General features: G+C 67.1%; 49 protein-coding genes, 1 pseudogene and 1 riboswitch (1 of these 51 running past the window's edge). Of the genes and pseudogenes, 41 read left to right on the top strand and 9 right to left on the bottom strand.

The genetic code is table 11. The annotated features are described in order from the left end of the window. The first annotated feature begins 409 nt into the window (after positions 1-409). On the top strand, positions 410-1,372 hold the full coding sequence (locus tag QT386_RS15030) for a hypothetical protein (RefSeq protein WP_289274572.1): 963 nt from the start codon (positions 410-412) through the stop codon (positions 1,370-1,372). 20 nt (positions 1,373-1,392) lie between these two features. On the opposite strand, the gene QT386_RS15035 is transcribed toward QT386_RS15030, so the two are convergent. After that, a complete protein-coding gene (locus QT386_RS15035; protein ID WP_289274573.1) occupies positions 1,393-2,010 on the bottom strand; it encodes a TetR/AcrR family transcriptional regulator in 618 nt (205 codons plus the stop codon). A 244-nt stretch (positions 2,011-2,254) separates the two neighbouring features. Here QT386_RS15035 and QT386_RS15040 point away from each other — a divergent pair, with 244 nt between their 5' ends. The 10 genes from QT386_RS15040 (at position 2,255) to QT386_RS15085 (ending at position 13,602) form a co-directional block, all read left to right on the top strand. After that, on the top strand, positions 2,255-4,696 hold the full coding sequence (locus QT386_RS15040; RefSeq protein ID WP_289274574.1) for a hypothetical protein: 2,442 nt from the start codon (positions 2,255-2,257) through the stop codon (positions 4,694-4,696). A gap of 796 nt (positions 4,697-5,492) precedes the next feature. After that, the gene (locus QT386_RS15045; protein WP_289274575.1) at positions 5,493-6,224 is read left to right on the top strand and encodes a TerC family protein; all 732 of its coding nucleotides are present in this window, start codon (positions 5,493-5,495) and stop codon (positions 6,222-6,224) included. Between the two features lie 18 nt (positions 6,225-6,242). Next, the gene (gene hisC, locus QT386_RS15050) at positions 6,243-7,304 is read left to right on the top strand and encodes a histidinol-phosphate transaminase (RefSeq protein ID WP_289274576.1); all 1,062 of its coding nucleotides are present in this window, start codon (positions 6,243-6,245) and stop codon (positions 7,302-7,304) included. 125 nt (positions 7,305-7,429) lie between these two features. Beyond that, positions 7,430-7,876: a PaaI family thioesterase gene (locus QT386_RS15055; RefSeq protein WP_289274577.1), complete on the top strand. Its 447-nt coding sequence runs from the start codon at positions 7,430-7,432 to the stop codon at positions 7,874-7,876. Position 7,877: 1 nt separating this feature from the next. Beyond that, positions 7,878-8,216, top strand: coding sequence for an MGMT family protein (locus QT386_RS15060; RefSeq protein ID WP_289274578.1), 339 nt, complete (start codon positions 7,878-7,880; stop codon positions 8,214-8,216). A 264-nt stretch (positions 8,217-8,480) separates the two neighbouring features. Further along, complete coding sequence (locus QT386_RS15065) at positions 8,481-8,909, top strand: thioesterase family protein (RefSeq protein WP_289274579.1); 429 nt, start codon at positions 8,481-8,483, stop codon at positions 8,907-8,909. Beyond that, positions 8,906-10,030, top strand: coding sequence for a zinc-dependent alcohol dehydrogenase family protein (locus QT386_RS15070; RefSeq protein WP_104229380.1), 1,125 nt, complete (start codon positions 8,906-8,908; stop codon positions 10,028-10,030). Before QT386_RS15065 ends, QT386_RS15070 begins: the two co-directional genes overlap by 4 nt. A 192-nt stretch (positions 10,031-10,222) precedes the next feature. Next, positions 10,223-12,568, top strand: a complete 2,346-nt coding sequence (gene uvrD, locus QT386_RS15075) for a DNA helicase II (protein ID WP_289274580.1) — start codon at positions 10,223-10,225, stop codon at positions 12,566-12,568. Between the two features lie 24 nt (positions 12,569-12,592). After that, positions 12,593-12,781 (top strand): hypothetical protein, encoded by a 189-nt coding sequence (locus QT386_RS15080; RefSeq protein WP_289274581.1) that lies wholly within the window; start codon positions 12,593-12,595, stop codon positions 12,779-12,781. Beyond that, complete coding sequence (locus QT386_RS15085; RefSeq protein WP_289274582.1) at positions 12,778-13,602, top strand: zinc-dependent peptidase; 825 nt, start codon at positions 12,778-12,780, stop codon at positions 13,600-13,602. The genes QT386_RS15080 and QT386_RS15085 overlap by 4 nt, the downstream gene beginning before the upstream one ends. Positions 13,603-13,711: 109 nt before the next feature. Here the strand turns inward: QT386_RS15085 and QT386_RS15090 are convergent, their stop codons facing one another. Together QT386_RS15090 and argS are read right to left on the bottom strand one after the other, a co-directional pair. After that, positions 13,712-14,329, bottom strand: a complete 618-nt coding sequence (locus QT386_RS15090; protein ID WP_289274583.1) for an SPOR domain-containing protein — start codon at positions 14,327-14,329, stop codon at positions 13,712-13,714. A 3-nt stretch (positions 14,330-14,332) separates the two neighbouring features. Further along, positions 14,333-16,132, bottom strand: a complete 1,800-nt coding sequence (gene argS / locus QT386_RS15095) for an arginine--tRNA ligase (RefSeq protein WP_289274584.1) — start codon at positions 16,130-16,132, stop codon at positions 14,333-14,335. An 85-nt stretch (positions 16,133-16,217) separates the two neighbouring features. Next, positions 16,218-16,388: riboswitch (yybP-ykoY riboswitch) on the top strand. A gap of 8 nt (positions 16,389-16,396) precedes the next feature. Between argS and QT386_RS15100 the strand changes: the two genes are divergently transcribed. Beyond that, positions 16,397-16,972, top strand: coding sequence for a TMEM165/GDT1 family protein (locus tag QT386_RS15100; RefSeq protein ID WP_289274585.1), 576 nt, complete (start codon positions 16,397-16,399; stop codon positions 16,970-16,972). Positions 16,973-17,097: 125 nt separating this feature from the next. On the opposite strand, the gene QT386_RS15105 is transcribed toward QT386_RS15100, so the two are convergent. Beyond that, positions 17,098-19,287 carry a primosomal protein N' gene (locus QT386_RS15105; RefSeq protein WP_289274586.1) on the bottom strand — a complete coding sequence of 730 codons (2,190 nt, stop codon included), beginning with the start codon at positions 19,285-19,287 and terminating at the stop codon, positions 17,098-17,100. Positions 19,288-19,574: 287 nt separating this feature from the next. On the opposite strand from QT386_RS15105, the gene QT386_RS15110 reads away from it, so the two are divergent. The 7 genes from QT386_RS15110 to QT386_RS15140 all read left to right on the top strand — a co-directional run bounded on the left by QT386_RS15110 (position 19,575) and on the right by QT386_RS15140 (position 23,491). Further along, a complete protein-coding gene (locus QT386_RS15110) occupies positions 19,575-19,982 on the top strand; it encodes a hypothetical protein (RefSeq protein WP_289274587.1) in 408 nt (135 codons plus the stop codon). Beyond that, positions 19,954-20,538, top strand: coding sequence for an RNA polymerase sigma factor (locus QT386_RS15115; RefSeq protein WP_289274588.1), 585 nt, complete (start codon positions 19,954-19,956; stop codon positions 20,536-20,538). The genes QT386_RS15110 and QT386_RS15115 overlap by 29 nt, the downstream gene beginning before the upstream one ends. After that, a complete protein-coding gene (locus QT386_RS15120) occupies positions 20,535-20,885 on the top strand; it encodes a hypothetical protein (RefSeq protein ID WP_289274589.1) in 351 nt (116 codons plus the stop codon). Before QT386_RS15115 ends, QT386_RS15120 begins: the two co-directional genes overlap by 4 nt. Continuing rightward, positions 20,878-21,075 carry a hypothetical protein gene (locus QT386_RS15125; protein WP_289274590.1) on the top strand — a complete coding sequence of 66 codons (198 nt, stop codon included), beginning with the start codon at positions 20,878-20,880 and terminating at the stop codon, positions 21,073-21,075. The genes QT386_RS15120 and QT386_RS15125 overlap by 8 nt, the downstream gene beginning before the upstream one ends. Continuing rightward, entirely contained in the window at positions 21,059-21,568 is a 510-nt protein-coding gene (locus tag QT386_RS15130) for a DUF3106 domain-containing protein (protein WP_289274591.1), read from the top strand. The genes QT386_RS15125 and QT386_RS15130 overlap by 17 nt, the downstream gene beginning before the upstream one ends. 238 nt (positions 21,569-21,806) lie before the next feature. Then, positions 21,807-22,628, top strand: coding sequence for a sterol desaturase family protein (locus tag QT386_RS15135; RefSeq protein ID WP_289274592.1), 822 nt, complete (start codon positions 21,807-21,809; stop codon positions 22,626-22,628). Further along, a complete protein-coding gene (locus tag QT386_RS15140) occupies positions 22,625-23,491 on the top strand; it encodes a DMT family transporter (RefSeq protein WP_289274593.1) in 867 nt (288 codons plus the stop codon). Before QT386_RS15135 ends, QT386_RS15140 begins: the two co-directional genes overlap by 4 nt. A 129-nt stretch (positions 23,492-23,620) precedes the next feature. On the opposite strand, the gene QT386_RS15145 is transcribed toward QT386_RS15140, so the two are convergent. Both QT386_RS15145 and QT386_RS15150 read right to left on the bottom strand, forming a co-directional pair. Then, complete coding sequence (locus tag QT386_RS15145) at positions 23,621-24,988, bottom strand: MFS transporter (protein WP_289274594.1); 1,368 nt, start codon at positions 24,986-24,988, stop codon at positions 23,621-23,623. Beyond that, positions 24,985-25,911, bottom strand: a complete 927-nt coding sequence (locus QT386_RS15150; RefSeq protein ID WP_367401450.1) for an NADP-dependent oxidoreductase — start codon at positions 25,909-25,911, stop codon at positions 24,985-24,987. Before QT386_RS15150 ends, QT386_RS15145 begins: the two co-directional genes overlap by 4 nt. Before the next feature lie 135 nt (positions 25,912-26,046). Between QT386_RS15150 and soxR the strand changes: the two genes are divergently transcribed. From soxR to QT386_RS15170, 4 genes and pseudogenes are all read left to right on the top strand, one after another. Further along, positions 26,047-26,499, top strand: coding sequence for a redox-sensitive transcriptional activator SoxR (soxR, locus tag QT386_RS15155; RefSeq protein ID WP_289274596.1), 453 nt, complete (start codon positions 26,047-26,049; stop codon positions 26,497-26,499). 47 nt (positions 26,500-26,546) lie between these two features. Then, positions 26,547-27,080 (top strand): methylated-DNA--[protein]-cysteine S-methyltransferase, encoded by a 534-nt coding sequence (locus QT386_RS15160; RefSeq protein WP_289274597.1) that lies wholly within the window; start codon positions 26,547-26,549, stop codon positions 27,078-27,080. Between the two features lie 42 nt (positions 27,081-27,122). Further along, positions 27,123-27,407, top strand: a pseudogene (locus tag QT386_RS15165) (DapH/DapD/GlmU-related protein); the annotation flags it as partial. 9 nt (positions 27,408-27,416) lie between these two features. Further along, positions 27,417-27,989 (top strand): rhomboid family intramembrane serine protease, encoded by a 573-nt coding sequence (locus QT386_RS15170; protein WP_289274599.1) that lies wholly within the window; start codon positions 27,417-27,419, stop codon positions 27,987-27,989. Here the strand turns inward: QT386_RS15170 and QT386_RS15175 are convergent. Beyond that, the gene (locus QT386_RS15175) at positions 27,976-28,392 is read right to left on the bottom strand and encodes a nuclear transport factor 2 family protein (protein WP_367401451.1); all 417 of its coding nucleotides are present in this window, start codon (positions 28,390-28,392) and stop codon (positions 27,976-27,978) included. The genes QT386_RS15170 and QT386_RS15175 overlap by 14 nt on opposite strands. An 89-nt stretch (positions 28,393-28,481) precedes the next feature. Beyond that, complete coding sequence (locus tag QT386_RS15180) at positions 28,482-29,387, bottom strand: LysR family transcriptional regulator (protein WP_289274600.1); 906 nt, start codon at positions 29,385-29,387, stop codon at positions 28,482-28,484. A 126-nt stretch (positions 29,388-29,513) separates the two neighbouring features. Between QT386_RS15180 and QT386_RS15185 the strand changes: the two genes are divergently transcribed. From QT386_RS15185 to QT386_RS15205, 5 genes are all read left to right on the top strand, one after another. Then, positions 29,514-30,389 (top strand): pirin family protein, encoded by an 876-nt coding sequence (locus QT386_RS15185; RefSeq protein ID WP_289274601.1) that lies wholly within the window; start codon positions 29,514-29,516, stop codon positions 30,387-30,389. Between the two features lie 90 nt (positions 30,390-30,479). Further along, positions 30,480-31,106: an isochorismate family cysteine hydrolase YcaC gene (ycaC, locus tag QT386_RS15190; RefSeq protein ID WP_289274602.1), complete on the top strand. Its 627-nt coding sequence runs from the start codon at positions 30,480-30,482 to the stop codon at positions 31,104-31,106. Positions 31,107-31,357: 251 nt separating this feature from the next. Next, positions 31,358-31,951: an SH3 domain-containing protein gene (locus QT386_RS15195; RefSeq protein ID WP_289274603.1), complete on the top strand. Its 594-nt coding sequence runs from the start codon at positions 31,358-31,360 to the stop codon at positions 31,949-31,951. A 75-nt stretch (positions 31,952-32,026) separates the two neighbouring features. Then, positions 32,027-32,908 (top strand): SGNH/GDSL hydrolase family protein, encoded by an 882-nt coding sequence (locus tag QT386_RS15200; RefSeq protein ID WP_289274604.1) that lies wholly within the window; start codon positions 32,027-32,029, stop codon positions 32,906-32,908. An 82-nt stretch (positions 32,909-32,990) separates the two neighbouring features. Beyond that, positions 32,991-34,361, top strand: a complete 1,371-nt coding sequence (locus tag QT386_RS15205; RefSeq protein WP_289274605.1) for an MFS transporter — start codon at positions 32,991-32,993, stop codon at positions 34,359-34,361. Between the two features lie 70 nt (positions 34,362-34,431). Here QT386_RS15205 and QT386_RS15210 read toward each other — a convergent pair whose 3' ends face one another. Next, positions 34,432-34,845 (bottom strand): hypothetical protein, encoded by a 414-nt coding sequence (locus QT386_RS15210; RefSeq protein WP_289274606.1) that lies wholly within the window; start codon positions 34,843-34,845, stop codon positions 34,432-34,434. Positions 34,846-35,243: 398 nt separating this feature from the next. On the opposite strand from QT386_RS15210, the gene QT386_RS15215 reads away from it, so the two are divergent. The 13 genes from QT386_RS15215 to QT386_RS15275 all read left to right on the top strand — a co-directional run. After that, positions 35,244-36,359 carry a hypothetical protein gene (locus QT386_RS15215; protein ID WP_289274607.1) on the top strand — a complete coding sequence of 372 codons (1,116 nt, stop codon included), beginning with the start codon at positions 35,244-35,246 and terminating at the stop codon, positions 36,357-36,359. Positions 36,360-36,458: 99 nt separating this feature from the next. After that, positions 36,459-37,316 carry a LysR substrate-binding domain-containing protein gene (locus QT386_RS15220; protein WP_289274608.1) on the top strand — a complete coding sequence of 286 codons (858 nt, stop codon included), beginning with the start codon at positions 36,459-36,461 and terminating at the stop codon, positions 37,314-37,316. Between the two features lie 224 nt (positions 37,317-37,540). Beyond that, on the top strand, positions 37,541-39,376 hold the full coding sequence (locus QT386_RS15225; RefSeq protein WP_289274609.1) for a CocE/NonD family hydrolase: 1,836 nt from the start codon (positions 37,541-37,543) through the stop codon (positions 39,374-39,376). A gap of 52 nt (positions 39,377-39,428) precedes the next feature. Beyond that, the gene (locus QT386_RS15230) at positions 39,429-41,669 is read left to right on the top strand and encodes a PQQ-dependent dehydrogenase, methanol/ethanol family (protein ID WP_289274610.1); all 2,241 of its coding nucleotides are present in this window, start codon (positions 39,429-39,431) and stop codon (positions 41,667-41,669) included. Then, positions 41,666-42,163, top strand: a complete 498-nt coding sequence (locus QT386_RS15235; protein WP_289274611.1) for a heme-binding protein — start codon at positions 41,666-41,668, stop codon at positions 42,161-42,163. Before QT386_RS15230 ends, QT386_RS15235 begins: the two co-directional genes overlap by 4 nt. A 340-nt stretch (positions 42,164-42,503) precedes the next feature. Then, positions 42,504-45,050, top strand: coding sequence for a TonB-dependent receptor (locus QT386_RS15240; protein ID WP_289274612.1), 2,547 nt, complete (start codon positions 42,504-42,506; stop codon positions 45,048-45,050). Further along, positions 45,047-47,353: a penicillin acylase family protein gene (locus tag QT386_RS15245; RefSeq protein WP_289274613.1), complete on the top strand. Its 2,307-nt coding sequence runs from the start codon at positions 45,047-45,049 to the stop codon at positions 47,351-47,353. Before QT386_RS15240 ends, QT386_RS15245 begins: the two co-directional genes overlap by 4 nt. Before the next feature lie 74 nt (positions 47,354-47,427). Next, the gene (locus tag QT386_RS15250; protein ID WP_289274614.1) at positions 47,428-48,306 is read left to right on the top strand and encodes an ABC transporter ATP-binding protein; all 879 of its coding nucleotides are present in this window, start codon (positions 47,428-47,430) and stop codon (positions 48,304-48,306) included. Positions 48,307-48,315: 9 nt separating this feature from the next. Beyond that, positions 48,316-51,930, top strand: coding sequence for a M1 family aminopeptidase (locus QT386_RS15255; RefSeq protein ID WP_289274615.1), 3,615 nt, complete (start codon positions 48,316-48,318; stop codon positions 51,928-51,930). 96 nt (positions 51,931-52,026) lie between these two features. Next, the gene (locus QT386_RS15260) at positions 52,027-53,331 is read left to right on the top strand and encodes an aspartate aminotransferase family protein (RefSeq protein WP_289274616.1); all 1,305 of its coding nucleotides are present in this window, start codon (positions 52,027-52,029) and stop codon (positions 53,329-53,331) included. Between the two features lie 3 nt (positions 53,332-53,334). Continuing rightward, positions 53,335-54,480 (top strand): alanine dehydrogenase, encoded by a 1,146-nt coding sequence (ald, locus tag QT386_RS15265; protein WP_289274617.1) that lies wholly within the window; start codon positions 53,335-53,337, stop codon positions 54,478-54,480. 37 nt (positions 54,481-54,517) lie between these two features. Continuing rightward, entirely contained in the window at positions 54,518-56,593 is a 2,076-nt protein-coding gene (locus QT386_RS15270) for a M13 family metallopeptidase (protein WP_289274618.1), read from the top strand. Positions 56,594-56,601: 8 nt separating this feature from the next. Beyond that, on the top strand, positions 56,602-57,671 hold the 5' portion of the coding sequence (locus tag QT386_RS15275) for an MFS transporter (protein ID WP_289274619.1). It continues 499 nt past the right edge of the window; only the first 1,070 of its 1,569 coding nucleotides appear in the window; the start codon lies at positions 56,602-56,604; the stop codon falls past the right edge of the window.

The raw sequence follows: 57,671 nt of genomic DNA on the forward strand, positions 1-57,671 counted from the left end.
GACCCAAGAAAGCACTCGGCGGGCTGGCGCCCGCCGTCTACGCCAAGCAGCTTGCTGCAAAGGCTATTACCATCAACCCAGGGCTCTAAACCAAACCGCTACTCAAGGCGGGGTAACGTCGCCTGCTTTAGAAAATCAAGCGCAACTTGATAACCGCCACGTTAGTGATGTGGGCGACTTAGGCATGAAAAGGCGATAGCGGCCGCGCCTGTGGACGCTCGAAATATGGCTCCTCATTCCGATGGTGAGGACTGAGCCATCCCTCCGGATGAGCAGATTTGAAGCGTTGCGAACCTGACAGTTAAGTCAGGTTGTCCCATCCGCATGTCCTCTCTATTGTTCGGAAAATGCGTAGACGCTTAGGAGGCGAGGGCCTCCGCGCCCTCGCAATCTATTGGGGGCACTAAGGATGAAAGCCGTAGGAGGTATCGAACTTCACTACTATCTGGCGGGCGAGGCCCACTCTATAGACGCCGTTGTGCGTAACCGATGTGAGGCAGAACTCATCGGAATATTTCAAGAGGTTTCCAACGTACTAGGAATTTCTTGCCAGATCGATGCGCAAGCTCTTGCTGAAGGCGGCGTGCGCGAAATATGGAAGTGGATAGGAGAAAACGGCACTCAACTCGGAGTGGTGCTACCAGTCATTGTTGCCCTGTTGGCACTTATGCCACATATGTATGAGTCAGAGGAGGAAGCGCTTAGCAAGGAATTAACCGAGCTTAATATTGAAGAAAAGAAACTTCAGATCGAAAAACTTCAAAAAGAACTCCGGGAGATGAGTGATAAATCAGCAAACTCCGTGAGAGAGCAAGCTATTGAAGTTCTAAAGCGCGATCCGAAAATTGTCGTGAGAAGATCAAATTTTTATAAAAATCTTCTAGGAAAGTCGAACATACAAGGTATCGGACTTTCACCATTGAATTCCAACCTATCTCCCACTCAATCAGAGAGGCGTATCCCTAAAGGAGATTTCGGTCGTTTTGTATTAAGTTCTCATAGCGTACGCCCTCTTACGATTGAAGACGCAAAGATTGAAATAGTTAGTCCCGTCTTAAGAGAGGGAAATTACAAATGGAAGGGCATATATAACAACCAAACCATTGGCTTCAGCATGCAGGACTTGGCATTCAAGCAGCTTGTCCTGCGAGAGGCGGTTACCTTTCAGCATGGGACATTTTTAGAGTGCGTTCTGAATATACATAGGAAGTTAGATGAGGTCGGAGAGCTTGAAATTACCGACTATGTGGTCGCGACGGTCCTGCAGAAGCACGACGGCAGTCAGTCCATAGAGACAACTCAGGGAAGAGCATATAAGCACGCAAAAAAGCTACGGGACTCACAGGAAGATCTGTTTAGCGATAAAAGCTAACTGGGCTGTGAGCCGCATTGCTACAACAACTTCAACACCATATCCACCAACGTCCTCGTCAGCCGCTCCCGCGACAAATGCGCCGGCCGATGCAGCACCGTCTGCAGCACCGCTGCCCAGGTCATGTTCATCAGCAGGTAGGTGCTGGCCTCGGGATCTTCAAAGTGAATGACGCGCTGGCTCTTGTATTGGCCTTCCTGGCCGAACTTCTGCAGCGTGCGGGAGAACTCGCGCACCTCGGGGATGCTCCAGAAGAAGGGCACTTCGCGTAGTGCCACGCGCAGCAAGTCTTCACGCTCCTCCAGCGCGGCGATCATGCCGCGCATCCAGTGGTCGATGCCGTCATGCGGTTGATTGGGCAGGGCCAGGGCGGTACGCAGGCTGGCGCCTACCTCATCCATCACCTGGCGCATGGCGCGGGCCAGGGCGGCGGCGACCAGGGACTGCTTGTGGGGGAAGTACTCGTAGAGCGAGCCGATGCTCACGCCGGCCACTTCGGCCACGCGGTTGGTGGAGACGGCCTCGTAGCCCTCGTCGATCAGTAGCCGAGTACAGGCGTCCAGCATGGCCTCGACGGAGGCCCTGGCCCGCGCTTGCTGCGGTTTCTTTTTGGGCGTCAGATCAATTGCCTGCGCCATCTTTTGTCCCCTCCTGCTCGGTCCCTGTGAGGCTCGGTCGAAACCGAGTAGTACCTGAGTCCTGGCTCGGGTTAGCTTAGGCCCGAGAGGGAAGTTCCGGAAGTAGCTTTTGGGGCCGGCTGGCGGTTGGGGGCGTTCACCCTTCGACAGGCTCAGGGCGAACGAGAGCGGTTCGAGTACTTCCCCCAATAAATGGCCAAGCGGCAAAGACCGCGGCCAACGTGCGTGGGGAGGAGAGCCCTATATGAATTTCACGTTCCGTGGCCGCCTGGCGGCGTTGTCCCTCTTGGTCCTGCTTTCGGCCTGCGCGCCGGGGCGTAGCGATCCGGTCTCCGGCGGTGGCGGTGGCGCCCGCAGCATGGAGGAGCACTTCAGCGGGCAAGTACAGCCACGCCTGGACTTCTGCCGCACCTGCCACATCCCCGGCGGCATCGCCGATGTGGAAGACGGCAAGGACTTCATGCTCTCCAGCAGCAAGTCGGAAGACCTCCGGAACCTCCGCGCGAGCTGGGAGCGGCTGGGCAAGAACAACCCCACCTCGCGCATCCTGCTGATGGCCTCGGGCCAGGAGACCCCGCATACCGGCGGTGCGCCCTGGCCGGTGGGCAGCGACGCCTACAAGGCGATGGAGGCCCTGCTCAAGTGCTTCGAGAGTCCCACGCAGTGCGTGCTGGGCGAGGGCGGCATCGTGGAGGAGCTGCCGCTGCTGGGCAGCAAGCACGCGGTGCACGTCTGGAACAGCTACTGCGAGGGCAAGCCGGACAACGCGCTGCTTCCGCGTGATCCGCGCACGGCGATCCAGCCCGGCGTCAACGCGGGCAAGGCGGTGTACTACAACGCCTGGTGGCAGGACTGCCACGTGAACCTGCCGGAGGCAGAGCAGCAGGCCAAGACCTGCGGCGAGTACCGCAAGCGCCGTGACAGCGGCTTCCACTTCCTGTTGGACGAGTTGCCGGGCGGCAACATGACGGCGGAGGACTACGACAACACCTGGAAGAAGTGGGGCCTGGAAGAGCGACCGGACAACTTCGACCAGCTCTACACGCTGCGCTACGGCCTCAATACCGCGCCCTTCCCCAACCCCTATCCGCGCAATGGCGAAGACCCCAATGCAGAGGGCGTGAACGGCGGCAGCGGCCAGTTGCCGCTGGGCCTGCGCCAGCTCAAGGACGAGAACGGCAAGTGGACCGGCAAGATCGGCAGCGGTGCCTGCTTCCAGTGCCACGGCGGCCAGATCGGTGATCCCACCGCGGGCGACATCATTGCCGGCGTGGAGAGCCTGGGCATCGGCAACAACAACTATGACGTGCTGATGAGCGGCCGCGACAACGCGCCCTGGTCCAACACCATCCTGGCGCCGATCCTGCCGACGCTGGACGTGGGCACGCTCTTCAACATCGGCGTGCAGCAGCGCGGCCAGAACAACGCGGTGGGCGCCTTCGAGCTGCTCAATACGATTCTGGACGTGGACAGCCTGGGCCTGAACCCCATCCCGGTGAAGATGTTCGTGAACCCCAAGAACCCGCTGGGCGGCGTGCTGGATGTCTCGCACCCGCTGGCCCATACGCAGGACACGCCGGCCTGGTGGAACATGGGCTCGCGCCCGCGCAAGTTCTTCGACGCCGGTGTCTCCAACGACAGCACGCGCATCATCATGGCCGCCGGCCCCGGCGAGTTCGGCGAGCTGATCAGCCTGGACGGCAAGTACTACCGCGACCGCGTCGAGCAATACGACCAGGACCTGGAGGCCTTCTTCCTGTCGCTGCGCTCGCCGCCGTATCCGCGCGCCATCAACACCGCGCTGGCGGAGCAGGGCGCCGTGATCTTCCATGGCAAGGACCTCTGGGCCGCCGGCCTGAACAACCCGCGCAGCAAGCCAGCCGGCGGCAACGGCTCCTGCGCGAGCTGCCACGGCGTGTACTCGCCGCGCTACGTGCATGACGAGAACTACCTGGAGTCGCCCGACCTGGAAGGCGTGGCCGGCCATATCGTGGCGCTTGACGTGATCGGCACCGACCCCGCGCGCTCCGACATGCTCACGCCCACGCTACGCCTGCAGTGGGACGGCACCTTCTGGGCGTACCCGGAGGGTGCAGAAGGCTGGACGCACCCGGACGAGAAGAACCCCGCCGTGGAGCTGCTGGACGACATGAGCCCGCTGCGACCCGTGGGCGTCTGCGGCTGGCAGAAGGAGTTCATCGGCTACCAGGCGCCGCCGCTGTACGGTGTCTGGGCCACCGCGCCCTATCTGCACAACGGCTCGGTGCCCACGCTGGAGCAGTTGCTGGATTCCTCGCAGCGCCGGCCCATCTGGCGCCGCCAGCTGCAGACCGTGGACGGCATCACCGGCTTCGACCAGCGCCTGGGCGAGGCCTATGACTTCACCGCCGTGGGCTGGAAGCACGAGGTTCTGGCCTGCGGCGACATGCCGGGCAACCTGCTGCTCAACTGCAACCCGGTGGCGCGCGACAATCCGTCCATCGTGCAGATCGTGCAGAACCTGCTGAACAGCACGGTCAGCTACGCGGGCCTGGTGCTGCTGCCGGATCCCACGCCCGGCGGTTTCGACAAGCGCCTGGTCTTCGACACGCGCATCCTCGGCAACAGCAACGCTGGCCATGACTTCAGCGACGTGCTGACCGAGCAGGAGCGCAAGGCGGTCATCGAGTACCTGAAGACGCTGTAGGCGCGAGCCGGCCTGGCGGCCCCTCTCTCGCATGCGGGAGAGGGGTCCATCAGGGCGGCAGGGGCATGGAGCTAGTTTTTCTGCTTGTCATGCGCAGGGCCTGTCTCCTAACCTCTGGTCCACGGTATTCGCTCCAGCCAACGGCAGAGAGAATCCAGCTTCAGGTCATGTAGCCCGTCTTCGCGCCGCGAAGGCGGGATTCCAGATGCAGGGCTCGCCCGGTGCCTTGAGCAAACCAGGGCGGTGCCCTCAGCGGAGTTGTAGGGGGGAGCACATTGCCGTCACGTCCCGCCATAGGGACGGGCGGCGATTTTTAATGGCTCTTCGTCGAGTTCCAAAATCAAGCCAACACACGACTCGTCATGCCAGCGGAAGCCGGTATTGGGTCGTCTGGCGCAATCATGTGGCGCAATCATGTCAGGACTGGATGCCGGCTTCCGCCGGCATGGCGATCTCTGGAGCGGGAACGGATAAGTCAGTCTTTTTCCTGCGCATCGATCCGCGTGCTGTGCGGCAAGACCGTGCTGCCCGATGGCAGCGCCGCCTCCGCAGCAGCATGCCAAGTGCCCCGCGCGCCTCGATACAACTCGCCAAGGCGGGCACCCGGGATGACCGGCCCTACGTGTATCGAGGCACGCCCCAGGCTCTCGATCCCCGCCGCCCTGTATCCTCCTGGCGCCCGCGCTCCGGGAGAGGCCTTGAAATTCAGCAATCGCATCAATGGTTTGCCCAACCCAGGCCCAGCCCTTGCAAGCGCCTCGGCTAGAATGCGCCCCTCTTTAAGGCCCTGACCGCCATGGAATTCCTGACCTCTCCCGAACTCTGGATCGCCCTGATCACGCTGGCCGCGCTCGAAATTGTGCTCGGCATCGACAACATCATTTTCCTGTCGATTATGGCCAACAAGCTGCCGGAGCATCAGCGCGCCCGCGCCCGCACCATCGGCCTGGCCGGTGCCTGCCTCACACGCATCGCGCTGCTGATGTCGCTGGCCTGGGTGGCGCAGCTGACCCAGCCGCTGTTCCACATCGGTGACTTCGGCGTGTCTGGCCGCGCCATCATCCTGATCGGCGGTGGCCTGTTCCTGCTGGGCAAGAGCGCGCTGGAGATCCATGAGTCGGTGGAAGGCGACGGCCACGGCCCCGAGGACGTGATCGGCAAGACGGTCAGCATCAGCTTCGCCGCGGTCATCGTGCAGATCATGATCCTGGACATCGTGTTCTCGCTGGACTCGGTCATCACCGCCGTGGGCATGACCAACAACATCCCCGTCATGGTGTCCGCCATCGTCATCGCCATCGGCGTGATGATGTTCTTCGCCGGTGCGGTGGGCCGCTTCGTGGAGCGCCACCCCACGATCAAGATCCTGGCGCTGTCCTTCCTGATCATGATCGGCATGGTGCTGATCGCCGAGGGCGCGGGCTTCCACGTGCCCAAGGCCTACATCTATGTGGCCATGGCGTTCTCCGTGGCCGTGGAAATGCTCAATATCCGCATGCGCGGCAAGCTCGACAAGCAGCAGGCCTGAATCCGCGAGGGGTAGCAAATGAGCCAGTACTGGAGCGCCGTCGTCCGCGGCCTGACGCCCTATGTCCCGGGCGAGCAGCCCAAGATTGCGGACCTGATCAAGCTCAACACCAACGAGAACCCCTACCCGCCCTCGCCCCAGGCGATGGCGGCCATGGCCTCCGCGGTGAACGACGCCCTGCGCCTCTACCCGGACCCGAATGCGGATGGGCTGAAGAGCGCCATCGCCGACTTCCATGGGCTCAAGCCCGCGCAGGTGTTCGTGGGCAACGGCTCCGACGAGGTGCTGGCCTTCGTGTTCCAGGGCCTGCTCCAGCACGAGCGGCCGATCCTGTTTCCGGACATCACCTACAGCTTCTACCCGGTGTACTGCGGCCTCTACGGCGTGGAGTTCACCAAGGTGGCGCTGGACGAGTCCTTCCGCATCCGCGTGGCGGACTACGCGCAGCCCAACGGCGGCGTGATCCTGCCCAATCCCAACGCGCCCACCGGCTGCCTGTTGTCGCTGGCCGAGATCGAGACACTGCTCAAGGCCAACATGGCTTCGGTGGTGGTGATCGACGAGGCCTACGTCGACTTCGGCGGCGAGTCCGCCGCGGCGCTGGTGGACCGCTACCCGAACCTGCTGGTGGTGCAGACCCTGAGCAAGTCACGCTCGCTCGCGGGCATGCGCGTGGGCTATGCGCTGGGGCACCCGGAGCTGATCGACGGACTGGAGCGCATCAAGAACAGCTTCAACTCCTACCCGCTGGACCGCGTCGCCCAGGCCGGCGCCACGGCCGCGATGCAGGACCGCGCGTACTTCGACCAGACCCGCCAGGCCGTGATCGCCAGCCGCGAGCGCCTCAACGGCCAGCTCGCCGCGCTAGGTTTCGAGGTGCTGCCGTCGGCGGCCAACTTCGTCTTCGCCCGCCACCCCGCGCGCGATGCCGCCCAGCTCGCCGCCGCGCTGCGCGAGCGCAAGATCATCGTGCGCCACTTCAAGACCGCGCGCATTGACCAGTTCCTGCGCATCACCATCGGCACGGACGAGCAATGCGAGGCGCTGGTGACGGCGCTGAAGGGCATCCTCTCCGCCTGAGTGTTTCGTAGGAGCGGCCGTTGGCCGCGAACCGTCCATCGCGGCCAACGGCCGCTCCTGCGAAAGCCTGGCACCCGGCGCTATGATCCCCGCGCGGCACTCCGCCGCGCTCCGGATGCCGTTTCATGTCCGCCGGTTCCGCCCAGGCTACCGCCATCGACGAAGCCCGCCGCATCTATGCCGCGGCGCCCTACATCCAGAACCTGGGCGCACAGGTGGTGGAAGCCGGGCCGGGCCGCCTGGTCGCGGAGTTCGCGCTGGCACCGCATCTCACGCAGCACCACGGCCTGCTGCATGCCGGCGCCGCGGCGACGCTGGCCGACCACACCGCCGGTGCCGCCGCCACCACGCTGTTGCAGCCGGGCCAGGCGGTGCTGACGGTGGAGTTCAAGATCAACATCCTGCGCCCCGGCCGCGCGCCGCGTTACCGCTGCGAGTCCGAGGTGCTCAAGCCCGGCCGCCGCATCAGCGTGGTGGAGTCCTCGGTCTGGGGCGTCTACGAGGACGGCCGGCGAGAACTGCAGTCCAAGGCCACGGTCACACTGGCCGTGGTGGACGCGGAGGGCATCTGACATGGGCAAGCTTCAGGAAGACTTCGAGAAGATCTGGGGCGTGATCCGCCGCGTGCCGCTGGGCCGCGTCGCCACCTACGGCCAGGTCGCCGCCGAGGCCGGCTTCGTCAAGCGCCCGCGCCTCACCGCGCAGGCCCTGGCCCACGTGCCGCCCGGCATGGAGATTCCCTGGCATCGCATCATCAATGCCCAGGGCAAGAGCTCCATGCCCGAAGGCAGCCGCGGCCACCGCGAGCAGCTCAAGCGCCTGAAGAACGAGGGTGTGAAGATCGTGAAGGGCAAGATCGACCTCGAAGTCTACCGCTGGCGGCCGCGCTCGCTGGCGCCGTTGCTGGACTAGCGCCAGGCCCTGATTGGCGCCCGTGACCGGCTCTTTGGCGCCGGCGCCCTTGCCCGCCGTGCCCGGGCCGTGTCCAATGGCCACTCCAACAATCAGGACGGTCGTCCCGTTCGGCGAGTGCCGCCGTTCATGGTTCGACAGGCTCACCACGAACGGCTCCCGACCGTTCGCCCTGAGCCTGTCGAAGGGTGAACGGTCCGCTCACGGACGTCCGCCAATCGGCCACCCGTCATCGCAGCGGCGTGGCCCGACGAGGAGAGCTTCATGAGCGTCCGTGCCGGCTACCCGCACTTCCAGCCCATCACCACCCGCTGGAAGGACAACGACGTCTACGGTCACGTCAACAACGTCGAGTACTACAGCTACTTCGACACCGTCATCAACACCTTCCTGATCCGCCAGGGCGGGCTGGACATCCACAAGGGGCCCAACATCGGTCTCTGCGTGGAGTCGCACTGCCGCTTCGACGCGCCGCTGGAATTCCCCGAGACGGTCAACGCCGGCCTGCGCGTGGTGAAGCTGGGCAACTCCAGCGTGCGTTACGAGATCGGCCTGTTCCGCGAGGATGACGACAAGCCGGCGGCCGAAGGCTGGTTCGTCCACGTCTTCGTGGATCGCGAGACGCGCCGCCCGGCGCCGTTGCCCGAGACACTGCGCGCCGCGCTGCAGACGCTGTCCAAGGAGTCTGCATGAAAGTCCGTGCCGCCGTGCTGCGCCAGATGGGCCTGCCCGCCCCCTACGCGCAGTCCAAGCCCCTGGTGATCGAGACCGTGGAGCTGGACCCGCCGGGCCCCGGCGAGATCCTGGTCAAGGTGCTGGCCGCGGGCTTATGCCATTCCGACCTGTCGGTGATCGACGGCTCGCGCCCGCGCGTAATGCCCATGGTCATGGGCCACGAGGCCGCCGGCGAGGTGGTGCAGGCCGGCGAGGGCGTGACGGACCTCAAGCCCGGTGACCGCGTGGTGTTCTCCTTCGTGCCGGTCTGTGGCCACTGCCTGCCCTGCGCCAGCGGCCGCCCTGCGCTCTGCGAGCCCGGCGCCAAGGCCAATGTCGCCGGCACGCTGCTGTCCGGCGAGCGTCGCTGGCATGACGCGGAGCCGCTGAACCATCACCTGGGCGTGTCGGCCTTCGCCGACCACACCGTGGTGTCGGCACGCTCGGCGGTGAAGATCGACCCTGCCCTGAAGCCCGAGATCGCGGCGCTGTTCGGCTGCGCGGTGATGACCGGCATGGGCGCCGTGGTGAACACCGCCCGCGTGTCCCCCGGCGAGAGCGTGGCGGTGTTCGGCCTGGGCGGCGTCGGCCTGTCCGCCGTGCTCGGCGCCAAGGCCGCCGGCGCCTATCCGCTGGTGGCGGTGGACGTGGTGCCGCAGAAGCTGGAGCTCGCCCGCGAATTGGGCGCCACCCACTGCATCCAGGCCGGCCCCGGCGTGGACGTGGCGGCGCTGATCAAGGAAGCCACGGCCGGCGGCGTGCATCACGCCATCGAGAGCGTCGGCCACGAGCAGGTGCTGGCCCAGGCCTACGCCGCCACCCGCCGCGGCGGTACCACGATCACCGTGGGCCTGCCGCATCCGTCCAAGCAGTTCTCCATCTCCGCCGTCAGCCTGGTGGCGGAAGAACGCACGGTGAAGGGCTCGTACCTGGGCTCCTGTGTGCCCACGCGAGACATCCCGCGCTTCATCGCCCTGCACCAGGCCGGGCAGCTGCCGGTGGAGAAGCTGCTGACGCAGACCATCCGCCTGGAGGAGATCAACGAGGCCTTCGACAAGCTGGCGGCGGGGCTGGCGGTGCGGCAGGTGGTGGTGTTCTGAGACTTTCTTCCCTCGCCCGCTTGCGGGAGAGGGATAGAGGCGAGGGCATGGATGCCCGAGGTAGGGCAACGCACGAAGCAGTTGCCGGGAGAGGGTTTCTGTAGAGCTACGGTGGCGCAGCCTAAGCGGTATTCACAGAATCCCTCTCCCGCAAGCGGGAGAGGGAAGCCGGATACGGGCTAAAATACCCACATGGATTTCCTCCCCCCCACCGATCCCCGCGTCGTCGCCCTCACCCGCGACCTGAATCCCGCCCAGCGTGAGGCGGTGACGGCGCCGCCGGAGCATCGGTTGGTGCTGGCCGGCGCCGGCTCGGGCAAGACGCGGGTGCTGACGCACCGCGTGGCCTGGATCATCGCGGTGGAAGGCGTCTCGCCGCAGTCGGTGCTGGCGGTAACCTTCACCAACAAGGCCGCCAACGAGATGCGCGGCCGCATCGAGCAGCTGATCAACGTGCCGGTGCGCTCGATGTGGGTCGGCACCTTCCACGGCATCGCGCACCGCATGCTGCGCCTGCACTGGAAGGAGGCCAAGCTGCCGCAGAACTTCCAGATCCTGGACGCGGACGACCAGCAGCGCCTGGTCAAGCGGGTGATCAAGGCTCTGGACCTGGACGAGGACAAATATCCGGCCAAGGTGCTGACCGGCTGGATCAACGCCCGCAAGGAGGAAGCCGAGCGTCCGGAGCACATCCAGGACACCGGCGACTACGCCATGCGCCAGTTCGTGCGCGTCTACACCGCCTACGAGGAGCAGTGCCGCCGCTCGGGCCTGGTGGACTTCGCCGAGCTGCTGCTGCGCGCCTACGAGATCTGCCGCGACAACCCGGACATCCAGCGCCACTACCGCACGCGTTTCCGCCACGTGCTGGTGGACGAGTTCCAGGACACCAACAAGCTGCAGTACGACTGGCTGCGCGTGCTGGCCGGTGACCGCGGCGTGCTGTTCGCGGTGGGTGACGACGACCAGTCGGTCTACTCCTGGCGCGGCGCGCGCGTGGAGAACATGCTGCACCTGCAGCGGGATTTCCTCGGCACCGAGGTGGTGCGCCTGGAGCAGAACTACCGCTCCACCGGCACCATCCTGCGCGCGGCCAACGGGCTGATCGCCAAGAACAGCGGGCGCCTGGGCAAGAACCTGTGGACCGACGGTGGCGACGGTGAGCCGATCCAGCTCTATGCCGCCTTCAACGAATACGACGAGGCGGAGTTCGTCATCAACCGCATCCGCGACGGCGTGGACGGACGCCGCCGCTACAACGATCACGCGGTCCTATACCGTACCAGCGCGCAGTCGCGCGTGGTGGAAGAAATCCTGATCCGCAACCGCATCCCCTATCGCATCACCGGCGGCCTGAAGTTCTTCGAGCGCCAGGAAATCAAGGATGCGATGGCCTTCCTGCGGCTGCTGCACAACCGTGACGACGACGCCAGCCTGGAGCGCGCCGTGGGCACGCCGCCGCGCGGCATCGGCGCCACCACGGTCGAGAAGCTGCGCCTGTGGGCGCGTGAGCAGGACATCTCGATGTGGGCGGCGTCCAAACTGGGCCAGCAGCACCTGGGGCGCTCCGCCAACGCGGTGAACCAGTTCATGGCGCTGATCGAGGCCATCGCCGAGGAAGGCAAGGACATGCCGCTGTCACAGCTCACCGAGCTGGTGATCGCTCGCACCGGCCTGCGTGACCACTACAAGAAGGAAAAGGGCGAGCAGGCCGAGGCACGCCTAGAGAACCTGGATGAACTGGTCAGCGCCGCGCGCGGCTTCGAGCTGCTGCCCCTGCCGCAGGGCGACGACCAGTTGCCGGAGATGGATCCGCTGACCAACTTCCTGGCGCATGCCTCGCTGGAAGCGGGCGAGCAGCAGGCCGGCCCCGGCGAGGAGAGCGTGCAGCTGATGACGCTGCACGCCGCCAAGGGCCTGGAGTTCCCGGTGGTGTTCCTGGTGGGCGTGGAGAACGGCCTGTTCCCCAACATGCGCTCCATCGAGGAGGGCAACATCGAGGAAGAGCGCCGCCTGTGCTACGTCGGCATCACGCGTGCCCGCGAGCAGCTCTATGTCTCCTACGCCGAGGTGCGCCGCGTGCACGGCGTGGAGCAGATCGGCAGCCCCTCGCAGTTCCTCAAGGAGATTCCCTCCGAGACCCTGCAGGAGACGCGCCCGCGCGCCCAGGTGCTGCGCCCGGCCTTCATGCCGCGCGAATCCAGCTACGGCGGCGGCTATTCGCGCGGTGGCGGGAGCGGCGGCAGTGGCTACGGTAGTGGCTATGGCAACAGCGGGGGCAGCCGCAGCAGCGACGAGTACCCGCGCGGCGGCTACGCCGGCTACGACCGCCAGAACATGGCGCGGACCCAGCTCAAGGAAAGCAGCTTCGGGCCCGGCGGCTTCACCCTGGGCCAGCGTGTGAAGCACGCCAAGTTCGGCGAGGGCACCATCCTGAGCTTCGACGGCGATGGCGACCGGGCCCGGGCCGAGGTCAAATTCAAGACCGCGGGGAACAAGTGGCTGCTGTTGTCGGTCGCAAACCTGCAGGCCCTGTAGCCTGCGAACGAGCGGGAGGATGCCATGGGTGCTGAATTCTTCTGGGTTGCCGTACTGGTGGTCATCCTGCTGGCCGGGCCCTTCGCGACTCTGCGGGCCGTCTCCGCCTACCGGCTGCGCGTCAGCGAGTCGGTGAAGAAGCGGCAGAAGGAGATGGAGGCCAAGGAAAAGGCCGAGGAAAACAGTCCCGACAAACCGCGCGGCTTCTGGTGAGCGACGCGCAGGGGCTGATCGGCCTGCTCGTGGTCGCCGGCCTCGCGCTGGCGCTGTGGCGCCTGTTCCGGCCAACGCCGCTGCCGGCGCAGCCCCTGCCCGATCGGTGGCAGGCCCGCCTGGCGGAGCTCGTGCCGCCCTCCGCCTGGGTGCCGCCGGAACTGCGCGCCCTGTATGAATCCCGTGTCGAGACCTTCCTGAAGACCAAGCGCTTCGTGCCCTGCGGCGGCCTGGAGCAGGTCGGTGACGAGCAGCGCCTCGCTATCGCCGGCTATGCGGCCCTGCTGTTGCTGCGGCCGGATGCGCAGGTGTTTCCGGAACTGCGCAGCGTGCTGCTCTACCCCGATGCCTTCCTGGTGCCGCAGACCGAGCCCGATGAAATGGGCCTAGTACCGGATGAACCCGAGGAGCGGCTGGGCGAATCCTGGGCAGGCGAGCGCGTGCTGCTGTCCTGGACCGACGTGGAGGCCGCGCAGCAGGGCGACAGCGTCAACGTGGTAGTGCATGAGTTTGCCCACCAGCTGGACGACGAGGAGCACGGCATGGAGGGCGCGCCGCGCCTGCAGGACTATGGCCGCTGGTCCAAGGTGATGCAGAAGGAATACGCCCGCCTGCAGCGCCACCGCCGCCCGCCGGTGCTCGACCCCTACGGCGCCGAGAGCCCAGGCGAATTCTTTGGCGTGGTCACGGAGGCGTTCTTCCAGCGGCCGGAGGAACTGCGGCGGCACCACGCGGAGCTGTATGCGCTGCTGGCGGATTACTACCGGCTGGATCCGGTGGGGATCAGCGCGGGGGAGACGGCGGAGATCGCGTTGTCCTGAGCGGCCTTGGGTCGCGAGGATGGACGGCGGCTACGCGCGAGCGCCGGATCTTCACGATGCTGGTCTCGTAGGGTGGGCGCGCTTCGCTTAGCCCACCCCTTGTACGGCTCTATTTAACTTTTACCACCATCGCCTGGATGCCGTTGTCCTCCAGACGGTTGCTGATGATCTGCACCTTGCCGAAGTCCTTCAGCGGGCCGACGCGCACGCGGTAGAAGGTCTCGGCGCCGTCGATGGTGACGGTCTCGATGCGCGACTCGATGCCCAGCAGCGCGAGGCTGGCCTTCTGCTTGTCGGCCTCCTCGCGGTCGCGGTACGAGGCTACCTGGATGACATAGGTGGAGCCGTCGCCGGATGCGGCCGGAGCCTTGGCGGCTTCCTTGTCGCCGCGGGGCACCACCACTTCCTCGCTGGGCAGCAGTTCGTAGAAGGTGAAGCGCGCCTTTTCCTTGGGCGGCAGCTTCACCGCTTCCTTGGGTTCCTTCTTCGGCTTGGCGACCGGCTCGGCGGCCTGTTCCTCCGCGGCTGCTCCCGCCGTCTGCGCGCTGGGCAGGCCACCGGTGGGACGCTTGATGTACACGAACGCCGCCACGACCAGGCCGATGGCCAGGCCGAACACCAGCCAGACCCAGCCCGGCATGCCGCCACCACCGCCACCACCGCCGCCACCGCGGCCCTTGGCCTGGCGGCCGCCGCGCTTCGGCGAGTGTGCGTAATCGCGTGCCATTTCTTATTCCTGCGTCTCTTCGCGGTACATCTTTTGGGGAGCGCTGACGCCCAGGATACCCAGCGCGTTGCGCAGCACCTGCGCTACGGCACTGATCAGCGCCAGGCGGGCGTTCTGCAGCTCGGCGTCGTCTTCCACCAGGAAGCGGTGCACGTTGTAGTAGCTGTGCAGGCCCTCGGCCAGTTCCTTGAGGAAGAACACCAGCGTGTGCGGCGTGTAGTCCGCGGCGGCGCGACGCAGCGTCTCGGGGTAGCGGTTGAGCAGCGTGAGGATGTTCTTCTCGTGCTCGTTGTCCAGGCGCTGCAATGCGGCGAGGCCAGCGGCGGGGTCGAACTTGCCGCCCTTCTCGGCGAGCTGGTCGAACACGCGGCAGATGCGCGCATGCGCGTACTGCACGTAGAACACCGGGTTGTCGGTAGTCTGCGAGCGCGCGAGGTCGATGTCGAATTCCAGGTGCTGCTCGTGGCCGCGCATCAGGTAGAAGAAGCGCGTGGCATCGGTGCCGGCCTCGTCGATCAGGTCCTGCAGCGTGACGAAGTTGCCGCTGCGCTTGCCCATGCGGCCGGACGACAGCGTGACGAACTGGATCAGCTGGACGTTGAGCGCGTCTTTGCGGCCGGTGAGGGCTTCGATGGCGGCGCGCACGCGGGCGATGTAGCCGTGGTGGTCCGCGCCCCAGACGTCCATCAGCAGGTTCCAGCCGCGGTCGAGCTTGTCGACGTGGTAGGCCAGGTCGTTGCAGAAGTAGGTGGCGGCGCCGTCGGCCTTTACCAGCACGCGGTCCTTCTCGTCGCCGTAGGCCTCGGTCTTCATCCAGACCGCGCCGTCCTTGTCGTAGACCAGGCCCTTCTCGCGCAGCAGGCCGATGGCCTTCTGCACGAAGCCGCTCTTCACCAGCTCGGCTTCGGAGGACCATTGGTCGAAGCCGACGTTGAAGTCGGACAGCGTCTTGCGGATCACGCCGAGCTGGTCGTCCAGCGCGATGCGCTGCAGCTGGGCATAGCCCTCGCCCAGCAGGCTGCGCGCGCGCTGGATCAGCGTGTCGGCGTAGGCCTCCTGCTGCAGCTTGATCTCGTCCTTCTGCTTGTCCGTGGCACCCTCGGGCACCACCGGCTCGGCGGCCAGGCCGTCGAGCACCGCGGCGGCTTCGCGCTTCAGCGCGTCGCCGTGGCCGTCCTTCACCTTCTGCGCGGTGCGGCGGATGTAGTCGGCCGGGTAGCCGCGCTTGGGGAAGGGCAGCGTGACGCCGCAGAGTTCCAGGTAGCGCAGCCACACCGAGATCGCCAGGATGTCCACCTGGCGGCCGGCGTCGTTGATGTAGTACTCGCGCCACACGGTCCAGCCGGTGGCGGCCAGCAGGTTGCAGATGCTGTCGCCGTAGGCGGCGCCGCGGCCGTGGCCCACGTGCATCGGGCCGGTGGGGTTGGCGGAGACGAACTCCACCATGATCTTGCCGGCCTTGCCGCTGCGATCAGTACCGTAGTCGGCGCCCTGCTTGAGCACCTCCGCGACCACGGCCTGGAAGGCGGACTTGTTCAGGAAGAAGTTGATGAAGCCGGGGCCGGCGATCTCCACCTTGGCCACCTGGGCCGAGGCCGGCAGCTTCTGCACCAGCTTCTCGGCCACCGCGCGCGGCGGCTGTCCCAGCGGCTTGGCCAGCTGCAGGGCGAGGTTGGTCTGGAAGTCGCCGAACTTGGCGTCCTTGGTGGCATCCAGCTGGATGGCCGGCTCGGCGTTGACGCCGGCCTCGGCCAGCAGCGCGTCGAGGGCGGCGCGCAGCAGATCGTGCAAATGGGCTTTCATCAGCGTTGAATCAGGTGTTTAAGGCGCGGATTGTAGCCGGCCCGGGCCCCGGCCATGGGTTTTCGGGGCGGGTTTGGGTATAGTTGAGGCCGTTTTTGGGGAGTAGCGACCTGCCTCGGCAGGGGGATGCGTCAACATACTTGGCCCTCATGGCCATGGTGCATCCAGCCAATCCGGCATGCGAGACCAAGACAGCCATGCTGCGCCGCCGGGCGCCTGCGTGGATGTCTTGTGTCCATTTCGCGCCCGGCCGGAGTATTCAAAGTGGAAGCCTTTTTCGTCTCTACCGGCGCCGTGTTCCTCGGCGAGATCGGTGACAAGACCCAGTTGCTCGCCCTGCTGCTCGCCAGCCGTTTCCCCCATCGCCCCTGGGCGCTGATCGCCGGCATCCTCGTCGCCACCGTGTTCAACCATGCCCTGGCGGGCATCGCCGGCCAGTGGCTGCGCGGCCTGCTGGACCCGGCCTGGCTGCCGTGGATCGTCGGCTTCTCCTTCATCGCCGTGGGCCTGTGGGCGCTCAAGCCCGACACCGTGGAAGAGGGCGAGGCCCAGCGCGCCGGCCACAGCGTGTTCTGGATCACCACCGTCTGCTTCTTCCTGGCCGAGATCGGCGACAAGACCCAGATCGCCACCACCGTGCTGGCGGTGAAGTACGACGCGCTGCTGCAGGTGGTCGCTGGCACCACCACCGGCATGCTGCTGGCCGACGTGCCGGTGGTTTTCCTGGGCGCGGCCCTGGCGGCGAAGCTGCCGCTGAAGCCGATCCGCTTCGCGGCGGCGGGGCTGTTCGTGGTGCTGGGTGTGCTGACGCTGGTGTTTGGGCGAAGCCTGGCGGGTTAACCCCGAACCGTTCACACCGAGTAGCGCAGCGTATCGAGGTGCCGTGTGTGCCTCGATACGCCGCTTTACGGCACTCGGCATGAACGGTTCTGGAAAAGCGGCTAAAAGTCGCTAAAAGTGGAGAGCTAAAACAGGTCCGCCGGATCCACATCCACCGACCACCGCACCTTCCTCGCCTCGGGCAGCCCATCCAGCCGCGTGACGCACGCCGCCAGCAGCTTCTGCAGCGCGGCGCGGCTGCCGGACTGCATCAGCAACTGGGCCCGGGTGAAGCCGCCGCGTTTTTCCATCAGCGCCGGCACCGGGTCGGACAGCATCACGCCCTCGGCATGCGGCTCCAGCAGCTCGCGGGCGGCAGCCAGGAAGCGCAACGGCAGGCCGGCGTCCGTGGATTCGGCGCGCAGCAGGGCCAGGTGGGAGTACGGCGGCAGGCCGGTGGCTTCGCGTTCGGCCAGCAGCAGTTCGGCCAGGGCGGGATAGCCGCCTTGCATCAATTGCTGCAGGGCGGGATGCTCGGGCTCATGGGTCTGCAGCAGCACTTCGGCGGGCGGGGCGACGTCGCCCTGGATGCCGGCGCTGCGGCCGGCGCGGCCGGCGACCTGGGTGACGAGCTGGCCCATGCGCTCCACGGCGCGGAAGTCGGCGCCGTACAGGGCCTGGTCGGCGCTGACGATGCCGACCAGCGACAGGCCGGGGAAGTCGTGGCCCTTGGCCAGGATCTGGGTGCCCACCAGGATCCGGATGTCGCCGTTGTGAATGCCGGCAAGCAATTGTTCCAGCTCGCCTTTCTTGGTCAGTCGATCGGAATCGAAGCGCTCGGTGCGGACCATCGGGAAGCGGTTGCGCAAGGCGTCTTCGATGCGCTCGGTGCCCTCGCCGACCGGCTGCAGGTTCTTGCAGCCGCAGCTGGGGCAGCTGCTGGGCGTGGGTTGCTGCATGCCGCAGTGGTGGCAGATCAGGCGGCGCCGGCCGCGGTGCAGGGTCATGCGTGCGTCGCAGTGCGTGCAGGGCGCGATCCAGCCGCAGTCGTGGCAGACCAGCATCGGTGCGTAACCGCGGCGGTTGATGAACAGCAGGGCCTGGCCGCCGGCGTCGAGGTGTTGCTGCACCTTGTCGAGCAGGGGCGTGGACAGTCCGTGCTGCAGCAATTGGCCGCGCAGGTCCAGCGCGCGCACCTGCGGCGGGGCGCCGCGGCCGACGCGGGCGGCCAGCTCGATGCGACGGTAGCGGCCGGTCCGGGCGTTGTGCAGCGACTCCAGCGCGGGGGTGGCGCTGCCCAGGATCAGCGGGATGCCCAGGCGCTGGGCGCGCAGCACGGCGACGTCGCGCGCGGAGTAGCGGAAGCCTTCCTGCTGCTTGTAGGAGGGGTCGTGCTCCTCGTCGATGACGATCAGTTCCAGCCGGGCGAAGGGCAGGAACACGGCGGAGCGCGTGCCCACCACCACCCGCGCGGCGCCGCTGCGGGCGCGCAGCCAGCTCTTGGTGCGCTCGGTGTCGGTCATGCCGGAGTGGAACGCTGCCACCCCCTCTCCGAAGCGCTGCTGCAGGCGCGCCACCAGCTGCGGGGTCAGGCCGATCTCCGGGGCCAGCACCAGGGCCTGGCCGCCGCGCTCCAGCACCTCGGCCACGCGGCGCAGGTAAAGCTCGGTCTTGCCGCTGCCGGTGACGCCCTGCAGCAGGGCCACGTCGAAACCGGCAGCCTCCTGCAGCATGGCCAATGCTGCGCCTTGCTCGGGGGTCAGTTCCGGCGGGGTTTCGGCCAGGGCGAACGGCAGGGCGGTGGCCGGTACCGGCTCCACCCAGCCTGATTCCAGGGCGGTGGCCAGGGCTGGACCGCGCGGCAGGGCCGAGCGCGGCTGTGGGCCGGGGCCCAGGGCCTGCAGCAGGCTGCGCAGGGCTTTCTTGCGAGAGGGCAGTTCGCCCAGGGCGGCGGCGCCGGAGCGAGTCAGCTGCAGGCCGGGGTCTTCCGGCAGGCGGGCCGGCTGGCCGCGGCGCAGGTTGCCGGGCAGCAGGGCCCAGGCGACCTCGCCCGGCGGGTGGCGGTAGTAGTCGGCGGCCCAGCGCGCCAGCCCCAGGACCTCGCGGGTCAGCAGGGCTTCCTCGTCCAGCAGCTCCTCGACGTGGCGGTAGCCGTCGGTGTCCATGCCCGCTTCGCGCGGTGCTTCCAGGGCGATACCCACCAGATGCCGGCGCCCGAAAGGCACCTTGACGCGCATGCCCGCCTGTAGCCGTCCGCGCAGGCGGGACGGCACCAGGTAGTCGAAGGTTTTGTAGAGCGGGACCGGAACGGCAACCGCCACCAATTCGAGGCTCACGGGCTTGTGGATAAGTTTGGGGATAGTTCCGGCGGGTATTCCAGGCCTATGTGGGGGCGGGCTAGCGCCATCTTTCCGACTCTGCAAGTTCGAAAATAAGCTTATGCAATTCAGTGACTTCTACCGACATTGCTGCATTGTGAAGCTGTCAAGGCTTGACCGCGCAGAATCTTGTGACGCACCGCCGTTGTGCATAAGCATGTTGCACTGCACCGAAATCCGGGCGGTCAACCGACCGGGCCCTGGCACGTTTTATCTCTCAAGCACACCACCCCGGAGATTGTCCCATGAGAAGCCGAGTATCCGCCGCTTTCGGCCTGATGGCGCTGGCCCTTTCCGCGACGCCGGCCTTGGCCGACAGCCCGGTGAACGACCGCCTGGACGCCAAGGGCGAACGCATCGAGGAGCGCCTGGATCGCCGCGGTGATCGTATCAATGACCGCCTGGATGCCAAGGGTGAGCGGATCGAGGACCGGATGGAACGCCGGGCCGACCGCGCCGCCGCCCATGGCAACGACCCCCGGTCCGAGCGCCTGGAAAGGAAGGGCGACCGGAGCGAGAACCGCCTGGACCGCCGCGGCGACCGCAAGGACGACCGCCTGGACCGTAAGGGCGAGCGCGTGGAAAACCGCCTGGACGCCAAGGGTGACCGCATTGAACGCCGCCGTGACCGTAAACACGACGCTGGACAGTAAACTCGGCGGGGTGAGCACCGTCGATCTCCAGACACTCGACGCCTTCCTGGCGTCGGTCGAACGCCGCGCCTTTCGCATGGCGGAGATCGCCACGCGCGACCGCGACGAGGCCCTGGACCTGGTGCAGGACGCCATGCTGCAGCTGTCGCGCCGCTATGCCGGCCGCCCCGCCGAGGAGTGGCCGGCGCTGTTCTACCGCATCCTGGAGAATCGCATCCGCGACTGGCAGCGCCGGCAGACGGTGAAGAACCGCCTATTCTTCTGGCGTGCGCCGGCCCGGGACGAGGAACAGGAAGAAGATCCGATGGCCCTGATCGCCGAACCCGGCGCCGGGCCGCAGGAGGAGCTGCAGCGTGCCGAGCAGATGCGTCGCCTGGAACGCGCGCTGCATGGGCTGCCGGCGCGCCAGCGCGAGGCCTTCGAGCTGCGCCTGTGGGAGGGGCTCAGCGTGGAGGAGACGGCGCGCGCCATGGGCTGCAGCGATGGCAGCGTCAAAACACATCTGCACCGCGCGCTGGCCGCGCTGCGCCAGGAACTGGAGGGGGTCTGGCCATGAACCACGAACACGACGACCGGATGGACGCGTTGCGCCGCGCGCTGCGCGACAGCGAGCAACTGGATACGGCGACCCGCGCGAAGCTGCGCGCCGCCCGCGCCCGCGCGATCGATGCCGCCCAGGCACCCGCCCGGCCCTGGCTGTGGGCCGTGCCGGCCACCGCCATGGCGGTGCTGGTGGCCGCCCTGTGGCTGCCGGGCACGCCGACCACCGCCCCGCTGCCGCAGGTGCCGGGCACCACGGTGGCCTCCGAGGCGCTGGACGTGCTGACCGACGAGCAGTCGCCGGAGTTCTACCAGGACCTGGAGCTGTACGAGTGGCTGGACCGGGAGGCGGGCCGTGCTTGAAGCGCTGATGTTCCTGGTGGTGGCGGCGCTGCCGCCCAGGCCGGCCGCGCCCAGCGCGGAGCTGCTGGAGTTCCTGGCCGAGTGGCCGGACGAGGCGGCGCAGAGCCTGCTCGACGGGCGCGCCGCCGCTCCTGTAAAGGACAAGGACCAGAATGAACGCCAGGAGAAGCCCGATGCGAAGCTTCGCTAGCCTCGTTGCCCTGCTGGGCCTGCTGCTGCTTGGCCCGGCCGAGGCGGCCACCGAGTGGGACCAGCTCAGCCCCGCCCAGCGCGAAGTGCTGGAGCCGATGCGTGCCGATTGGGCTGGCCTGCCCGGCGAGAAGCAGGACCGTCTCGCGCGCGGCGCCGAGCGCTGGTCGCAGCTGAGCCCCGAGGAGCGCGACCACGCGCGGCAGCGCCTGGAACGCTGGCGCGGCATGTCGCCGGACGAGCGCAAGCACCTGCGCGAGAAGCGCGACCGCTTCCGCCGCCTGACGCCGGAAGAGCGTGAGCGGCTGCGCGAGCGTGCCGAGCAGTTCCGTCGGCTGCCGCCGCAGGAACAGGATCGCATCCGCCAGCGCTTCCACGAGCTGCGCGAACAGCGCCGCGCGCCGGACGCCGAGGATCGCAAGCTGCTGGGCTGCGCGCCGGACGAGCCCTGCAAGCCGCCCAAGCCGCCGAAGGGCGAGCGGCCGCCGCGCTAGGAAACCTCCGAAAAATCCCTTCGTGCTGATCCTGAGCCTGTCGAAGGATCGAAGCGCGGGCGGACTTTTCCCCGATGACGGTCAATGAGTTACCGCCCACCCCTCGACAAGCTCAGGGCGAACGGTAACTTTCCCCAGAGTTTCCCCGGGTCGCGTGCCGCCATGCCGGTGAAGGCCTGCATGACGGCACCCCGGATTGCCGGCCGGGGCGCCCGGCCGCGGGTGTAAGCTGCGCGCCATGACCGAGTTCCTCGCCGCCGCCTATGCCGATCCGCGCTTCGTCTGGGTGGGCATCGCCACCGTCCTGCTCAGCGCCTTCGGCTTCCTGGCGTTCGCGCTGCCGCTGACGGCGCTGGCGGCGCGCGACCCGGCCTGGGCGCGGCGATGGAAGATCCAGAATCCCCGCGGCGCCGGCACGATGTCGCAGGAGGACGCGGAGCGCCGCGGCATCCTCGTGCAGGGCCCGCGCATGGTGCGCGAGTCGCTGTGGGCCTCGGCGCGCAACAACCTCTGCATGCTTGCGCTCACCGCCGCGGCCTGGCCGCTGATGAGCCTGTCCGGCGTGCACCTGGGGCCGATCCCGGCCAACTGGTGGTGGCTGTTCCCGCTGCAGCTGCTGTTCTGCATCTACCTGGACGACTTCCTCTACTACTGGATGCACCGCGCCATGCACACGCGCTGGCTGCTGTCCAAGGTGCATGGCCGGCACCACCGCGTGCTGGCGCCCTGGGCCATCACCGGGCACTACATGCATCCGCTGGAATACGTGCTGACCGGCTCCCTGGCCTTCCTCGGCCCCTCGCTGCTCGGCGCACACGTGGCGCTGCTGTGGATCTGGATCCTGTTCCGGCAGTGGGAGGCGGCGGAAGGCCACTGCGGCTACGCCTTCCCCTGGTCACCGACGCGCTGGCTGCCGTTCTCGGACGGCGCGCTGCACCACGACGCGCACCATGCGCGTGTGCGCGGCAACTACGCCGGCTTCCTCGGGCTCTGGGACCGCCGATTCGGCACCGAGGTGCGCGGCTACGGCGAGATGCTCAAGGGCTGGAAGGCGCGTTGAGCTTCAGGCTGCCGCCGCTGTCGGCCCTGCTGACGGGCGCGACGCTGATCGGCCTGGCGCCGATCTTCGTGCGCCTGGCGGATGTCGGCCCCACGGCGGTCGCGTTCTGGCGCGTGGCGCTGGCGGCGCCGGTGTTCGCGCTGCTGATGGCGCGCGGCGAGGGCTTCCGCTCCACGCCGCCCAGGGCCTTGGTCTGGCTGCTGCTGGCGGGCCTGTTCTTCGTCGGCGACCTCGCCGTCTGGCACCAGTCGATCCTGTGGACCTCGGTGGCCAACTCCACGCTGCTGACCAACCTGGCCCCGGTCTGGGTCACGCTGGCGGCGTGGCTGCTGTGGCAGGAGCGCGTCAGCCCGGCCTTCATCGGCGGGATCCTGCTGGCGCTGCTCGGCGCGCTACTGCTGATGGCCGACAGCCTGGAGGTGTCGCAGCAGACGCTGCTCGGCGACCTGCTGGCGGTGCTGACCTCGCTGTTCTACGCCGGCTACCTGCTGGTGCTGAGCCGCCAGCGGCGTTTCCACTCCACGCTGTCGGTGATGTTCTGGACCAGCGCCAGTGCCGCCGTGCTGCTGTTGCCGCTGGCGTTGCTGCAGGGAGAGGTGCTGTGGCCGCAGTCGGCGCAGGGCTGGTGGGTGCTGGTGGGGTTGGCGCTGCTGTCCCACGTGCTGGGCCAGGGGCTGATCGCCTATGGTTTCGCGCATCTGCCGGCCTCGTTCTCGTCGGTGAGCCTGCTGCTGCAGCCGCTGGCGGCGGCGGGCTTTGCCTGGCTGCTGCTGGGCGAGCGCTTCGGCCTGCAGCAGGCGCTGGGTGGCGCGGTGGTGCTGGCGGGCATCCTGTGGTGCCGGCGGGCGATGAAGAGCGACTAGGAATTCCCGAAAAGTCCCTTCGTGCCGATCCAGAGCCCGTCGAAGGATCGAAGCACCGGCGGAGTGCCCCAACGGAGATCAATCGGTTGCCGCCCCCCTTCGACAAGCTCAGGGCGAACGGCAACTCCATCAAGCTTTCCAGGCAGGCACGCAAGCAGAGTCATTGCCGTCCCCTGGTTCCGCGGTTCGCCCCGCCACTACCACGCCCACCATCGCGAACCCCGCCGCCAGCAGCAGCCCGGCGGCATAGCCGGCCGATGCCGACTGCGGCAGCAGCGCGGCGAACAAGGCGCCCGAGAGTGCCAGCGCGGTGGCGGAGAACAGCGAGTCGCTGAGCTGCAACGCGGAGCTGTTGCTACCCTGCTCCGAGGGTGCCGACAGTTCCAGCGTCAGCACCGACAGCGTCGGATAGACCACGCCCATGCCCAGGCCCGCGCCGATCCAGCCCAGCACGCCGATGGCCAACGGCACCGCCGGCCACAACAGGGACAGGATCGCGAGGATGCCGATGACGATCGCCATCATGCCGCCGCTCAGCAGTACCGCGCGCGACGGCGCTCGCAGCCGGGCCTGCCACCAGGAGCCGGCGGACCAGCCCAGTGCGCCGACGGTAAGCACCAGGCCGGCCTGCGTCAGCGATAGCCCGCGTTCGCCGGACAGCAGCAGCGGGATGAAGACCTCGCAGCCGAAGAACGCGGCCGCCACCAGTCCGCGCAAGGCCACCACGGCAGGCAGGCCTCGGTGGGCGAGCAGCGTGCCGTGCGGCAGCAACTGGCGCGCGGCGATGGCCAGCACCAGCAGCGCCAGCGCGAGCCAGGGCGCCTGGTGATGCTGGCCGGCCCAGCACAGCCCGCCGGCACTGACGGCGGCGACCAGCGCCCAGGGCAGCCGCGAGGGCGCGGCGGTGGGTGCGGGCGTGTCCTGCAGTGCGCGTCCGCGCAGTCCGGCTTGCACGAACAGCGCGGCGGGCAGCGCCAGCAGCACCGCGCCGAGGAATACCCAGCGCCAGCCGACGGTCTCCACGATGAAGCCCGCCAGCGCCGGGCCGACGATCACCGGCACCACCCAGGCCGCGGCGAAGGCGGCGAAGATGCGCGGATGCAGCGCGGCGGGATAGGCGCGCGCCACCATCACGTACAGCGCTACCGACATCAGGCCGCCGCCGAATCCCTGCACCAGCCGCCCGGCCACCAGCAGCGCCATGGTCGGGGCCAGGCCTGCCAGCAACAGGCCGAGGGCAAAGGCCGCTACGCCCAGCCACAGCGGCGCGCGCGGGCCGCGGCGGTCGCTCCAGCTGCCGGACAGCACCATGCCGATCACGCCCGCGGCCATCGGCCCGCCGAAGGCCAGCGTGTACAGCGGCAGGCCGTCCAGCGCGTGCGCCACTGCGGGCATGGCGGTGGCGATGGCGAGGTACTCGAAGCCGATCAGCGAGATCAGCGCGACGATGCCGATGGTCAGCGCGCGGTAAGGCCGCGACATCAGGCCTTCGCTCACGGCTCGCTCCCGACGCGCAGCACCAGCTTGCCGCGCACATGCCCGTCCTCGATCTCGCGATGGGCCGCGGCGGCGTCTTCCAGCGGGTAGCGGCCGGAGACATGCACGCGCAACTGGCCGCGGGCCTGCAGCTGCAGCAGCTCGGCCAGGCGTGCGGCGGATTGCTGGCTGCGGATGGCCTGCACGCCGAACAGCTCGGCCTTGATGAACTCCACCAGCGTGACGATGCGGCGGCGCAGGCGCACCGCTTCCAGCGACACGTACAGCGCCTGGCCGCCGGCGGCGTCCAGCGCCGCGTCGATGCCCTGCGGCGCCATGTTGCGCAGTCGCTCCAGCAGGCCGGCACCGTACTCCACCGGCTCCGCGCCCAGCACACGCAGGTAGTCGTGGTTGCGCGCGCTGGCGGTGCCGATCACGCGCAGGCCGCGGGCCCGCGCCAGTTGCACGGCCATGGTGCCGACGCCGCCGGCGGCGCCGTGTACCAGCAGGGTCTCGCCGCGCTTCAGGTCCAGGGCTTGCAGCGCGGTGTGCGCGGTCTGCCCGGAGGCGGATAGCGCCGCGGCTTCGTCCCAGGGCAGGATCGAGGGCTTGTGCAGCACTTGCTCCGCCGGCACCACGACGTATTCGGCGCAGGCATTGAGCAGCGTCCAGCCCAGCACCGCTTCGCCGACGCGGAAGTGGCCGATGCCCGTGCCCACGCGGTCCGCCACGCCGGAGAATTCGTTGCCGGGCGTCAGCGGCAGCGTGGAGGCAAAGGCCCCGCCGTGCGCGAAGCAGCCGCGGCGCACGGCCGCATCCACCGGCTGCAGGCCGGCGGACACCACGCGCACGCGCAGATCGCCGGGGCCGGGTTCCGGCAGCGGACGCTGGCCGATCCTCAGCACCTCCGGGCCGCCGTATTCGTCGAGCAGCAGCGCCCGCATGGTGGCGGCCGCGGGGCGGCGGGTGCGCAGGGCTTTGGGAACGACGACGACAGGGCTGTTCATGCTCAACCTCGGGCTTGACCTCTCAAGGGCATGGGGCCAGCATAGAACCTCAAGTTAAGTTGAGGTCAAGGCATGCCATCACTCTTCGACGAACTCAGCGTCGGCCAGGTGGCCGAGCGCAGCGGCGTGGCGGTGTCCACGCTGCATTTCTACGAAAGCCGCGGGCTGATCCGCAGCCGCCGCAATGCCGGCAACCAGCGGCGCTATACGCGCGACACGCTGCGCCATGTCGCCATCATCCGCGTGGCGCAGCGCGTGGGCATTCCGCTGGAGACCATCGGCGATGCCCTGTCGCAGTTGCCTGAGGGCCGCCCGCCGACACTGGCCGACTGGACGCGGCTCTCGCGCAACTGGCGCGCGGAGCTCGATGCGCGCATCGAGCAGCTGACGCGGCTGCGCGACCAGCTCACCGATTGCATCGGCTGCGGCTGCCTATCGATCGAGCGCTGCCGCCTGCGCAACCCCTCCGACAAGCTGGCCGCCGAAGGCCCCGGGCCGCGGCGCCTGGTGAAGAAGAAGCGCTGAGCAAGAATCGGCAAGTAATCCTCCGCGACCTGCGCCAGACTGCCGCCATGAACCAAGGACTCTGCCTGTTCGACACGCCGATCGGCCGCTGCGGCATCGCCTGGGGCGAGCACGGCTTGCTGGCCACGCAACTGCCGGAGGCCAGCGACCGTCACACGCTGGCGCGCCTGCGGCGCCGTCGCCCGGAGCTGGAGGAAGCGCTGCCGCCATCGCCGGTGCAGTCCGCCATCGATGGCATCGTCGCGCTGCTCGGCGGCGCGCCCCGCGACCTGATGGAGATCTCGCTGGACCTGGAAGGTCTGCGGGATTTCGCGTTGCGAGTCTACGAACTGGCACGCGCGATCCCGCCCGGACAGACCCGGACCTATGGCGAGCTCGCGACGGCGCTGGGCGATCCGGACGCGGCGCGTGCCGTGGGCCGGGCGCTGGGCGCCAATCCCTTCCCCATCGTCATCCCCTGCCATCGCATCCTCGGTGCGGGCGAGTGGAGCGGCGGCTTTTCCGCGCACGGCGGCGTGGAGACCAAGAAGCGCATCCTGCGCATCGAGTCCGGCGGCAGGGGGCAGCAGGAGTTGTTCTAGCGCGTTGACCCATCCGACCGAGAGGCCGGCATTCGACCCTGCACGCTGTTCGGCCCCGGCGTGCAGATCCTGACGCCGCTGCATCCCACCGAGGCGAAGCTGCGCCGCGAGCAGGAGTTCGGCGCGCCGATCCGGATCGGTTCGGACGTCTGGGTGGGCGGCGGTGCGCTGATCCTGGCGGGCGTCAGCATCGGCTCGCGCAGCATTATCGGCGCCGGCAGCGTGGTGACGCGCGACATACCCGAGGGTGTTCTTGCCGCGGGCAACCCCTGCCGCGTGATCCGGGCGCTGGAACCGGACGAGACGGCACAGGGTCCGATGCCGTAGCGTATGCGCATGAGAACGCCCGTCACCTTCTTCCTGCTGGCCGCGAACATCGCGATCTTCGTGTTGCAGACGCAGGCGCCGGACGGCCTGATCCCCGGCTTCGCGCTGTGGCCGCTGGGCGAGGGCTTCCAGCCCTGGCAGGTGGTCAGCAGCGCCTTCCTGCATGGCAGCCTGCTGCACCTGGGCGTGAACATGCTGGGCATCTGGACCTTCGGCCGCGAGCTGGAATCCGCGATGGGCTCGCTGCGCTATGTCTGGCTGTATGCGGTGAGCGTGCTGGCGGCGGCGGCGACGCAGCTGGTGGCGGTGAGCTTCAGTGATCCGGTGCCCACGGTCGGCGCCTCGGGTGGCCTGTTCGGCCTGCTGGCGGCGTACGCGATCCTGTTCCCGCACCGCAAGCTGATCCTGCTGTTTCCGCCGATCCGCTTGCCGGCGCCGCTGTTCGTCCTGCTGTATGCGGCCTTCGAACTGTATGCCGGTGTCACCGGCACGCTGGCGGGCGTGGCGCACTTCGCACACCTGGGCGGCCTGGTCGGCGGCCTGCTGGTGCTGAGCGGGCGTCGGCGCTTCAGCCGACGATGACCTTGGCGCGCTGCAGCCGGGTGGAGACGATCTTCCAGCCGGTGGCATCGCGCCGGTAGCGGTCGTGGTACCAGCCCCAGCCTTCCAGCGTGAGGAACGGCAGGCGTGCGGGCGCGTCCGGGCGTAGCCACAGGCGGTCGCTCATCGGCCAGCGTGCCTGGGCTTCGTCGTCCGACAGGAACTCGATCTCGGGCATGAAGCCGAGGTGCATCGTGTCCACGCCTTCCAGGATATGGAGCGTGTTCTGCACGAAGGCGTCGGGATCGTGCTGGTGAAAGGCGGGATCGCCGGTGGGCGACTCGGAGCGGAAGTCGGTCTCGGCACCATCGGCGAAGACCGCGCGCAGCACGGCGGCATCCTTGCAGTCCACGCCGCGGAAGTAGCGTGCCTTCAGCGCCTTGATCTACTCGAGTGCCAGCAGCCGTTCGGTTGCGGTCATGCGATCTCCTTGCCCCAGGGCTGCCCGACTCTAAGCCCTGTGCGCGGCCCCGCTCAATCCTCGCGCAGTGCGTCGAAACGCTCGCCGAGGAAATCCAGCAGCGCGCGCACCGCCGGCAGCAGTCCGCGCCGCGAGGGATACAGGGCATGGATCACGTGCTTGCGCGGTGCCCAGCCCTGCAGCACCTGCGCCAGGCGGCCAGCCTGGATTTCCTCGCTCACCACCAGCGTCGGCAACTGCACGATGCCGACGCCGGTGACGGCGGCGGTGCGCAGCGCAACCATGTCGTCGGTCACCAGGCGCGGGCGGTGGTGGATGGCGGCCTCGGCGCCGTCGGGGCCGATCAGGCGCCAGACGTGGTCGGGGCGTGCAGGGCCGAGGTCCAGCGTCGGCAAGCGGTTCAGGTCTGGCAGCGTGGTGACCGGCCCCAGCCTCTGCAGCAGTGCCGGGCTGGCCACCAGGCACTGGCTGCGCTGCGCCAGCACCTTGAGCACGAGATCGCTGTCCTCCAGCGGCGGATAGCGCACGCGAATGGCGATATCCACGCCCTCGGCCACCACGTCGACGCGGCGGTTGGTAGCCTCCAGGTGGACCTCGACGCGTGGGTTCCCCGCCATGAAGTCGGCCAGCATGGTGCCGACGCGCGCGTGCAGCAGTGCCACCGGGCAACTCAGCCGGATGACGCCGCAGGGCTCGGAGCGGGTCATCTCCACGGATTCCTGCGCGGCTTCCGCCTGCACCAGCATTGCCTTGCAGTGCGCGTAGTAGTTCTGGCCGACCTCGGTCACCGAGAAGCGGCGCGAGGAGCGCTGGATCAGGCGTACGCCGAGCCGCTCCTCCAGCAGCGCGACGCGGCGGCTGAGCTTGGACTTGGGCTGGCCCAGGGCCCGGCCGGCGGGCGCGAAGCCGCCGTGGTCCACCACCTGGGCGTAGAAATAGAGGTCGTTCAGGTCCTGCATGGCTAGCTTATCGTTCCAATAGCAGAACGCTGAGTATAAAAAATGCCGTCTACTGCGGCCATCGTCCTGAATATACCTTCTCCGTCATCGAAAGGACCTCGTCGAGGCCCTGAAACGGAGAAGGTCATGAAGAAGATTCTTGGCGTCTACAGCACCCCCGGCCGGCACTGGGTCGGCGACGGCTTCCCGGTGCGCTCGCTGTTCTCATACCAGACTCATGGCGAGCAGCTGAGCCCCTTCCTGCTGCTGGATTACGCCGGCCCGGCGCCGTTCACCGCCACGCCGCACCGCCGCGGCGTCGGCGAGCATCCGCACCGCGGTTTCGAGACCGTGACCATCGTCTACCAGGGCGAGCTGGAGCACCGCGACTCGACCGGCGCGGGCGGCCGCATCGGCCCCGGCGACGTGCAGTGGATGACGGCGGGCTCCGGAATCCTGCACGAGGAATTCCACTCGGAGGACTTCGCGCGCAGCGGCGGCACGCTGGAGATGGTGCAGCTCTGGGTCAACCTGCCGGCCAAGGACAAGATGGCCGCGCCGGGTTACCAGACCCTGCTGGATCGCGAGATTCCGGCGGTCGAGATGCCGGACGGTGCGGGCAGGCTGCGGGTGATCGCCGGCGAGTACGGCGAAAGCCGGGGCCCGGCCAGGACCTTCAGCCCGATGGACGTCTGGGACCTGCGCCTGAACGCCCGTGGCGTCGTGCGCCTGCCGGTGGCCGCAGGCCGCACGCTGGCCCTGGTGGTGCTGCGCGGCACGGTGGAGATCAACGGCGCGGAAGTCGCCCGTGAAGGCCGGCTGGTCGTGCTCGACCGCGAGGGTGCCGACGTGATGGTGGAGGCCAATAACGAGGCGGCTCTGCTGCTGCTCAGCGGCGAGCCGCTGAACGAGCCGATCCGCGGTTACGGCCCCTTCGTGATGAACACGGAGGCCCAGATCGCCGAGGCGATCGAGGACTTCAACAGCGGCAGCTTCGGAAGCATCTCGCCGGCAACGGCGTAGTACCGGCCACCGGGGCCCGACAGGTCCCGGGGCTTTTCTGTTTGTCATCGCTACACCCCCTAGACCCACAAAAAATCCAAGGAGTCATCCGTGAGCAAACCCTACGTCCGCCTCGACAAGAACAACGCTGCCGTGCTGCTGGTCGATCACCAAGCTGGCCTGCTGTCCCTGGTGCGCGACATCGACCCGGACAAGTTCAAGAACAACGTGCTGGCGCTGGCCGACCTCGCCCGCTATTTCCAGTTGCCCACGATCCTCACCACCAGCTTCGAGCACGGCCCCAACGGCCCTCTGGTGCCGGAGCTGAAGGAGATGTTCCCGGATGCGCCGTACATCGCCCGCCCCGGCAACATCAACGCCTGGGACAACGAGGACTTCGTCAAGGCCGTGAAGGCCACCGGCAAGAAGCAGCTGATCATCGCCGGCGTGGTCACCGAGGTCTGCGTGGCGTTTCCGGCGCTGTCGGCGCTGGAGGAAGGCCATGAGGTGTTCGTGGTCACCGATGCCTCCGGCACCTTCAACGAGATCACGCGCCACTCCGCCTGGGACCGCATGTCGCAGGCCGGCGCGCAGCTGATGACCTGGTTCGGCGCGGCCTGCGAGCTGCACCGCGACTGGCGCAACGACGTGGCTGGACTGGGCGCGCTGTTCTCGGCGCATATCCCGGACTATCGCAACCTCATGACCAGCTACAGCGCGCAGGCTGCGAAGAAATAAGCCGTGTGGCGGGCCGGATGGCGGTGGACGTTCATCGCCGTCCGGCCTGGCCTCCCCATGAACCGGCCCTCGGTCCCAGGGTGGTTCCACCCGCAGGATCAAGGCATTAGGATGCCGGCCAAGCTGTCGCAGCGCCCGCCGTGGAAAATGCCCGGTGGCGCAACGCCGCTGTAGGCGGGATTTATCATTGCCGCCCCGGCGACGGCGTACGTATAAGAAGCTTGTTGGGTTGGGTTGGGGAGGGAAAAATCATGACCATGATTCTTGCCGTGGCCACGGTCGTGGCCATCGTGCTTCTGGTCGCGTTTCTCTGGCGCGAGATCGGCGACATCCGGGACGAGTTTTTCCAGAAGGCCCGCAGCCGCCTGCTGCAGCGCATGGGGATTGCGGCAACGGTGGTCTGCCTGCTGGCGTCGGCCGTGATCGTGGCGCAGGCGGCGCTGCTGCAAGGCCAGGCTCAAAGCCAGCGTGCGGCGCGGGCCGAGATCGCCCAGCTCAAGCTGGACGTTGCCCGGCTGCAGCGTCCGTCGGTGCAGGCCGCCATCAGGCGGCAGGCCCCGGCGGCGGCAGCGCCCGCTCCGGCAGCCGCCGAGGTCGCCGAGGTGGTTGAAGCTCCCAGGGACGTTGCGGCACCGAAGCGTTCGTCGCATGCCTATATCGCCGCCAACAGCGCGGTGGTGCGGGCCAACCCCGGCCAGGATCGCCTGTTCACCCTGCAGCGCGGAACCGAGGTGATGCTGCTGGGCGATGCCCGCGAATTCGACGGCCGGGCTTGGCAGGAGATCACCATCGGCGACGGTCGCCAGGGCTGGGTAGCCGCCTCGCTGCTGGGGCCCGCAACCTGACGTTGCCCTGAGGCGCGCGTTTCCGCCATGGCCGCTGCCGGCCGGATGCTTGCGCTTCCACGAAAGAAGAACCACATGAGTAGCAGATCAGCCCGCGTCGCGCGGTGGACCTTCGGTGGGCTGGCGCTGCTGCTGGCCGCGCTGGTGCTGCATGTCTACCTGGAAGGCCGACCGACGCAAGGCCGGCCGCAGTACGTGGCCATGGGAAGTTCCTTCGCGGCCGGTCCCGCCATCAGTTCGGCGGCCGAGAACAGCCCCTGGTTCTGTGCGAGATCCCGCGACAACTACGCGCACCAGTTTGCCCGGCAGCGCGGCCTGTCGCTGGTGGACGTGAGCTGCGGCGGCGCCACGACGCACCATATTCTCGAAGGTGGCCAGCTGATGCAGCCGGCGCAGATCGATGCGGTGACGGCCGACACCGAGCTGGTCACGATCACCATCGGCGGCAACGACATCGCCTACCTCGGCAACATGATGGCGATGGGTTGCAACGAAGACACGTCCTGGCTGGTGCGCCGCCTTGGTGGCTGTCGCGTGCGCAGCCTCGAGGAGACCGAGCTGAAGCTGGTTCCGCTACTGGACCGGCTGGGGGCCATCATCGACGAGGTGCGCCGCCGTGCACCGAAGGCCCAGGTGGTGCTGGTGAACTACCAGACGCTGTTGCCGGAACAGGGCAGTTGCGAGCGGCTCGGTCTCAGCGAGGAACAAGCCGCGCAGATGCGGCTGATGGCGCAGAAGCTGGCGGACGTGACCTATGCCGCGGCGGAGGGGCACGGGGCCTTGCTGCTGGATGCCGAGCGCCTGACCCGTGGGCACGATGTCTGTGCGCCGGAGCCCTGGGCCAATGGCAGGCGCCCGGCCAAGGGCTTGCTGGGCGCGCCGCTGCATCCGACGCTGGAAGGCATGACGGCGATCGCTCGGGGACTCGATGCGTTCCTGGGAGCGGCGCGGAAATAGCACTCCGCCGCGCCGGCCCGCAGCGCCGGCTTGAACGAACGGTACGCGCGCCGCGGGCTTCGGCCCTGGCGACATATAGGCTATGGTTGCGTCGCCGTTCCTGGCACCGATCGACGAGCAGGCACGCATGAACTCCAACACGCCGACCCAGGCCCCGCGCTACGGATACCTGCTGACGCTGCTGTTCCTCGTCAATTTCCTCAATTTCTTCGATCGTGCGCTGCCGGCGGTGGTGCTGGAGTCGATCCGCGCCGAGTTCGGCCTGACCGACACCATGCTCGGCGCCCTCGGCACGGCCTTCGTGCTGGTCTATGCGTTCGCCGGCATCCCGCTGGGGCGCCTGGCCGATCGCTACCGCCGGCTCTCGGTGCTGGCCATCGGCGTCACCTGCTGGAGCCTGCTGACCGCCGCGACCGGTGCCACCAAGAACTTCGTGACGCTGACGATGATGCGGCTCGGTGTCGGCGTCGGCGAAGCCTGCTGTGCCCCCGCGGCGAATTCGCTGATCGGCGACATGTACCCTTCCGATCGACGCTCGCGGCCGATGGGGCTGTTCATGCTGGGGCTGCCGCTGGGAACGCTCGCGGCCTTCGCCTTCGGTGGCTGGCTGGCACAGCAGTATGGATGGCGCGCACCGTTCTTCTTCGCCGCGGTGCCGGGGCTGATCGTGGCGGTACTGCTGTGGCGCGCACGCGAGCCGCTGCGCGGAGCACAGGACCAGGACATGCAGACGGTCAAAATCGACCGGCCGATCTGGAGGCTGCTGTCGATCCCGACGCTGCGCTGGCTGATCGTGTCAGGAGCGACGATGAATTTCGCGGCCTATGCCATCAATACCTTCCTGCCGGCGATGCTGGTGCGCTACCACGGCGTGGGCATCGCGACCGCGGGCGGCATTGCCGCGATCGTGCTGGGCGTCACCGGCATCCTCGGCCTGGCCATCGGCGGCACGCTGGCGGATCGCGCGCATCGGCGCTGGCCGCGTGGCCGCCTGCTGTTGGGCGCGGCGGCCCTGGCGGTGGCGACACCGCTGCTGGCGCTGGGCCTGATGCAGGCCGCCGGTGCCACGACCGCGCTGACGGTACTGCTGTCGGTGGGCTGGCTGCTGGTGTTCCTGTACTACGTCACGGTCTATCCGGCGATCCAGGACATCGTGCCGCCGCAGCTGCGTGCCACCGGCATGGCGGTCTATTTCTTCTTCATGTACATCCTTGGCGGCGGCCTGGGCAGCATCGCCACCGGCGCGTTGTCGGATGCCCTGGCGGCTGCGGCGATGCACGCGGCCGGCGCCTCGGAGATGAGCAGCGCCTTCCGGGCGCTGGGCCTGCGTGGGTCGCTGCTGTGGATCATGCCGACGGCCATCGCGTTGACCGCGGTCTCGATCCTGATGGCGGCGCGGCATTATCCAGCCGACGCACAGCGCTGCCGGGCGGGAACTGCTGCGCAGGGGTAAAAGCGACTTTATCGCGTAACGCGAAGCCCGCCCTGATCAGGTGGGTGCAGGCCGGAGTACTGCGACGGATTCATGCGCCGGACCGCCGGACCTGGGGGCTGGATCGCCGCCGGGTGTTCATTCCGCCCCGTGAGAGCGGCAGGGCCAGCGGCCCCGTCGACACGGTGCCATGCGCCAGCCGCGGCTTGCGCAGCGTGGAAGGCGAGGTGGCGATCTCCAGGATGTGATCGATGCATTCGTTGAGATTTTCGCGCAGCGCTTCATGATCGGTGCCGGGCGACCACCAGCCCTCTTCGCGCGTCCAGTCGGCCATCAGCGACTGCAACGAGTTCAGTTCCCGGTGCAGGCGGGATCGGGGATCGTCTTCGCGGAGCTTGTGGCAGATTCCCAGCACCCGCTCCAGCACGGGCAGGCCCTTGTGGGGCTGACCCGCGGCGATGCGGTAGAGCTCCAGGCCCATTGCGGTCTTCTCGTGCTGATCCATTGCCGATCTCCATGAGGGAACACGCATGAGCAAGGGGCAAGGACCGTTCCAGCTCCCCGGCATTGTTGTGGCGGGCCGATGGACGGGCAGCCATGACACGCGGGCGATCGGCCGAAAAATACAGTCAATCAAGCAGGTGAATCCGCAAGTTAAGGTGCTGGGCGGCGGGCCTGTTCCCCGGCGACGATGCCGCCCATTCAGCCGGGCGTCAGATTCCCGTTGGGCAAAGCGCCGGGCTGGCGGAAAGCCGTCCGGCATCGTGCAAGCTGAGGCGTGACCGCCCACCCTCCCGGCGAGGGCATGAACGTCAACCCCCCCGATGTGGGGATAGGCATGCCGGAGCCCGCTTCCTAGCATCGGCCATCACTCTTCCCCAGGCCTCGTGCCGTCGAGAAACCATGAAGCGTCTTGCCCGGCTGTCCTCCCTCGCCCTCGTGCTGCTCAGCTCCCAGGCCTTTGCCGAGTCCTGCCTCAACGACAACAAGCAGGGCGGTGCCGGCGATGCGCGTCACTACGACTACGTGGCCTGCAAGCCCTCCGGCGTGGCCGGCGGCCAGAGCTACAACTCGGTCGGCATCATCGGCGGCCAGATGGCCGACATCATGAGCCGGCGCACGCAGGACAGCAGCTATAGCGACGAGGAGCGCGCGGCGAATCGCCGCGCCCTGCAGGCCTTCTCCGCCGACCAGGCCAAGCGCCGCGGCAATGTCCGCTACGGCGCGCTGGTGGAGATCACCAGCGACGCGGCCTTCGTCGACGGCCTGCGCTATCCGGGCGCAACCATCCCGGCGGAGCAGCAACGCGCCATTCGCCAGCAGATCAGCGCCGCCATTGCGGCGGGCCGCCTGTTGGAGACCTACGGCGACCGCGACTACGCCGATGCCGCGACCTGGAACGTCACGGATCCGGTGGAGCGCTGGAAGAACTGCGAGGTGGCGACGCTGCTGAGCCAGGCCTACCTGACCGGTGAGCTGGCGACCCCGGCCCAGATCGATCGGGAGAAAGGCGCGGCCATCGCCGATGCCGGCACTGTGCAGAAGTGCGGCGGCACGGCCTACTGGATGGGTCGGGTCTACGAGGAAGGAGACGCCTGGGTGAAGGGCACCGACAAGAAGCTCGGCACGTCTCCCAAGAGCAACATCACCTGGGCCTACGACGTTGCCATGATCAACGGCTACTCGCCGGCCTACCAGCGCTCGGCGGAGCTGCTGCGCCTGGGCGGTCCCGAGCGCTACCGCGGCAAGAAGTATCTCGAGGTCATGGAGATGTCGCGCTACTACTACTGGCTCAAGCGCAGTGGCAGCGACGAGCGCTACGTGACCTTCTTCCAGTACAAGAAGTGCATCGAAGCCGAGCCCGCCAACCTGGTCTGCGCCAAGGCGCTACGCGACATCTACGCCGAGCAGAAGACCGACATCCTCGATGGCTACAGCAGCTACAACCCCGATCTCGCGGCGTACTACGACGGCTATGTCAAGGAGCTGGAAAAGCTGCTGGCGCAGGCGGGCCGCTGAGATTGCGCCCAGCTGCGGGCTTGCGTGCCTGAGCATCCGGCTTGCCCTTCCTGCGCGGAGTCGCGTGACGGAGCTTTCGGTATAAGCTAGATTTATGGCGTGAGCACTCGCCTTAACATCGATCTGCTGAGGAATTTCGTCGCCATCGCGGAGTCGCGCACGATGAGCCGGGCCGCCGACAAGGTCGGCCGGACCCAGGCGGCGCTGAGCCAGCAGGTCAAGCGCCTGGAGATGGAAGTGCAGCAAACGCTGATGATCCGCAGCGGGCGCGGCATCACGCTGACGGCGCAGGGCGAGCGGCTGTACCTGCATGCGCAGAACATCCTGCGCACGCACGACGAGGCGGTGGGCGAGCTGCTGGGCGTGAGCCTGGCAGGCGAGTTGCGGGTGGGCTGCCCGGAGGACTATGCGCTGGCCTTCCTGCCGCAACTGCTGCGGGAGTACTCCAAGCTGCACCCGCAGGTGCTGATCGAGGTGGTCTGCGAGCCGACCACGCGGCTGCTGGAGAAGATCAAGAGCCAGGTCCTGGACATCGCCATTGTCTCGGAGCCCGACAGTTCACAGCGTGACCGCTTCCTGCGCCGCGAACAGTTCGTCTGGGTGGGGGTCAAGGGCAGTGATGCGCATAACCGCGATCCCGTGCAGCTGGCGCTGTCGGATCCCGATACCCTGGACTATCAGGCCGCCACTTCGCGGCTGGAGCGTGCGGGGCGCCAGTACCGCATCGCCTATGCCAGCGGCAGCATGGCCGGCCTGATGGCGGTAGTGCGCTCCGGCCAGGCGATCTCGGTGCTGACGCAGTGCGCGGTCCCGCCCGACCTGTATGCGCTGCCGCCGTCGAGCCGGCTGCCCAAGCTGCCGTCGATCGGCATTACCGTCAAGACCGGTCGGCACAATTCGTCGCAACTGCTGCGCAGCTTCGAATCACACCTGCGGGCGATGCTGCCCACGATCTAGCCCCCCGTGAACACACGCGGCGCGCCAAGGGGCGGGCATGCGGATCGCAGCCCCCTGAACCATAAGAGAATCTTATAACCAGCATAAGAAGTATTGGCTTCTTGTGAGGTAGGGCTGTGGGCAGAATGGCCGCAGCGCCCCTGGTTTTCCGGCTGACGGCAGTCGTGCAGCGGGTGCTGTGCCGCCCCTGGGGGCCGGCGCCGGTTCCCCAGCAAGGACGGGTCGTGAGCGACATTCCAGAAGATTTCAAGGCCAGGGTGCTCGATCCGGGCTTCAGCGAGCGCGTCGAGATGATCCCGATGCGCGACGGCGTGAAGCTGAAGACCTATATCTACTTGCCGCAGAACGCGAAGGACGCGGGCACGCTGATCATGCGCACGCCCTACAACGCCTCGCTGTTCAGGGCGCGGATGGCGGGCGACAAGTACCTGCTTGCCGGCTACATCCGCGTGATCCAGGACGTGCGCGGCAAGTACGGCTCGGAGGGCGATTACTACGTCACGCAGGCTACGCGCGGGCCCTGCAACACCACCGACACCGATCACTCGACCGATGCCTGGGACACCATCGATTGGCTGGTGAAGAACCTGCCGGAGTCCAATGGCCGGGTTGGCATCTTCGGCAACTCCTATGTCGGCTTCACCAGCGCCATGGCGCTGCTGGACCCGCATCCCGCGCTGAAGGCGGCAGTGCCCTCGGGCCCGCTGATCGACGCTTGGATGGGCGACGACTGGTTCCACTACGGCGCCTTCCGGCAGATGATGCTGGGCTTCGTGCACATGCAGAGCGGCCAGCGCGGCGCGGGCGTGCTCACGCCCAGCCAGACGCACGACAAGTACGAGGAATTCCTGCGCGCCGGCTCGGCCGGCGACTACATCCGCGAGTACGGCCTGGATCGCCTGCCCTTCGTGGCGCGCATGATGGAGCACCCGGCCTACGACGCGTACTGGCAGGCCTACGCGGTCGACAAGCGCCTGGTCGAGCGCCCGTCGACGGTGCCGACGCTGTGGACACAGGGCTTCTGGGACCAGGAGGACAATTGGGGCGCGAACCATGCCTGGCGTGCGCTGAAGCAGGCCGGGCACGAGGCCAACAACTGGCTGGTGCTAGGCCCCTGGCACCACAACCAGGTATGGCGCACGGCGCCATCGATCGGGCCCATCCAGTGGCAGATCGACACCGCGCACCAGTACCACCAGGAGATCATGTTCCCGTTCCTGGACGAGCACCTGCGCGGCGGCCCGCCGGCGAACCTGGCGCGCGTCATGGCCTACAACACCGGCGAGAAGCGCTGGGAGCGCCTGGCGGACTGGCCCACGGTCTGCGACGAGCCGTACACCGCGGGCCTGCAGCCGCTGTACCTGCAGGCCGGCTCCGCGTTGTCCTTCAGCCGGCCCTCGCAGAAGGATGGTGGCGACACCTATTGCAGCGATCCGGCCAAGCCGGTCCCCTACCTGCCGCGGCCGGTGGTGGACCCCTTCGCCGAGCTGGGCACCGGCGTGCTCGGCAAGCCCTACGAGGCCTGGAGCACCAGCCTGGCGCAGGACCAGCGCTTCGTCGACGGCCGGCCGGACGTGCTGACTTACGAGACGCCGGTGCTGACCGAGGCGCTGCACGTGCGCGGCATTCCGGTTGCCGATCTGCAGGCCATGACCACGGGCACCGACGGCGATTTCGTGGTGAAGCTGATCGACGTGTATCCGTCAAAGGATGCGGTCGATCCCGACAGCAGCGGCTACCAGTTGCCGATCGCCATGAACATCTTCCGCGGCCGCTACCGCGAGAGCTTCGAACAGCCCAGCGCCATTCCGGCCAACGAGCCGCAGCAGTACCGATTCGAGCTGCCCAACGTGAACCACGTGTTCAAGCCGGGGCATCGCATCATGGTGCAGATCCAGTCGAGCTGGTTCCCGCTGTACGACCGCAATCCGCAGAGCTTCGTGCCGAACATCTTCGATGCGAAGCCTGGGGACTACCGCAAGGCGGATGTCACGCTGCTGCGTTCGGCGGAGCGGGCGTCGGCGGTGCTGCTGCCGGTGGTGAAGAAGGGCGCGGCCTGATCGGGTCTTGGCGTCAACAAGGGGTCTCTTCAGTTTTGAGGGTTGTATCGAGATGCGAAACAAAACTTTCATTGTCGGGGCGCTGGCGGTCATCGTTGCCGCCGCGGCATTCTTCGCGCTGGGCGGCCCGGCGCTGCTCAAGGGCGAGAGGCGCTCGCAGATCGCGGCGGCTGCCGCCAATGGCGACTGGTTGATCGGTGGGCATGACGCGGGCCAAACCTATTCGTCGCCGCTGAAGAAGATCAACGCGGACAACGTCGGCCAGCTGGGCTTTGCCTGGAGCTATGATCTCAACACCACACACGGCCAGTCCTCGACCCCGGTGGTGGTGGACGGCGTGATGTACGTGAGCGCGCCCTGGGGCTTCGTGCATGCCCTGGATGCCCGCAGCGGCAAGGCGCTGTGGTCGTTCGACCCGAAGGTGGACAGCGCGATCACCAGCAAGGTCTGCTGCGGCATCACCAACCGCGGCCTGTCCTTCCACAAGGGCCGGGTATTCGTCGCCTCGATCGACGGCCGCTTGATCGCGCTGGATGCCAGGACCGGCAAGATGGCCTGGGAAGTGGACACGATCATCGACCACGAGCGCGGCTACACGATCACCGGTTCCACCTACATCGCGGGGGACCTGGTGGTGATCGGCAATTCCGGCGCCGAGCTGGATGCGCGCGGCTACGTGACCGCCTACGACACGCAGAGCGGCGAGCAGCGCTGGCGCTTCTTCACGGTGCCCAAGAACACTACGGGCCCGTTCGAGAACCCGGAACTGGAGATGGCTGCCAAGACCTGGGACCCGAACTCGTTCTGGGAGGTGGGCTTGGGCGGCACGGCCTGGGATGGCATGGCCTACGACGCGGAGTTGGGCCTGCTCTACGTCGGCGTGGGCAACTCCGCGCTGTATCCGCGCAAGCTGCGCAGCCCCTCGGGCGGCGACAACCTGTTCGTGTCCACGATCCTGGCGCTGCATGCCGACACCGGCCGGCTGGCCTGGCACTACCAGACCACGCCGGGCGACCAGTGGGACTACACCGCTACGCAGAAGATGATCCTGGCAGACCTGGAGATCGACGGCCGCCAGCGCCAGGTGCTGATGCAGGCGCCGAAGAACGGCTTCTTCTATGTGCTGGACCGCGCGACCGGCGAGCTGCTGTCCGCCGAGCCCTATGTGCCGGTCACCTGGGCCTCGCACGTGGACATGAAGACAGGGCGCCCGGTGGAGACGGGTCAGGCCAGCTACTCGGAGGAGCCGCGGCTGGTGTTCCCGGGGCCTTCCGGGGGGCACAACTGGCATCCGATGGCCTTCAATGCGCAGACGCAACTGGTCTACATCCCTGCCATCGAGTTTCCTGCCATCTACTGGATTCCCAAGGAGCCGTTCAAGTACCAGAAGGGCGGCGTGAACCTGGGGGCGCTGTACACCTTCCCGATCGACAAGTCGGTTGACTGGGGCCCTTACGCGGAGGGAATGCCGAGTCTCGAAGAGCTGTCCAAGGGGCAGCCTGATACGACGATCCGTGGCTACCTGCGTGCCTGGGATCCGGTCGCCCACAAAGTGGCCTGGCAGGTGGAGACTTCCGAGCAGTGGGCCGGGCAGATGAATGCCATCTGGAATGGCGGCGGCGTGATGACGACGGCCGGCGACCTGGTGTTCCAGGGCCGTTCCACCGGCTACCTCCATGCTTACCGTGCCTCCACGGGTGAACAGCTCGCGAAGGTCAACCTCGGCGTGAGCATCATGGCAGCGCCGATGACCTATGAGCTGGACGGCGAGCAGTACGTCGCCGTGATGGCGGGCTTCGGCGGCGCCCTCGGTGGCACGCATCCCGAGGGCACGGCGGCCTATCGCTACGGCAACGCCGGCAAGCTGATCGTGCTGCGCCTGGGTGGCGGCGCCGTGCCGCTGCCGGCCGAGATCAAGCGGGATGCGAAGTTCGCCAAGCCGCCGGCCGAACGCCAGGGCACGGCGGAAACGGTGGCCCTGGGCAAGGAACTGTTCATGCGCCACTGCAGCATCTGCCACAAGAACAACAGCGCCGGTGGCACGGTGCCGGACCTGCGGCGCATCAATGCCAAGACCTACGGCGAGTTCGAGGACATCGTGCTCGGCGGCATCCGTGCCACGCGCGGCATGGGTTCCTTCAAGGGCCAGCTGACGGCGCCGGAGGTGGAGGCCATCCGCACCTCCATCATTCATGACGCCTGGCAGGCCTACGAGAGCGAGCAGGGCCCGGTGGGCTCCGAGTCGCACAAGCCCAACACCCCGGAAGCCGACAAGGCAGGAGCCCAGAAGTGACGATCAAGACCAAAGGGATGAAGGCGGTCCTATTCGCCGCGGCCATGGCGGCGATGCCCGCGCAGGCGGCCGAGAAGGGCGGCGACAGCGCGCTGCGCGATGCCGAACGCATGATTGCGCGTTGCCTGGATTACGTGGCGGCGCAGAAACTCACGCCGTTCAGCGTCGGCGTTATCGACGTCTCCGGCACGCTGGTGGCCTTCAAGCGCCAGGACGGCGCCTCGGCCGCCACGGCGGAAGCCGCGCTGCTGAAGGCGCGGACCGCCCTGCGCCTGAACGCGCCCACGGAGGTGCTGGGGGCGGTGGCCGCGGCGGACGCGCCGACGCGGGATGCCTTCCTGGTCATGCAGATGACGTCGCTGCCGGGCGGCATGCCGCTGGCCGACGACCAAGGCCGCGCCGTGGGCGCCGTGGGCGTCTCCGGCGGCACGGCCGAGCAGGATGCCGAGTGCGCCCGCCGCGCCGCTGCGCCGGCTCCGGCCAAGTCGAAGTAGCGCCTCATCGCCGGGCCGCTCAGGCGCGGCGCTCCACGCTTTTCGGGGGAGGCGGTCCCGCGGTTTCGCGGGATCGCCGCCGGTGTTTTGTCCCGGCCTGCGGCAGCCCCTTTACGTGCAAAAAGCCTGTTGGCGCCTCGCTGCAATCCTCGTGCCCCGGGGCATAAGAAAATCTTATGTTCAGAATTAGAAGTATTAGATTCGCGTGAATCCGGACATCGTGTAGTTTCGATCCTGGCTCGCGATTCCTGGTACGGCGCAGCGGGCGGAAGGGGTCTTCCCGGGGCAAGGTGGCAACGGTGCTTCGGGATGGGATTGATCATCTGGACATGCATTCGATATGAGCAAACTGACGTTCGCTGGCACTCCCTGGGTACTTCCGTTCCGCCGGAGCGCGCTGTGCCTGGCCCTGTGGGCCTGCTTCGCTTCGGTGGCCAACGCGCAGGAGCCTGCCGCCGGAGCAACGGCGGCCCCGGCTGCCGCGGAGGGCGATGCGGACGTCGACGCGGCGCTCGATGAACTGCTGGGCAGCGACTTCGACAGCCCAGCGCAGGACGCGGCGCCTGCGGCATCCGCCACCAGCGATGAGCCTGCCGCCCCGCAGCAAGCGGCGCAGCCGGCGCCAGCCAATGCCGTAGCGCAGGATCCCGCGAAGGATTCCTTCGAGGAACTCGACACGATCCCGGTGCTGGCGCGCGAGCCGCAGGTTCCGCAACCCCTTGCTGAACAGCCTCACCGTGCCCAGATCGAGGAGATCGTGGTCACGGCCACCAAGCGCGAGCAGTCGGTGCGCGAGATCCCCGTCACCATCAACGTGTTGAGTGGCGACAAGCTGGCCGCGCAGGGTGCCCGTGAGTTGCAGGACTTCGTCGATCAGGTGCCGGGCCTGCAGATGCAGGACGTGGCGGTGACCAGCGCGCGCAAGGTCGTGATCCGCGGCATCGCCCCCGACAACACCACGAACCAGACCGTGGGCACCGTGCTGGGCGACGTTCCGCTGGGCGATCCCATTGGCAATGCCACGGTCATCGATCCAGACACCTTCGATCTCAAGACCGTCGAAGTGCTGAAGGGGCCGCAGGGCACCCTGTTCGGAGCCTCGTCCCTGGCCGGCATCATCCGCTACGTGCCGAACGGACCGACGCTGGGGGCCTGGGAGGGCAAGGCCTTTGTCGAGTGGACGTCGATCAAGGATGGCGGTTCCACCCCCACCTTCGGCGGCGCGATCAACATGCCGGTAGGCGAGACGCTGGCATTCCGCTTGGCTGGCATCAGCGACCATCGTCCGGGCGTGATCGACATCGACAACCCGCGCCGGCAGGAAAAGGATGCTGACGACGCACGCAAGTGGGCCGGCCGCGCGATGCTGCGTTGGGAACCGAGCGACGAACTGAGCATCAATGCCTGGTACATGGCCCAGGAGCGGCGTGCCGACGAGGCCTTCTTCGTGACCAACTTCGAGGCCGACTACACGCGATACGACTCTCCGGAGTCTTCGCCCACGCGCCGTTACTTCGATCTGACGACGTTGGACGTGCGCTACCGCTTCGACTGGGCGACGCTGGTCTCCCTGACGGCACTCCAGAACAAGGAGAACGAGTTCGACTCCGACACCTCCTACGCGCTGGTCGCTCCAGCCGGCGAACTCGGCATCGCCGTGGGAAGAAGCAAGCGCATCGCCGACGCCACGGGCTTCATGCAGGAGCTCCGGTTGGTCTCCGAGGGTGACGGCCCCTGGACCTGGCAGGCCGGTGCATTCTTCAGCAGCTTCGAGGCGGACATCTACTCGGACATCTACGTTCCCCGGACACGACTGCCGGGGCTGAATCTGCTGCCGGAAGTCCTCCGCAACGCCATCTTCACCGAGCGTGGCCTATCGTTGGGCAACTCCCACCTCAGCCCGCTGGACGCGGAGGAAACCGCCTTGTTCGGCGAAGTCACGCGGGCCCTGGGCCCCGTGGATGTGACGGTGGGCGGCCGTCTGTACCAGACCCAGGTCAGCGGCACCTCCAGGACAGCCGGCCTGCTGCCCTTCATCTCGAACCGCCGGTCGGAAACCATCGAGGACCTGGATGTCGAAGGGAAGGGCTTCAGCCCGAAGTTCTCTCTCGCTTGGCAGGCCACCGACGATGTGCGGGTTTACGGTACGGTGTCGCGCGGCTTCCAGTACGGCGGCGTGAACGCCATCGCCATTCCCAGCCCCACCTCCACGGCACCCAAGACCTACGAGTCCAGCGAGCTCTGGACCTATGAGGCAGGCATCCGTACCAACTGGCTTGACGGCAGCCTGCACGCCGATCTGACTGCGTTCTACCAGCAGTGGAGCAATGCACAGGTCTCGCAGATCGCTCCTCCGGCCGAAGCCTACGTCGATAATGTGGGCGAGGTCGAGGTCGCCGGACTCGAAATGGCGATCCAGTACCTCACTCCAATCGAGGGCCTGTCGCTGGATCTCAATGGGAGTTACCTCGAGTCCAAGACGGCCGTCGTTTTCGAAGATAGCGAGGGCAACGACATTCCTGAAGGAACGACGATGCCGAACGCACCGCGCATCCAGGCGGCGGCGGGAATCAACTACTCGCGGGTCTTCGGGGCTTCCTGGGCCACGAACACCGGTCTGCAGTACTCCTACGCCGACAAGGCCTGGGGCAACATCGAACACACCGGCAAGCTCGATGCGCGCAATCTTCTCAACTTCAACTTCTCGGTTACCCGCAGCGACCTCGCCTTTGCCCCCAGCTTGAGCTTGATCGTGAACAACCTCACCGATCAGAGGAAGATCGTCTCCGCGACGAGGACCGAGGATCCGAACTTCATCGAGAATACTCCCGTGGGCTACACCCGCCCGCGTACCCTTATTTTGCGCATCGGTGCGGAGTTCAAATGAAAATTCCCTTCCTGAATGAATCAGCCCGCCTGCGCCCGCTGCCGTTGCTCGGCGCAGCCCTTCTCGGCCTTACGGCCTGCGCCAGTGCGCCGAAGCAGGAGACGACGAAGTACGAGGTAAGCATCACGCGCACCCAGTTCGGCATTCCCCACATCAAGGCTAACGACTTCCAGAGCCTGGGTTTCGGTGCGGCCTATACGCGCGCCCAGGACAATGTCTGCCTGCTGGCGGACACCTACATGAGTTTCGCCGGCGAGCGCTCGAAGTACTTCGGCGCCGACGGCGATGCCCTGATCGGCATCCGGCCGGCGAAGAACATCGACAACGACGTCTTCCAGCTGGCGGTGACCGACAAGGCTGCGCTGCGTGCGGCTTTCCAGAAGGCCTCGCCGGACTACCGGGCACTGGTGGATGGCTGGGTTGCGGGCTACAACCGCTATCTACGCGATCATCGTGACAGCCTGCCGGCGGCCTGCGCCGGCAAGCCCTGGGTCCGCGAGATCACGCAGGACGACGTGCTGGTTTCCTTCAACACCTTCTCGATCCTGTCTTCTTCGGCCCTGTTCGCCAGGCAGATCGCGACCGCGGCGCCTCCGGGCGCGACGGCACGCCAGGACGCGGGTGCCGCGCTCGCCACGGCGGAAGCGTTCGACGGCATGCCGCTGGGCAGCAATGGCTGGGCCTTCGGCGGTGAAGCGACGGCCAACGGCAAGGGCCTGGTCCTGGCCAATCCGCACTTCCCCTGGATCGGCCCCGCGCGCTTCTACGAAGTGCACCTGACCATTCCCGGCAAGTTCGACGTGGCCGGCGCGGCGATCATGACCCTGCCTTTCGTGGGCATCGGCTTCAACAAGGACGTCGCCTGGACCCATACGTCGGACATGGCGGCGCACATGACGCTGTTCCAGCTCACGCTGGATCCGCAGGATCCGACCGCCTACATCGTGGACGGCAAGCGTGAGGCGATGAGCCGCCGCGACATCCAGGTGCAGGACAAGGATGGCCGGACCATCGCCCGGACGATCTACGCCAGCCGCCATGGCCTGCTGATCTCGGTGCCGGGGACGGAGTTCGAATGGACGCGGCAGAAGGCTTACGCGGTGGTCGATGCCAACGCGAACAACCTGCGCAGCGGTGACACCTACCTGGACATGGCCCGCGCCAGCAGCGTGCAGGATATTCGCCAGACGCTAGGTCGCACGCTGGGCGTGCCGGCCTTCAACACGCTGGCGGCGGATCGCAACGGTGACGCGCTCTACGCCGACATCACCCCGGTGCCGAACGTGCCGGGGGATCTCTTCGCCAGCTGCGGCACTGTCCATGATCGCCTGCCGGGCCACCTGCAGGATATCTATTTACTCGATGGCAGCCGGGCGGCCTGCGATTGGGCGGAGTCGCCTGGCAACGTGGAGCCCAACCTCCTGCCGGCCTCGCTGCAGGCCGCGCTGGTCCGCCGCGACTACGTGCAGAACAGCAACGACAGCTATCGCTACTCCAACCCGGCCGAGCCTTTGCAGCTGAGCCCCATCATGGGCCGCGAGCCCGGCCTGGGCCGCCTGCGTACGCGCTCCGGCGTCGAGGAGATCGGCCGCGTGCTGAAGGGCGGTCGCTTCGATATCGACCTGGCCGCCGAGACGATGCTCGGCAACAAATTCTTCGCGGCCGGGCTGGCGCTGCCGACGCTGCTGGACCTCTGCAAGCGCAAGAAGGCGCCCACCGAGGCTTGCGCGGCGCTGGCGAAGTGGGATGGCAAGGCCGAACTCGACAGCCGCGGTGCGATGCTGTTCTCGCTGTTCTGGCCCAAGGTCGAGAACCGCCCCGACGTCTGGAAGGTCGCCTACGACGCCAACGACCCCCTCAACACCCCGAGAGGTTTTGCCGCGGCGGGCAAGGCTGCCGACGAGGTACTCGCCGAGTTGGCCGCTGCCGCGGAAAGCATGAAGAAGATGGGCTTCGCGCCGGACGCCAGGCTGGGAGACGTCCAGTTCGCCTTGCGTGGTGAGGAACGCATTCCTATCTCCGGCTCCTCGACCGGCGGTGTCCTCAACTACGCCAAGGGCATGCCGACGCCCAAGGGCTACGTCCTGATGCACGGCGCCAGCTACATGCAGGCGGTGACCTTCGACGACCAGGGCCCGGTGGCCAAGGCCATCCTCAGTTACTCGCAGTCCACCGATCCGGCGTCGCCTCACTACGCCGACCAGACGCGCGAATTCTCGAAGAAGAAGCTGCACCGCTACCCGTTCTCCGCCGAGGAGATCGCCGCGGACGCTATCGCCGAGCCGGTGACGCTGCGGCAGTAGGCCGCGCAGGCTGCATCCCAGATAACCAATGAATTGCGGCGGGTGACGCCGCTGTACTCGATACGAGGTCCGCTGTGCTCAAACTTCAGAACGTCTGCCACACCTATCCCAACGGCTTCCGCGCGCTGGATGGCGTCACGCTGGATATCCCATTGGGCATGTTCGGCCTGTTGGGCCCCAATGGCGCCGGCAAGTCTTCCCTGATGCGCTCCATCGCCACGCTGCAGGTCCCGACCTCCGGCTCCATCCAGTTCGGCGAGATCGACGTGCTGGCCGATCCCGAGGCGTTGCGCCGGACCCTTGGCTACCTGCCGCAGGACTTTGGCGTCTATCCGCGAGTGACGGCCTACGAACTGCTGAACCATATCGCGGTACTGAAAGGTTACGCCGCCCGCGGCGAGCGGCGCGACGTGGTGGAGGCGCTCCTGACCAAGGTGAACCTCTGGAACTTCCGCGACAAGGCCGTGGCCGGCTTTTCCGGCGGCATGCGTCAGCGCTGGGGCATCGCCCAGGCGCTGATGGGAGACCCGCGCCTGGTGATCGTGGACGAGCCGACGGCCGGCCTGGACCCCGAGGAGAGCAACCGCTTCCTGAACCTGCTGGCGGAGATCGCGGAGAACGTCGTCGTGATCCTCTCCACGCACATCGTCGAGGACATCTCCAAGCTCTGCCAGAACACCGCGATGCTGATGGGCGGCAAGATCGTCAAGCAGGGCACCCCGCAGGAGCTCGTGGAGCAGGTGCGCGGCCGTGTCTGGCGCAAGACCATCGGCAAGGACGAGCTCGAGGCGCACCGCGATGCCTATAACGTGATCGCGACCCGGTTGTACGGCGGCCGCACCTACATCCACGTACTGGCGGACAGCAATCCGGGCGAGGGCTTCACTGCTGCGGAGGGCAGTCTCGAGGACGCCTACTTCTCGACCCTGATCAGCGGGCGCCGCGCCGCCTGAGATGCCGACATGCTAAGCCACGTTGCTCGATTCGAGCTGCGGTACCAAGCGACCTCGGCGATCTTCTGGATCACCAGTCTGATCTTCTTTGCGCTGACCTTCTGGTTCGTCGCCTCTGACAGCCTGCGAGTCGGCTGGGGCGGATATGTCTTCCGCAACTCGCCGTACACGATCGCCCTGAACAGCATGATCATGGCGCTGTTCGGAATCTTCATCGTCACCTCGTTCGTCTCCAACGTGATCCTGCGCGATGACGAGACCCGCTTCGGCCAGATCATCCGGGTGACCGGCCTGACGCCGTTCGATTACCTGTTCGGACGGTTCCTGGGCGCCTTTGGTGCCAGCGCACTGGTTTTCCTGAGCGTGCCCCTGGGCGCGATAGCCGCGTCGGCGCTACCGAGCCTCGATCCGGCGACGGTGGGGCCGTTCAATCTCGGTGCCTACGTGCACGCGTACTTCATGCTGTGCCTGCCCACCCTGTTCATCCTGGGAGCCTGCCTCTTTGCCGTAGCCACGACGACGCGTTCGATGCTGGCACCGTATGTCGCGGCGCTGGTGGCGGTCATGGCTTATCTGCTGTCTTCGCAATACATCAACCAGGCCGGGGTCAAGGAATGGGCCGCATTGTTCGATCCGTTCGGCCTTGCGGCCTTCAAGCTCGCCACCGAGTACTGGACACCTAGCGAGCGCAACTCCCAGCTCGCGCCGTTCTCGGGCTCGATGCTGGTGAACCGCGCGCTGTGGCTCTCCATCGCACTGGCGGCACTGGCCTGGACCTGGCGCAGCTTCCTGCGCGAGGCCAGCGGGCAGGGCAAGCCGGCGAAGGTCGCCGCGGAGCCGACGGCTCCGGAGGTCGCACGGGCCTCGCCGCCCTCGTTGCAGGGGCCGGCTTCGCGTTCGCTCGGCTGGTCGGCACTGGCAGCCCTGACCCGCTTCGACGTACTGAGCGTGGTGCGCAATCCATCCTTCGTGATCCTGCTCGCGATGGCGATCTCCAACTCCATCATCGGCCTGTGGTATGCCGGCGACAACTTCGGCATCAACACCCTGCCTGTGACGCGCATCATGATCAATGCGCTGATCGCAGAGTTTCCGATGATTGCTCTGATCATCGCCGCCTATTACGCCGGCGAACTGGTTTGGCGCGACCGCGAGCGCCGTATCGAGCAGATCATCGATGCAACGCCTGCTCCCGACTGGGTGTTTGTGCTGCCGAAGATCATCGCCATCGCGCTCGTGCTCGTCGCCATGGTCACGATCAGTGCGTTCACTGCGATCGCCGTCCAGCTGCTCAAGGGGCATTACCAGCTCGAGCTCTCCAAGTACCTGGTGTGGTACCTGCTGCCCTGGCTGATCACCATGGTGCAGTATGCGGTGCTGGTGGTGTTCATCCAGCTGCTGGTGCCGAACAAGTACGGCGGCCTGCTGGTCACGGTGCTGATCGTCGCCGCCCAGATCGCCTTCCCCAAGCTTGGCTGGGAAAATCACCTGTACCAGTATGCCAGCACCTCGCCCGTGCCGCTCACCGATATGAACGGACAGGGTGAGTACGCAAAGTACGCGGCCTGGTTCCGCGCGTACTGGACGGCCGTGGCGCTGCTGTTAGTGGTGCTGTCCTACGCCTTGTGGCGGCGTGGCTCGTCCTCGCCCCTCAAGCAGCGGCTCAAGCGCCTGCCTTCGCAGTTGCGCGGAGCGCCTGGCTGGGTCCTGGCCGTCGCTGTGCTAGCCATGCTGGGCACCGGCGGGTTCGTGCACTACAACACGCATGTTCTTAACGCGTGGCGCACGGGTATCGACAGCTCCAACTGGTCGGCAGAGTTCGAGCGGCAACTCTTCAAGTACAAGGCCCTCACGCCTCCGCGCATCACGGATGTGAAGCTGGACATCGATCTGTTCACCGAGGTGCCCAGGGCGGTCATCCGCGGCAGCTATGTCGTGCAGAACAAGAGCGACAAGCCGATCAGCGACGTGCCGGTGTTCTGGGCTCGCCAGCTCGAGAAGGGGACCTGGCTGGGTACGGACGCCGTCGCCGACCTGAAGCTCAAGTCCTTCGAGCTGGAAGGTGCGCGCATGGTCAAGGAGATCCCGGACCTGCACTTCCGGATCTACCGCTTCGACATGCCGCTGCAGCCGGGACAGACGGCGATGGTGCGGTTCGAGGCGGTGCGTGAGCAGATCGGATTCCGTAACAACAACAACGAGAACCGCATCGTCGAGAACGGCAGCTTCCTGAACAACTGGGAGATCACGCCGGTATTCGGCGTGCACAACATCTACGCGTTGCAGGACCGGACCGACCGACGCAAGCATGGCCTGCCGGACGAACTGCGTCCGCCGAAGCTGGATGAGCATGGCGATCGTCGCAACAGCTACTTCCGGCCGGATAGCGACTGGGTCAACGCCGAGCTGACGATCTCCGCTCCCAAGGACCAGACCGTGGTGGCCCCTGGCTCCCGAGTGGACTCGCGGGTCGAGGGAGAGCGGCGCATCACGCGCTTCAAGACCACGAGCCCGATCCATCATTTTTTCACCGTCCTTTCGGCCCGCTACGAGCTACGCCAGGAGCAGTGGAACGACGTGTCCCTGGAGGTGTACTACCACCCGCCGCATGCCTACAACGTCGAGAAGATGCTGACGGTGATGAGGGAGTCGCTCGACTACTACACCAAGCACTTCAGCCCGTATCAGTTCGGCGAGCTCCGCATCGTGGAGTTCCCGGCCTACCGCAACTTCGCCCAGGCCTACCCGGGAACCGTGGCCTACTCGGAGGCTGCCGGCTTCCTGCTGGCCCCCCCGCGCCCGGACCGGCATGACGGCCTGACCTACGTGACCGCCCACGAGATCGGACACCAGTGGTGGGCGCACCAGGTGATCGGTGCGGACATGCAGGGCCAGACAGTGTTGACGGAAACACTGGCCCAATACTCGGCGCTCATGGTGATGGAGCGCATGTACGGCAAGAACGAGATCCGCCGCTTCCTCAAGTACTCGCTCGACGCCTACCTGCGTGCGCGCGGCACCGACACGATCGGGGAGGTACCGCTGCGGGAGGTCGAGGAGCAGGCACACATCCGCTACCTCAAGGGCGGAATGGTCATGTACCTGCTCAAGGACCGGATGGGCGAGGACGCGGTCAATCGCGCGCTGCGCTCGATGGTCCACGACTATGCGTACAAGACGCCTTATCCGACCTCGCTTGACCTGATCAAGCGGCTCCGCGCAGAGGCTGGCCCCGAGCACCAGCAGCTGATCACCGACCTGTTCGAGAAGATCACGATGTACGACGTCCGCGTCGTCGAGGCTCGCAGTAGCCGCCTGACCGATGGTCGCTGGAGCGTGGATCTCGTCCTGGACGCCAGCAAGCGCTATGCCGATGAGAAGGGCAACGAGCATGAGGCCCCGCTAGATGAGGTGTTCGACATCGGCGTGTTCACGGCCGAGCCCGGAAAGCACGACTTCACCACCGACAGCGTGCTGAGCATGCGGCCGGAACGTCTGCGCAGCGGCCGCCAGACGGTCACCGTGGTCGTCGACAAGGAGCCCAAGTACGTCGGCGTGGATCCCTACAACAAGTACGTCGACGGCAACTCGGACGACAACGTCCTGGCCCTGACTGCCCGCTAACCGCCGTCCGCATCAACAGACAACCCGCGGGCAGCCTAGCCGCTGCCCGCGGCTCAACAGACAAGCTTCATCGAAAGAACAACGAAGAACCCAGCCATGACCAATCCTCTGCTCGCCCGAGCCGCCAAATCCGTGTTCCGCTACGGCGGCACCTTCGCCGACTTCGTCCCGGTCCGGGGCGAGGGCTCGTTCCTCTATGACGCCTCCGGGCGCCGCGTGCTCGACTTCACCTCGGGCCAGATGAGCGCGATCCTCGGCCACAGCCATCCGGAGATCACCGAGACGGTGAGCCACTGGGTGGGCAAGCTGGCGCACATCCACAGCAGCATGATGTCGGAGCCGGTGGTGGAACTGTCCGAGGCCCTGGCCGCCCTGGCACCGCCGGGCCTGGACCGCGTGATGCTGCTGAGCACCGGCGCGGAGTCCAACGAGGCCGCGCTGAAGATGGCGCGCATGGCCACCCGCGGCTACGAGGTGGTCGGCTTCGGCCAGTCCTGGCACGGCATGACCGGCGGCGCGGCGGCCAGCACCTACTCCGCGGGCCGCAAGGGCTATGGCCCGATGAGCGTCGGCGGCATGGCGATCATGGCGCCCAACGCCTATCGCCCGACCTTCCTGAAGAGCGGCAAGCATGACTGGCAGGCCGAGCTGGACTACGGCTTCGAGCTGGTCGACCGCCAGTCCACCGGCGCGCTGGCCGCCTTCATCGCCGAGCCCATCCTGAGCTCCGGTGGCATCCTGGAGCTGCCCGAGGGTTATCTCGCGGCGCTGCAGGCCAAGTGCCGCGAGCGCGGCATGATGCTGGTGCTAGACGAAGCCCAGACCGGCATGGGCCGCACCGGCAGCACCTTCGCCTTCGAGCGCGACGGCGTGGTGCCGGACATCCTGACCTTGTCCAAGACCCTGGGCGCCGGACTGCCGCTGGCGGCGGTGCTGGCCTCCGAGGCGACCGAGGCGCTGTGCCACGAGCGCGGCTTCCTGTTCTACACCACCCATGTCTCCGACCCGCTGCCGGCCGCCGTCGGCTTGGCCGTGCTCAAGGCGCTGGCGCGCGACAAGCTGGCCGAGCGCGCCCGCGTGGCGGGTGACCGCCTCAAGGCGGGCCTGGAAGCGATCATGGCCGAGTTCGACTGCGTGGGCGACGTGCGCGGCCGCGGCCTGATGCTGGGCATGGAGATCGTGCGCGACAAGGACTCCAAGGCGGCGGCGCCGGAGCTGGGCTCGCTGATCACCGACCGCGCCATGGAGCTGGGCCTGTCGATGAACATCGTCAACCTGCGCGGTATGGGCGGCGTGTTCCGCATCGCTCCGCCGCTGACGATCTCGGACGACGAGATCGACCTGGGCCTGTCGATCCTGCGCGACGCCATCAAGGCAGCGACCCTGCGCAAGGCGGCCTGAACCATGCTCATCGGCACGCCCAAGGAAATCAAGAATCACGAGTACCGCGTGGGCCTGACGCCCGCCGGCGTGCGCGAGCTCACCAGCCGCGGCCACCAGGTGATGATCGAGGCGGGGGCGGGCCTGGGCATCGGCATCCCCGACGAGGCCTACCGCAACGCGGGCGCCGAGCTGGTGGCCACCGCCGGCGAGGTATTCCGCCGCGCCGAGATGATCGTGAAGGTCAAGGAACCGCAGCCGGGCGAGTGCGCCATGCTGCGCGAGGGCCAGGTGCTGTTCACCTACCTGCACCTGGCGCCGGATCCGGCGCAGACGCGGGCGTTGGTGGATTCCGGCTGCATCGCGATCGCCTACGAGACGGTGACCGATGGCCGCGGCGGCCTGCCGCTGCTGGCGCCCATGAGCGAAGTGGCGGGGCGCATGTCGATCCAGGCCGGCGCGCATGCCATCGAGAAGGCGCAGGGCGGCAACGGCGTGCTGCTGGGCGGCGTGCCCGGCGTGGCGCCGGCCGACGTGCTGATCATCGGTGGCGGCGTGGTGGGCTACAACGCCGCGCGCATCGCCGTGGGCATGGGCGCCGACGTGACCATCCTGGACCGCTCCATCGCCCGACTGAACTGGCTGGACAGCAGCTTCGACGGACGCCTGAAGACGCTGTACTCCACCGCCGACGCGCTGGAAGCCTGCGTGACCAAGGCCGACCTGGTGATCGGCGCCGTGCTGGTGCCGGGCGCCACCGCGCCCAAGCTGGTGACGCGCAAGATGCTCAAGACCATGAAGCCGGGCGCGGTGATCGTGGACGTGGCCATCGACCAGGGCGGCTGTTTCGAGACCTCCAAGCCGACCACGCACCAGCAGCCGACCTACACCGTGGACGGCATCGTGCATTACTGCGTGGCGAACATGCCGGGCGGTGTGGCGCGGACCTCCACCTTCGCGCTGACCAACGCCACCCTGCCCTATGTCATTGCCCTGGCCGACAAGGGCTACCGGGCAGCGGCGCTGGCCGACAGCAACCTGCGCGAAGGCCTCAACATCCATCTCGGCAAGGTCACCTACAAGGCCGTGGCGGATGCGCTCGCCTACGACTACTGCCCGGTGAACGACGTGCTCGGTGCGGTGCCGGCGACGCGGCTCGGCACGCACTGAATCCGGCGACGGCCCTAGGGACCCAAGGACATCCACGATGAACATGATTTTCCTGGGGGCTGTCTGCCTCGGCCTGCTCGCCGGCTGCGCTGGCACCGGATCGCAGCCGGCGGGCCCGGCCGGATCGCTCTCGAAACCGCTATCGGGTATCGACATGGCGGCCATCGATGACCAGGTGCGCCCGCAGGACGATCTCTACCGCTACACCAACGGCCGCTGGCTGGCGACCACGGACATTCCGGCGGATCGCTCCAACTATGCCAAGTACCTGCGCCAGGTCGACATCGTGGAAGGCCAACTGCGCGCCATCATCGAGGAGACGGCAGCCAAGGCCGGCAAGGCGCCCGGATCGGATGAGCAGAAGCTGGGCGACCTGTATGCCAGCTACATGGACGAGGCCCGGATCGAGGCGCTGGGCCTGAAGCCGCTGCAGGCGGAGTTCGCGGCGGTGGATGCCATCGCCCACAAGCGCGAACTGGCCCGTGTGTTCGCCCGCTTCGCGCGGATCGGCGTGCCCTCGCCGGTGTTCTACGCCATCGGCCAGGACCCCAAGCAGGCGACGCAGTACATCGCCTCCATCGGCCAGGCGGCGCCGTACTTCGGCACGCCCTCCGGCCTGGGCATGCCGGACCGCGACTACTACCTGTCGGACGATCCCAAGTTCAAGGACCTGCGGGCCCAGTACCTCGCGCACGTCGAGAAGATGCTACGCCTGGCGCAGATGCCCGACGCCGCGCAGGCGGCGCGCAACATCCTGGCGCTGGAGACCCGCATCGCGCGGATCCAGTGGACGCGCGTGGAAGACCGCGATGACGAGAAGACCTACAACAATTACGCATTCAAGGCACTCAGAGGCATCACGGCGGACTTCGACTGGCAGGCCTACCTCGACGAGGTGGGCGCCGGGAAGTCGCCGGGCCTGATCGTGCGCCAGCCCAGCTACTTCAGGGAGCTGGCGCGGCTGATGCAGCGAGAAAAGCTGGCGACCTGGCGCCAGTACCTGAAATTCCGCTTGCTGGGCAACGCGGCGCCGCTGCTGGGCAAGGCCTTCGTCGACGAGAGTTTCGCCTTCTACGGCCAGACGCTGGCCGGCACGCAGGAGAACCGCCCGCGCTGGAAGCGAGCCGTGCAGGCCAGTGAGCAGGCGCTGGGCGAGGTGCTGGGCCAGAGGTACGTGGAGCGGCACTTCCCGCCCGAAGCCAAGCAGCGGCTGACGGTCATGGTCGGCCATCTCACCCGGGCCTACGAGCAGAGCATCAAGGACCTGGACTGGATGAGTGCCGAGACCAAGGAGAAAGCGCTGGCCAAGCTGTCGCGCTTCACGCTGAAGATCGGTTACCCCAACCGCTGGAAGGACTACTCGGCGCTGTCGATCGCGCCGGACGATCTCTACGGCAACCTGGTGCGTTCCACCGAAGTGGAGTTCGAGCGCGAGCGCGCCAAGCTGGGCGCGCCGATCGACCGGGACGAGTGGCTGCTGACGCCGCAAACCTACAACGCCTACTACAACGCCAGCCTCAACGAGATCGTGTTCCCCGCGGCCTTCCTGCAGCCGCCGTTCTTCGACATGGCGGCCGACGATGCCCTGAACTACGGCGGCATCGGCGCGGTGATCGGCCATGAGATCGGCCATGGCTTCGACGACCAGGGCTCCAAGTACGACGGCGACGGCAACCTCAAGTCCTGGTGGACGGAGAAGGATCGCCGGGCCTTCGACGCACGCGCCAAGGCTCTGATCGCACAGTACGACGGCTATTGCCCGCTGGAAGGCCACTGCGTGAGCGGCGCGCTGACGGTCGGTGAGAACATCGGCGACCTCGGCGGCTTGTCGATCGCCTACCAGGCCTACCGACTCTCGTTGAAGGGCAAGGAGCCGGCGACGATCGACGGCTTCACCGGCGACCAGCGCTTCTTCTTGGGCTGGGCGCAGGCCTGGGCCCGCAAGTACCGCGAGCAGGAACTATTGAAGCGCCTGAAGACCGACGCGCACTCGCCGTCTGAGTACCGCGTCAACGGCACCGTGGTCAACGTGCCGGAGTTCTACCCGGCCTTCGGCGTGACGGCGCAGGACAAGATGTACCTGGCGCCTGATAAGCGCGTGAAGATCTGGTGAGGAATGACATGAGTACCGCCCCTGCCAACCGCGACAGCCGCATGCCGGCCGGCATTCCCTACATCATCAGCAACGAATTCGCGGAACGCTTCTGCTTCTACGGGATCAACGCGATCCTGTCGATCTACATGGTGCAGTTCCTGCACGTGGGCGAGGCACAGGCCACTACCTGGCAGTCGCTGTTCAAGTCCGGTGCGTACTTCTTCCCACTGGTCGGCGCCATCGTCTCGGACGTGTTCTGGGGCAAGTTCCGAACCATCATCACCTTCTCCATCGCCTACTCGATCGGCTGCGCAGTGCTGGCGCTGACTAGCGATACCACCGGTCTGGCCATCGGCCTGTTCCTGATCGCGTTCGGCACCGGCGGCATCAAGCCGTGCGTCTCCACCGACGTGGGCGACCAGTTCACCTCGCGGAACCAGCACCTGATCGAGCGTGCCTTCTCCTGGTTCTATCTTTCGATCAACGCGGGCGCGCTGATCTCGATCCTGCTCTGCCCCTGGCTGCTGCAGACCAGCGGGCCGCGCTGGGCCTTTGGCATTCCCGCCGTCGCCATGGCACTGGCCACGCTGGTGTTCTGGCTGGGCCGCGACCGGTTCGCCGTTGTGCCGCCGGCCGGCCGGCAGTGGCTGCGCGAGGTGTTCAGCGCCGAGGGCGCGCAGCTGATCGGCCGCCTGGGCATCATCTACCTGTTCCTGGCCGTGTTCTGGTCGCTGTTCGAGCAGGCCAATGGCACGACCTGGACCTTGCAGGCCCAGTCCTCGCTGATGGACAAGCACCTGGGGTTCGGCATCGAGCTGCTGCCGGCGCAAATCCAGTTCTTCAACCCGCTGTTCATCCTGCTGCTGGTGCCGCTGTTCTCCTACGTGATCTATCCCTGGCTGGGCAAGGTCTGGACGGTGACGCCGCTGCGCAAGATCGGCATCGGCTTCTTCGTGGGCGCGCTGTCCTTCGTGCTGATCGCCTGGATCGAGAACCGCATCCAGAACGGAATCGTCACGAGCATGTGGTGGCAGATCCTGGCCTACGCCATCCTGACCTCGGGCGAGGTGCTGGTGTCGGTCACGGCGCTGGAGTA

It is taken from the genome of Solimonas sp. SE-A11 (assembly GCF_030345715.1).
Taxonomy (GTDB): Bacteria; Pseudomonadota; Gammaproteobacteria; order Nevskiales; family Nevskiaceae; genus Solimonas_A.

Bases quoted from the DNA above. Each gene is read 5' to 3' on its own strand.
- hisC (WP_289274576.1), top strand. From the start codon at position 6,243: ATGAGCCAGTACTGGAGCGCCGTCGTCCGCGGCCTGACGCCCTATGTC.
- QT386_RS15080 (WP_289274581.1), top strand. From the start codon at position 12,593: ATGGGTGCTGAATTCTTCTGGGTTGCCGTACTGGTGGTCATCCTGCTG.
- QT386_RS15040 (WP_289274574.1), top strand. From the start codon at position 2,255: ATGAATTTCACGTTCCGTGGCCGCCTGGCGGCGTTGTCCCTCTTGGTC.
- QT386_RS15170 (WP_289274599.1), top strand. From the start codon at position 27,417: ATGAGAACGCCCGTCACCTTCTTCCTGCTGGCCGCGAACATCGCGATC.
- QT386_RS15160 (WP_289274597.1), top strand. From the start codon at position 26,547: ATGAACCAAGGACTCTGCCTGTTCGACACGCCGATCGGCCGCTGCGGC.
- QT386_RS15200 (WP_289274604.1), top strand. From the start codon at position 32,027: ATGAGTAGCAGATCAGCCCGCGTCGCGCGGTGGACCTTCGGTGGGCTG.
- QT386_RS15215 (WP_289274607.1), top strand. From the start codon at position 35,244: ATGAAGCGTCTTGCCCGGCTGTCCTCCCTCGCCCTCGTGCTGCTCAGC.
- QT386_RS15240 (WP_289274612.1), top strand. From the start codon at position 42,504: ATGAGCAAACTGACGTTCGCTGGCACTCCCTGGGTACTTCCGTTCCGC.
- QT386_RS15185 (WP_289274601.1), top strand. From the start codon at position 29,514: ATGAAGAAGATTCTTGGCGTCTACAGCACCCCCGGCCGGCACTGGGTC.
- argS (WP_289274584.1), bottom strand. From the start codon at position 16,132: ATGAAAGCCCATTTGCACGATCTGCTGCGCGCCGCCCTCGACGCGCTG.
- QT386_RS15055 (WP_289274577.1), top strand. From the start codon at position 7,430: ATGTCCGCCGGTTCCGCCCAGGCTACCGCCATCGACGAAGCCCGCCGC.
- QT386_RS15255 (WP_289274615.1), top strand. From the start codon at position 48,316: ATGCTAAGCCACGTTGCTCGATTCGAGCTGCGGTACCAAGCGACCTCG.
- soxR (WP_289274596.1), top strand. From the start codon at position 26,047: ATGCCATCACTCTTCGACGAACTCAGCGTCGGCCAGGTGGCCGAGCGC.
- QT386_RS15205 (WP_289274605.1), top strand. From the start codon at position 32,991: ATGGTTGCGTCGCCGTTCCTGGCACCGATCGACGAGCAGGCACGCATG.
- QT386_RS15260 (WP_289274616.1), top strand. From the start codon at position 52,027: ATGACCAATCCTCTGCTCGCCCGAGCCGCCAAATCCGTGTTCCGCTAC.
- ald (WP_289274617.1), top strand. From the start codon at position 53,335: ATGCTCATCGGCACGCCCAAGGAAATCAAGAATCACGAGTACCGCGTG.
- QT386_RS15210 (WP_289274606.1), bottom strand. From the start codon at position 34,845: ATGGATCAGCACGAGAAGACCGCAATGGGCCTGGAGCTCTACCGCATC.
- QT386_RS15150 (WP_367401450.1), bottom strand. From the start codon at position 25,911: ATGCGGGCGCTGCTGCTCGACGAATACGGCGGCCCGGAGGTGCTGAGG.
- QT386_RS15120 (WP_289274589.1), top strand. From the start codon at position 20,535: ATGAACCACGAACACGACGACCGGATGGACGCGTTGCGCCGCGCGCTG.
- QT386_RS15110 (WP_289274587.1), top strand. From the start codon at position 19,575: ATGAGAAGCCGAGTATCCGCCGCTTTCGGCCTGATGGCGCTGGCCCTT.
- QT386_RS15195 (WP_289274603.1), top strand. From the start codon at position 31,358: ATGACCATGATTCTTGCCGTGGCCACGGTCGTGGCCATCGTGCTTCTG.
- QT386_RS15065 (WP_289274579.1), top strand. From the start codon at position 8,481: ATGAGCGTCCGTGCCGGCTACCCGCACTTCCAGCCCATCACCACCCGC.
- QT386_RS15270 (WP_289274618.1), top strand. From the start codon at position 54,518: ATGAACATGATTTTCCTGGGGGCTGTCTGCCTCGGCCTGCTCGCCGGC.
- QT386_RS15135 (WP_289274592.1), top strand. From the start codon at position 21,807: ATGACCGAGTTCCTCGCCGCCGCCTATGCCGATCCGCGCTTCGTCTGG.
- QT386_RS15130 (WP_289274591.1), top strand. From the start codon at position 21,059: ATGCGAAGCTTCGCTAGCCTCGTTGCCCTGCTGGGCCTGCTGCTGCTT.
- QT386_RS15070 (WP_104229380.1), top strand. From the start codon at position 8,906: ATGAAAGTCCGTGCCGCCGTGCTGCGCCAGATGGGCCTGCCCGCCCCC.
- QT386_RS15045 (WP_289274575.1), top strand. From the start codon at position 5,493: ATGGAATTCCTGACCTCTCCCGAACTCTGGATCGCCCTGATCACGCTG.
- QT386_RS15180 (WP_289274600.1), bottom strand. From the start codon at position 29,387: ATGCAGGACCTGAACGACCTCTATTTCTACGCCCAGGTGGTGGACCAC.
- QT386_RS15030 (WP_289274572.1), top strand. From the start codon at position 410: ATGAAAGCCGTAGGAGGTATCGAACTTCACTACTATCTGGCGGGCGAG.
- QT386_RS15245 (WP_289274613.1), top strand. From the start codon at position 45,047: ATGAAAATTCCCTTCCTGAATGAATCAGCCCGCCTGCGCCCGCTGCCG.
- QT386_RS15090 (WP_289274583.1), bottom strand. From the start codon at position 14,329: ATGGCACGCGATTACGCACACTCGCCGAAGCGCGGCGGCCGCCAGGCC.
- uvrD (WP_289274580.1), top strand. From the start codon at position 10,223: ATGGATTTCCTCCCCCCCACCGATCCCCGCGTCGTCGCCCTCACCCGC.
- QT386_RS15035 (WP_289274573.1), bottom strand. From the start codon at position 2,010: ATGGCGCAGGCAATTGATCTGACGCCCAAAAAGAAACCGCAGCAAGCG.
- QT386_RS15230 (WP_289274610.1), top strand. From the start codon at position 39,429: ATGCGAAACAAAACTTTCATTGTCGGGGCGCTGGCGGTCATCGTTGCC.
- QT386_RS15060 (WP_289274578.1), top strand. From the start codon at position 7,878: ATGGGCAAGCTTCAGGAAGACTTCGAGAAGATCTGGGGCGTGATCCGC.